The sequence below is a fragment of the Paenarthrobacter sp. 10L420 genome, from assembly GCF_056395385.1.
Window position 1 is genome coordinate 1 of record NZ_JBFTJK010000014.1, and the last position, 56,055, is coordinate 56,055.

The window sequence follows — 56,055 nt, forward strand, 5'->3', positions numbered from 1 at the left end:
TACTGGGCACGCTCCGTGCCCTGCTCCGCGATCAACGCATCAAGGGACTCAATCCACTCCGCGGTCTCTTCCGGATCACGATCAGGCAGCTGGGCAGTCAACCCGCTGAGGATGTGTGAGGTCTCTTCTCCTGCAGCCACGTCCAACCTTCCTTTAGGCGCATGCATCGGCGCCTCAGGTCTGGCAGGGTAACTGCCCGTCATGAACGCGTCGTGTGCGACATCTCGGTTTCAACAGCCCGGTCGGATGCGCCGGGCAGGTCTTGTGAGCGCATGGCTGCCCAGTAGAATTCCTCGGGGCGATCGCCCTGCAGCCAAAGCGCTCATGGCCACTCTAGCTTTGACAGCGCTGGGATGCGTAGCCGTGGGGCTTCAGGGGCGTTGTATGTCACATCTTGGTGCTCTCCGTGACGGATGCCACGTGATTGTCACAGCTTCGAAACACCCTAGGTAGTGCGGAATATGCGTCATCGCAGGGACAATGGCTTGAAGCACACGCCCAAAGGGTGTTGGCTGTTAGTAATGGAAGTCACTTCAAAAGGAGGAAACGTGAGCGAGGCCGACGCCGCCACATCGGTAAATGTGGCGGAAAGATTGGGTTTCAAAGACGGGGATCTGATTCAGGAACGCGGCTACGACGACGACGTCGATTTCGACTTGCGTGACGACATTGAAGATGTCACGGGCTCTGAGCTGTTGGATGAAGATGATCATGACGTCGTAGACGCTGTTATTTGCTGGTGGCGGGACGGCGATGGTGACCTGGTCGATGCTCTGATGGATTCGCTCACCACCTTGAAAGAGGGCGGCGTGGTGTGGGTTCTGACACCCAAATCCGGCCGCGACAACTACGTCTCTCCGGCGGACATCCAGGACGCGGCGCCTACGTCCGGGCTGCACCTGACCACTTCTGCCGGGGTATCCAAGGACTGGAGCGCCACCCGCTTGGTGCCGAAGAAGAACAAGTGACGGAAGTCCAGCAAGCCCCGGCCCCCGTGCTCGTTCCCGGGATCGGGGAGGTAGCGCCTGACTTTGAGCTGCTGAATCAATATGGCGAGCCGGTCCGTTTATCGGATTTCAGGGGTCGCAACGTTGTGGTGGTGTTCTATCCGTTCGCTTTCTCCGGCATCTGCACGGGAGAACTGTGTGAGATTCGCGACAATATCGGCGCCTTCGAAGACTCGAACGCCACGGTCCTTGCGATCTCCGTAGACAGCAAATTTGCCTTGCGCGCGTACGCGGAGCAGGAACGCTACGAGTTCGATCTTTTGGCTGATTTCTGGCCACATGGTGCTGTGGCACAGGCTTACGGTGTCTTTGATGCCCGGAGCGGGATGGCTCTTAGGGGAACGTTCATCATTGATGCCGAAGGATTGATCCGGTACGTGGTGGTCAATCCGCGGGGACAGGCGAGGGACCTCGCAGGCTACCGCCAGGCGCTCTCTGAATTGAGAGTGCAGCAGGGGTGAACCAAGTGCGGCCCGGTGTTGGTATGACCGGCTTCGCCAGCATGGAGCCGGCCATCGCTGCCACCTTGGAGGCCGGGGAAGAGGCGGCCTTGAAGGAAGCCCTGGACATCCTTGGCGGCAAGCGGCTGGCTATTCTCACTGGGGCCGGGCTCAGCACCGATTCGGGTATTCCGGACTACCGGGGACCTGGTTCGGCGCCACGGAGCCCCATGACCTATCAGGAATTCATCGGCAGTGCTGCCAATCGACGGCGGTATTGGGCCCGGAACCATATCGGCTGGTCCCACCTGCGGCACGCTGATCCAAATGCCGGTCATCTCGCCGTCGCCCTCATGGAACGGCGAGGTCTGCTGACCGGCCTCATCACCCAAAACGTCGACAGGCTCCACGAGGACGCCGGGAGCACCAATGTAGTGGATCTGCATGGGCGCTTTGATCAGGTGATTTGCCCTGAGAACGGACACATTTTTTCCAGAAAGCTGCTCGCAGCCATCCTTGAGGAGCTGAATCCGGGGTTCGTCGCAGCCGCGCTTGAGGCGGGGGCGGTGGAGATGGCACCAGACGCCGATGCCACCGTGGAAGATCCCGAACTTATACAGTCATTCGTGGTGGCAGTTTGTCCTGTCTGCGGCGGCACGCTGAAGCCTGACTTCGTCTACTTTGGCGAAAATGTTCCCAAAACCCGCGTCGAACGGGCATATGCCATGGTGGACGCAGCCGAAGCTCTCTTGGTTGCCGGCTCCTCGCTCACGGTGATGAGTGGGTTGAGGTTCGTCCGCCATGCGGCGAAGGCAGGCAAGCCGGTGGTCATCATCAACAGGGGATCCACTCGAGGTGACGAATTTGCCGCCCTGAAACTTGAAGTGGGAGTGAGCGGTGCCCTGGATTATCTCGCGCGGAATTTGCCTGGCCTTCCTGTAGCGAGGGACTCGATTGGTGTTTCGCCCGAATGATCATGTAGAGTCATTGTTCGTTGGTTGAAGCGCTAAGGCACTGAAACTGAACTTTGGGTCTTTAGCTCAGCTGGTAGAGCGCCACGTTTACACCGTGGATGTCATCGGTTCGATCCCGGTAGGACCCACAAAGAAACCCCGTCATTCTGGACCGCAAGGTTCGAGAATGGCGGGGTTTTCCTTTCCCCTGGAAGCACCCGAAAAAAGTCAGTGCCCACGCCTAGTGTCTGGCTCATGGAACAGGTATACATCCTCACTTCAGCGGGCGGTACGGCAACTACGGTTGTCCGGGGCGGTCGGAACTGGCAGATTGCCGAAGAACCATTCCGATGGTTCGAGAGGGTGCCGTGGTGGGAGAGCGCCAAGCGCATGCCCCGCGGGCAGGGCCGCGTGGATGTTGAGGTGTTGCAAGTCCAGGTGCGGCTGGGAAGCAACGCCATGTCCAGCCTGGCAACCTGGGAACTCGTGCGGGACGGAAGCGGTGGGGGCTGGTACCTGCGTGGCGAAGAGCGGGTGGCGGCATAGGATTCGGGCCGGGAAATGGATGAGCTCTCCACCGCGACTATTGGGGGATGCCGCGGTGGAGAGCTCGAAAATGAATATACAGCGAACTTTTCGGTTTGGAAAGTAAAGCCCTCCTTAAGGCCTTGTGTGTCGACAAAGTCGCCTTTCGCCCCGGCAGGACGGCAAGCAGTCACACTATGATGGGTAGTGTTCAGCTGAATGAACAGCCGCTGGACGGCGACGTCCGGTTTGATATGACGAAGGAGAATCATGGCCGATTCCCGCATTATCCGCTCCGAGGGACTGGGCGCTTCATCGCCGGCGCCTGCGGTGACCCGCGCCGCGGCCGTTCTGGAAGCATTGGCAGAATCGCCGTCGGGCCGCCTCACCCTGAGTGATCTGTCCAGGGAGTTGGGAATCCCTAAATCTTCCACGTCCAATCTGCTGCTGGCGCTCGAGGAGGCGCGGCTTATTACCAGGCAGGGCGCGGACTTTGGCTTGGGTCGAAAGCTCGTGGAGCTGGGCGCCGCCTACTTGAGCCGGTTGGACGAAGTGCAGGAGTTCTATAAGTACTGTGAACAAGCGCCCACCCTGTCCGGAGAAACTGTCCGCATTGCCATGTTGGACGGGGACCATGTCATTTACCTTGCGCGCTATGAAGGTCATCCTGCAGTTCGGTTGACCTCCAACATAGGCGACAAGATGCCAGTCTCCCTCTGCAGTGTAGGAAAGGCGCTCCTGGCGCAGTTGCACGATCACGACATCGATGCCATGTTCCCGGATGGCATGGAACTTCCGGTCATGACTCCGAACTCGCTGCGCAGGGCAGAGGAACTGAAGGCGCAGATTGCCACGATCCGCACGCAGGGATTTGCCTTTGAGGACGAAGAATCAACGGTAGGCGTGGTGTGCCTTGCCGTTCCCGTGCCCACCCATGGAGCACATGGTCCAAGCCTGGGGCTTTCTGTTACTGCATTGAAGGCTACTTATTCCGAGGAACAGGGCGCCCTCATGGTCAAGGAACTCAAGGAGCTCGCGCGTTCACTGGGGAATCCGATGGGTTGATGCCGTGCTGCCCGTCACAATCGCCGGTTTTGAATAAATCTGATTTCAACCTTGGCAGTGCGTTCAGCAAGCTGTACGCTGTTCATCATAGTGATCTTGGCGGTGATGCCATCACTATCTCGCCGGGCCAACGGGGGCCCGGGGTGATTTTGAGGGAGTGCTTGTGACAACTCGTACTAATGCAAAGCTCGCAGCTGAGGCTGACGATGCAGTGGTTGAGCCGGAACAGCTTCGCAGGGCGACGCTGGCCAGCTCCGTGGGTTCTGCCCTGGAGTACTACGATTTCTACATTTACGGCCTGGCCTCGGCCCTGATCTTTGGGCCCTTGTTCTTCAAACCCTTGGGTGAGAGTGGGGCTTTGATCGCATCCTTTGCCACCTATGGCGTGGGATTTGCGGCCAGGCCCTTCGGCGGTATTTTCTTCGGATTTATCGGAGACAGGTTTGGCCGCAAAATAGTCCTGTTGCTGACAATTGGCATGATGGGACTCGCAAGCTTTGCCATCGGCCTGCTGCCCACCTTCGAGCAAGCCGGAATGCTCGGCGCCGTACTCCTGGTGACGTTGCGCATCATGCAGGGCTTGGGTGCCGGAGCGGAACAGGCTGGAGCCACAACCCTGATATCAGAAGTGGCTCCGCCGAAGCGTCGCGGATACTTCGCGTCGCTGCCATTCGTGGGCATTCAGCTCGGCACGCTCCTGGGCGCCGGAACTTTCGCACTATTGCAGCTGGCGGATAAGGATGCTTTCGAGGCGTGGCTCTGGAGGGTGCCGTTCCTTGCCAGCTTTGTCCTGATCATCGTTGCCGTCTTCATTCGCCTGAGGTTGAAGGAAACCCCGGTATTTCAGGAATTGGAGAAGCATAAGAATGTGGTCAAGAACCCTGTCGGTCAACTTTGGAAGCACTCCAGAAGGAACGTGCTGGTTGGTATAGGACTCCGGATGGGAGAGAACGGTAATTCGTCCATCTATTCGGCCCTGCTGATCTCCTTCATGTCGGTCAAGGAAGGTGTCTTCCCTGGAGACAAATTCATTGGCCCTGTGGGACTCCTGATTGCCGCTGGATTCGCGGCCGTTATGGTGGTCACCTTCGGTGCGCTGTCCGACCGCTTTGGTCGGGTACGGGTTTACCGGTACGGCGCGTTGTTCCAGGCGGTCTTTGCCATCCCCGCCTTCTACCTGGTGACCCTCGGAAACGTGACTCTCGTATGGGCTGTCATGGTGGTTGGTATCGCACTGGGCGTCCAGTCCATGCTGGGTCCGCAGTGCCCATTGCTACCTGAACTGTTTGGTTCCCAGTATCGCTTCACCGGTGTTGCACTGAGCCGCGAAATCTCTGCTGTGCTGGCGGGTGGCCTCGTGCCCCTGCTCGGCGCCATCCTTCTGGCGGCTACGCATAACTCCTGGGTAGTACTGGCGGTTTACTCGCTCGTCTTGGCGCTGATTTCCTTCATTACGACGTTCTTCACGCCTGAAACAGCTGGACGGGACCTTCTTTCCCTTGAGGACGCGAAGTAGCCCACCGGCAGCTTCGAGGCATTGCGCAGAAAACATTGACGCAAAAAGGCTCCGACCCCTTGGGGTGGGAGCCTTTTGCATCAGAGCTTGATCGGGCCTGGTAAAAATCGGGCCTAGTAGAAGTGGACCGGATCCACCAGATGGGGAAGGTCGCCACCGTCCAGGAAAGTACGGAGATTGCTGCAGAAGCGTTCCGCGATGAGGCGGTTTTCGGCTGTGCTCAGTGCGGACGTGTGTGGCGATACCAGAACCTTGGGGTGGTTCCACAGGGGACTATCCTGCGGGAGCGGCTCGACGGCAAAGACGTCCAGGCAAGCATAGGCAACCTGCCCGTTGTTGAGGGCTTCAAGAAGGGCATCCTCGTCCACCACTGTGCCACGGCCAACGTTGACGAACACGGTACCCGGCTGCATGGCGGAGAAGATGTCAGTGCTGAACAGCTTCTCAGTGTACGGAGTGCCGGGGAGTGTGTTCACCACGGCATCAGCGTCGGCAACCAGATCCGCAAGGCCGTCATTGTTAGTGACCTCGTCGATGCCTTCAATGGCCTCGACGTTGCGTTTGGTGCCGCTGACCCTCATCCCCAGAGCACGGGCAATACGTGCGGTTTCCATGCCGATCTCGCCAAGCCCGGCAATGACCACCTTGGATCCGTTGGCCAACTTGGTGGGTGTTCGCAACTCGGGCCAAACCTTGGCCGCTTGGTCCTGGGCCATTTCGGCGCTGCGCTTGAAGCCGTTAAGGATGCCAAAGGCGGAGAATTCCGCGAGCGGCAACGCGTGGACCCCTGCTGAAGTAGTAACCCGGAATTTTCGGAGAGTCTCAGTATCCAGCCCCGAAGCCTTAACAGCTCCGCCGGCCCCTGCGGCCATGGCGTGAATCCATTGAAGGTGCGGATTGCTCCGGGCAATCCGGGCAAGCCCAGCCGGACTTTCGTTAGGGAAGCCGTACAGAACCTGAGCCCGGTTGAGCATGGTCCAGTAGCGTTCTTCCTGCTCCGGGGTCCGCTTGAAATCCGGGTCCCCGCTGTGGTCTGCAGGGAAACGCTCAGGCGGAAGGAGGTCTGGTTCGTACAGGACCGTTAGGGAAGGATCTACGGCGCGGATGCGCTCCACATGCTCAACTTCGAGCGGCACAGCGATCGCGATGGTAAGTTCATCAGTCGTCATAGTGTTCATCATACTGAATGGAGGCTAGGATATTGAACAGTTGATTTTGATTGGGACAAACTTTTGATGGACACAAAGAAGTGAGGTTCTTCACGACATGACCAGCAAACGTGTGGGTTTCGTAGGCTTGGGACTCATGGGAGCTCCCATGGCGGCCAACATCGCTGAAGCAGGATGGGTTGTCAAGGCGTGGAACCGTTCCGAGGCTGTTTTTGAAGGCCTTGCCGGCATCAGCCGGGTGGGGACCGTTGCCCAACTCCGGGACGAACCGGCGATCGTTTTCATGCTCCCCGATTTGCCCTTCATTGAATCTGCAGCAGAAGGCTTGCTCGATGCGTGGGGGTCGGAACCGCCCCAGCCGGGGACCGCCGTCGTTATTATGAGCAGCGTTTCTCCAACGGATGTCCGCCAGTTCGGCGAACGAGTCCATCAGGCCAGCGACGGAAATGCCGTAGTGATTGACGCGCCAGTGAGTGGCGGCACTATAGGCGCCGAAAGCGGAACTTTGGCCATTATGGCAGGAGCGTCCGAAGCGGACTTTGAACGGCTTCTGCCACTCTTTGAAACCATGGGAACAACGGTGCGCCGGATGGGCCCACTGGGATCGGGCTCGCTCGCCAAGGCCTGCAATCAACTGATCGTCGGAACCACGACGGCGGCACTTGCCGAGGCTGCTGAGCTTGCCGTGCGCTCCGGTATGGATGTTGCCGCGCTGTATGAAGTCCTCGCAGGAGGGTTGGCCGGAAGCCGGGTGTTGGACGTCGTCGGGCCACGCTTGGCAGCAAAGGACTATGCGCCCACCGGACCAGCCAAATTCATGCACAAGGATCTTGCCTTCGTGGTCCAAAGCGCCGAAGCTGTGGGCTCCCCGGTACCTATGGCCTCTGCGGCGATCCAGCTCTACGGCGAGCTCAAACGTCAAGGACTTGGCGATCAGGACCTCGCCGTCGTTCGCCAGGCGATTGCCAATCTTTCCCTCTCCACGGCTGACAACTAACTGCCGGCCCTGACCAACAAACTTGTCCAGACAAGAAGGAATGCAAAAAGAAACATGAGTGGACTATTTGATCTGAGTGGACGCGTCGCGTTGGTGACGGGTTCGAGCCGGGGGATTGGCAACGCCCTGGCCCGGGGCCTCGCCGACGCCGGAGCAACTGTAGTGCTCAACGGCATCACCACGGGGCGGCTTGAAGCGGCCCATCAGGCCATGGCTGCTGACTATCCTGCGGGAAGGGTCCACAGCCGGGCGTTTGATGTGACGGATGCGGCTTCAGCTGCTGACGGTGTGGCGTGGATCGAGGCCAACGTTGGCCCGTTGGAGATCCTAGTCAACAACGCAGGTATCCAGCACCGTGTTCCCATGCTTGACCTGGATGTGAAGGACTGGGACCGGGTGATCAGCACGGATCTGACCAGCGCGTTCCTGGTGGGCCGGGAAGCGGCGCGGCATATGATTCCCCGGGGCCGGGGGAAGATCATCAACATCTGCTCGGTCCAGACCGACCTTGCCCGGCCGACGATTGCCCCGTATGTGGCGGCCAAGGGCGGGCTGCGTAACCTGACCCGGGCGATGACGGCTGAATGGGCCGGTTCCGGGTTGCAGATCAACGGCATCGCCCCGGGGTACATCCATACGGAAATGACACAGAACCTGGTCGATGACGAAGCGTTCAACACCTGGATCCTCGGCCGGACACCGGCCCACCGGTGGGGCACGGTCGCTGACCTGGCCGGGCCTGTTGTGTGGCTTGCGTCCCAGGGGTCCAATTTCGTCAATGGCCAGACGATCTTCGTCGATGGCGGAATGACGGTGGTGGTCTGATGGGCATCACCCTCCCGGCCTCCGGCCCCGCGGTCGTCGCCCATGCCAAAGGGGACCTGCGGATCGAAGACATCCCGCTGAAGGCGCCGGCGCCGGATGAGTCGATCGTGGAGATCGCCTACGGCGGGATCTGCGGTTCAGACCTGCACTACTGGCTGCATGGTGCCGCCGGGGAGTCCATCCTGAAGGCCCCGATGGTCCTGGGCCATGAAATTGTCGGCGTCGTCATCGAGCAGGCAGCCGAGGGCAGCGGCCCTGTGACCGGCACTCCAGTAGCCGTGCACCCGGCCACACCGGGCCCGGGCGCGGCACGCTACCCGGCAGAGCGGCCCAACCTTTCCCCGGGCTGCACGTACCTGGGCAGCGCGGCACGCTACCCGCACACCGACGGCGCTTTCAGCCGCTACGCCACCCTTCCCTCGCGGATGCTCCGTGCCCTGCCGGAAACCCTGGATCTGCGGACCGCGGCATTGGTGGAACCGGCCAGCGTGGCCTGGCATGCCGTCGCCCGGGCCGGTGACGTCGCGGGAAAGACTGCCATGGTGATCGGTAGCGGCCCGATCGGTGCCCTCGCTGTCGCTGTCCTCAAGCGCGCCGGCGCTGCCCGGATCGTCGCCGTAGATATGCATGACAAGCCCTTGGAGATCGCACGCGCCGTGGGTGCCGATGCCGTCTTGAAGGGCGACGACGCCGAGGCCATCGCGTCTGTGGAGGCCGACGTCGTCATCGAGTCTTCCGGCAGCCACCACGGCCTTGCCTCGGCCATCAAGGGAGCCACTCGCGGCGGCAAAGTGGTGATGGTGGGGCTGCTGCCCTCGGGCCCGCAGCCGGTCTTCATCTCCCTGGCCATCACCCGGGAACTGGAACTGCTGGGATCCTTCCGGTTCAACGGCGAAATCGACGACGTCATCGCAGCGTTGGCCGACGGATCCTTGTTCGTGGACCCCGTGGTAACGCACGAGTTCGAACTCGCGCATGGCCTCGAGGCATTCGAAGTTGCCAGGAACTCAGCCGAGTCCGGCAAAGTCCTGCTGAACTTCCAGACTTAGTTTTTCGCCACGGGTACGAACACGCGGGGCTGGTCATTCCAGCTGGGCGCCAGCTCCGCGATCGTTTGGCGCATAATTTTTCCGGCCGCATCTTTGGCCTGCTGACCGTCGCCGGCGTCGATCGCGTGGGCGACGTCAATGTGCCACTGCAGCGCCTGCTTCTGCGGGTGCTCAGGCATGAGTCCGTGCACTGTGCGTCCCGTCAGGGTCTCTGTCACCTGGCCAATCAGGTTGGCAAACATTTCGTTTCCGGAGCCGGACAGCACCAGCGCGTGGAACCGGATATCGAGGTCAAGGAACCGTGGCATGTCTCCGGCGTCGCCGGCTTCCTTCATGGCCAGCGAAATATCCACGAGTTCCCGGCGCAGCGTTTCCGGAGCGTTTCCAGCTGCCAGTTCCGCAGCAACAGGCTCGACGGCGGAACGAAGCTCCGCGAGGGACCTCAGTTGGGCGCCACGGCCCTCGCCAGCCAATCGCCAACGAATGACCAACGGATCAAAGGGATTCCAACGATGGGCGGGGAGGACGCGGATTCCGACACGCTTGATCGTCTCCACCAAGCCCAGCGACTGCAGGACGCGGACGGCCTCCCGGACCACCGAGCGAGAAACGTTGAGCTCGTCTTCCAGATGTTCGGCCAGCATGACATGGCCGGTGGGAAGGGCGCCGCCCACAATCCGGGTTCCCAGGTGCTCTACGGCGCGGTGGTGGAGGCTGGTTGACATAGACGTAAGCATAGTGGGGGGAAGACATTCCGCGTGTAGCATCCGGTGTCGTGCTGCACGCGTGGGAGGCTGCGGAAGTCACGCACATCATAGACTGTTTATGACGTGGCGCCGTTCCACAACGTGGGCGCCACTTTCCTGCTCATGGCTTAAATACGTATGGTTTATTACAGCCCCTGGTTTTGAAATCGCTTCCTGCGTGCCCCCAGGGGGGTAGGTGGGACTGTTTGCACACGATCGAATTGGAGTTTTGATGTCAGCACACATCGGTGTCACCGGCCTTGCGGTGATGGGCGCCAACCTGGCCCGCAACCTGGCCCGCAACGGCTTCACCGTGGCTCTCCACAACCGCTCCGTGGAAAAGACCGACGCCCTGCTGGAAAAGCACGGCACGGACGGCGATTTCATCCGCACGGAAACGCTGCAGGAACTCGTTGATTCCCTTGAAAAGCCCCGCCGTGTCCTGATCATGGTCAAGGCAGGCGCTCCCGTGGACAACGTCATCGAGCAGCTCGAGCCGCTGCTCGAGGCCGGCGACATCATCATCGATGCCGGTAACTCGCACTACGAGGACACCCGCCGCCGCGAAGCCGCGCTGGCCAAGAAGGACCTCCACTTTGTAGGCGTCGGTGTTTCCGGTGGCGAAGAAGGCGCGTTGAACGGTCCTTCGATCATGCCCGGCGGCTCCCGTGAGTCCTACGACGCCCTTGGGCCGCTGTTGGAGAAGATTGCCGCAAAGGTCGACGGCGAACCGTGCTGCGCTTGGATCGGCACCGACGGTGCCGGCCACTTCGTGAAGATGGTCCACAACGGCATCGAATACGCCGACATGCAGGTCATCGGTGAAGCATTCGATCTCCTCCGCTCCGGTGCCGGCATTGAGCCGGCTGAGCAGTCCAAGATTTTCGCTGAGTGGAACAAGGGCGATCTGTCCTCCTTCCTGATCGAAATCTCCGCCGAAGTCCTGGGCCACGTTGACGCCAAGACCGGCAAGCCGTTCGTTGACGTCGTCGTGGATGCCGCAGGCCAGAAGGGAACCGGACGTTGGACGGTCATCTCCGCCCTGGAACTCGGCTCTCCGGTGTCCGGCATTGCCGAGTCAGTGTTTGCCCGTGCACTGTCTTCCCAGGCAGAGCAGCGCAAGCTTGGCCAGGAACTCCTTGCCGGTGAGGAAGCCGCCGTCGAGATCCCCGAGACGTTCGTTGAGGACGTCCGCCAGGCACTGTACGCCTCCAAGCTGGTGTCCTACGCCCAGGGCCTGGACATGCTGACCTCCGCTGCCAAGGAGTATGGCTGGGACCTCAAGCTGGACGAGATCGCCTCGCTGTGGCGTGCTGGCTGCATCATTCGTGCCGAATTGCTCAAGGACATCACCAAGGCTTACGCTGCCGAGGAGAAGCCCGCCAACCTGTTGTTCGCGCCGGCCTTCACCAAGGCCATCGCCGAGGCACTCCCGGCCTGGCGCCGCGTTGTTGCTACCGCCGTCCAGCTGGGCATCCCGGTACCGGTCTTCTCCTCCTCGTTGGCGTACTACGACGGCCTGCGCCGCAAGCGCGTTGCCGCTGCCCTGATCCAGGGCCAGCGCGACCTCTTTGGTGCGCACACCTACGGTCGCGTTGATGCCGAAGGTACGTTCCACACGCTGTGGGGCGAAGACAAGTCCGAAATCTCGGCCGTCGACACCCACTAAGTTCCACCGCAAGGCCGGTTCTTCCCCGATACGCTGGGAGGAGCCGGCCTTTGCCGTGCCGGAACGGGTACTGGGCCATCGCGCGGGTGCCACGAGCCAAGGAGCCAGTGCCATGACCGACCGCATCGCCTTTGTCACTGGAGCATCTACCGGCATTGGTTTCGAGACGGCGCGTGCCCTGAGGTCTGAAGGGTTCGTTGTCTACGCCGGCGCGCGTCGGGTGGAGAAGATGCATCCGCTTAAGGCACAGGGAATCACCGTCATGCACCTGGATGTCACCATCGAGGACTCCATGGCCTCAGCAGTCGCGCTTGTTGAGGCTGCACACGGGCACATAGACGTCCTCGTGAACAACGCCGGGTACGGCTCCTACGGCTCCCTGGAAGAGGTTCCCTTGGCCGAAGGCAGGCGCCAGTTCGAGGTGAACGTGATGGGTCTGGCAAGGATGACTCAACTCGTTATTCCAAGGATGCGGCAAGTGGGTTCTGGTCGGATCATCAACGTCTCCTCCATTGGAGGAAAGATCTATGAGCCCCTGGGCGCTTGGTACCACGGGACAAAATTCGCAGTGGAGGGGATGAGCGATTCTTTGCGGCTCGAGTTAAAGCCGCACGGCATCGATGTCGTCCTTATTGAACCAGCCGGAACGGACACCGAATGGGGCACCATTGCCGGGGAAGGCCTGTTGTCCGCGTCCGGTAGAGGTCCATACAAAGGGCAGGTCCACGTCATGGCAGCAGCCTTGGCGTCAACGTCCGGACAGTTCTTGTCCACACCTCCGAGGGTCGTGGCCAGGGCAATAGTTCGCGCGTCAACGGCAAAACGCCCCAAGACCCGCTACCCGGTGGGTAGGGGAGCCTGGAGCGTCCTGGCCTTACGGAGGGTGCTTCCTGACCGCGTCTTCGACGCCGTCCTCTGGAACTCCTACAAGAGGTTTACCAGCTAGATCCGGTATTCGATGTAGTACTCAGCCGGGTCAACCGCCGGTTTGGTTTCGGATTTCGCGTCGCGGTGCCGCCATGTGGCAGGAATGCCGGTGATGATCGACTCCGGGGGAGCGTTCTTCACCACGACGGCGTTCGCACCAATTGCGCTGTCTGCGCCGATTGTAATGGGACCCAGGACCTTGGCGCCGGCGCCGATGGTCACACGATCCCCGATGGTCGGATGGCGCTTGACCTTGGCAAGGGACCGGCCGCCGAGCGTCACACCGTGGTAGATCATCACGTCCTCGCCGATTTCAGCAGTTTCACCGATAACGACGCCCATGCCGTGGTCGATGAAGAAACGCCGGCCGATGGTTGCGCCGGGATGGATCTCGATGCCCGTCAGGAATCTCGCCAACTGGGAAATCAGGCGGGCGGGAAAGCGAAGGGCCGGGTTTTGCCAGAGCTTGTGGGTCACGCGGTGTGCCCAGATGGCGTGCAGGCCGGAGTAGGCGAAAAAGTTCTCAAAAGAACCTCGAGCCGCCGGGTCATGTGACCGGGCGGCGTCGAGGTCTTCCTTAAGCCTTGCGAAGAAGCTCACAAAGACCTTTCTACAGGAAATGAATGCTTGCGGGCGAAGTGTTAGCCGCGGATATCGTCAAAGAGCACAGTGGAGATGTAACGCTCTCCGAAGTCCGGCACGATCACGACGATCAGCTTGCCCTTGTTCTCGGGACGCTTGGCGACTTCCAGTGCACCCCATACTGCGGCGCCGCCGGAGATGCCGGCGAGTACGCCTTCCTTGGAACCCAAGGCTCGGGCGGTGGCAACCGAGTCTTCAAGGGTAGCGTCGAGGACTTCGTCGTAGACGTTCGTGTCAAGGACCTCCGGAATGAAGTTGGCGCCCAGGCCCTGGATCTTGTGGGGACCGGGGCTGCCGCCATTAAGGATGGGGGAGTCCTTGGGCTCAACGGCAATGATCTGGACTTCGGGCTTGCGCTCCTTAAGGAGCTGCCCGACGCCGGTCACGGTACCGCCGGTACCGATGCCGCCAACAAAGATGTCTACTTCGCCATCTGTGTCAGCCCAGATTTCCTCGGCTGTTGTGTTGCGGTGGATCTCCGGGTTGGCCGGGTTGGCGAACTGCTGAGCCCAGATGGAGTTCTCTGTGTTGGCAACAATTTCCTGCGCCTTTTCAACGGCGCCGCGCATGCCTTCGGAACCGGGAGTCAGTACGATCTCTGCACCGTAAGCGCGAAGCATGACGCGACGTTCCGTGGACATGGTTTCAGGCATGGTCAGGATGACCTTGTAGCCGCGTGCGGCACCAACAAGGGCAAGGGCGATTCCGGTGTTACCGGAGGTGCCTTCCACAATAGTTCCGCCAGGCTTCAGGGCACCGGACTTTTCGGCGGCGTCAATGATGGCCACACCGATACGGTCCTTCACGCTGTTGGCCGGGTTGTAGAACTCAAGCTTGACCGCAACGGTGGCCTCAAGGCCTTCGGTCAGCCGGTTCAAACGGACCAGCGGAGTGCGGCCGACCAGCTGGGTGACGTCGTCGTAGATCCTTGCCATGAAGATTATGCCTATCTCTGAAGAGGGAATGCTGAGGTCAGCCTAACCAGCCGCATCGAAACCCTGCTAAGCAGTTAGCCATGCAGAGTAATATTTCCGCGCTTTGGCCAGTTTTGGATTGATGATGACCTGGCAATAGCCCTGGTACGGGAACTTGGCGTAATAGTTCTGATGGACTTCCTCTGCCTCATAGAACTCGGGTAGCCGGCTTACTTCCGTCACAATCGGATTGGCCCAGAGTGCTTGCGCGCGCTCGATGGCTTCTTCGAAGAGGATCTTTTCCTCCGTCGTGGTGTAGAACATCGACGAACGGTATTGGGTGCCTGTGTCGTAGCCCTGCCGGTTCAACGTGGTGGGGTCGTGCAACGCGAAGAACATGTCAAGAATGACCTCCTCCGGCACCACGGTTTCGTCGAATGTCACCGCAACCACCTCTGCATGACCGGTAGTTCCCGAGCAGACGTCGTAGTAGTCAGGGTTTCGGACATGGCCACCCGTATAGCCGGAGACTACCGAACTGACACCGCGGGTTTTCTGGTACACGGCATCAAGGCACCAGAAGCATCCACCACCAAGTACAAAAGTTTTCATGATCTCTTCAATGGATTGGAGGGCCTGATGATTCCCGCAATACCTTACGGGACAATAACGCCGCTGGGCAGGTACGGCAGCTACCAAAACTGCCCCATCGGGTCCAGTAGGTAAGAATAAGAGTATGGAAGCAGTAGACACCGCCATTTCTGGTGCGGATTCCAGCGACGACGCTGGGACAGTGGAAGCAAGCGGGGACCCGACTCTCGGCCAGGTGTTGCTTGCTGTTGAGGAGCTCTGGCCAGAGTCCTTGGCTGAGGACTGGGACGAGGTAGGCCTCGTCGTTGGGCGCCCCAACACGCCAATCACCAAGATCCTGTTTGCCGTGGACCCTACATTGGCTGTGATCGATGAGGCCATTGAGTGGGGTGCCGGCCTCCTGATTACCCATCATCCCTTGCTGCTCAAAGGCGTGAACTCCGTCGCGGCCACCTCCGCGAAGGGCTTGGCCGTGCACCGGCTGATCGAAGCGGGCACCGGACTCCTGACCGTCCATACCAACGGTGACTCCGCCGTCGGGGGCGTATCGGACGTGTTGGCGGACGCCTTTGGCCTGGAGAATGTTGCTCCACTGACCCCTGCCGCCAATGGATTGCCCGAGGAAGGCATTGGCCGGGTTGGTGACCTTCCTGAGCTCATGACCCTGGGTGATTTCGCTGCCCGGGTCTTTGGGATGCTCCCCGCGGTGGCCGGAGGGGTTCGCGTGGCCGGCGACAAGGACGGTCTGCTGCGGCGCGTCGCCGTCTGTGGTGGTGCGGGCGACAGCTTGTTCGATGCCGTCAGGGCCAGCAATGCAGATGTCTATGTGACAGCAGACATGCGGCACCATCCGGCGTCGGAAGCGCGCGAAGGGGCGGTCAACGGCCGGCCGTACCTCATCGACGTATCACACTTTGCCAGTGAATGGCTGTGGCTGCCCGTAGCCGCGGAAGCGCTCGGCAACGTACTGGGCGATCAGGGCTACGACGTCGAGATCCGCGTGAGCAGCACCAACAGCGATCCTTGGGACTTCATACTCACTCCCGGCGGGGACTAGAGTCTAGAAGATACGGACAATCCCAATAAACACGGGCCGTCCATCCGGAACTGATCCCCAGGGCCGGAAGCGATACAAGCGGAGGTAAGCGTGGCGAAAGCAGCACCGGCAGAACAACTGAAATTGCTTGAACTGCAGGGACTGGATGCCAAGCTCAAATCGTTGGCCGGCCGCCGGAAGGTGCTGGAAACAGATCCGCGGATAGCTGACCTTCAGGATGCACTGAATGTAGCCAATGGTGAACTGGGCGCTGCCAAGATGGCGGTGCACGACGCCGAAGCTGAACTGCGTCGTTCCGAAGCGGACGTGGAGCAGGTCGCGTCCCGCATCGAACGTGACGAAGCCAGGCTCAACAGTGGAACCGGCCTCTCCAAGGACCTGGTGGCGCTTCAGAGTGACATCGCATCCCTTAACAAGCGACGCTCCGACCTTGAGGACGTTGAGCTTGAAATCCTGGAGCGTTTGGACACCCTGCGGGAGCGTCAAGCCGCACAGCAGGCCATCGTGGATGACATCCAGGGTTCATTTGCCGGCATCCGCGCCGAATTGGATGAGGCAATTGCTGAGATCGCAGCCGAGGAAACCGTGGTCCGCGGGCAGCGTGCCGCTTTCGCGGAGGCTCTGGACGCCGGAATGCTCGCAGTTTATGAGAAGACGATTGCCAAGCGTGGCGTCGGGGCTGCCCGGCTGTTCCACGGGAAGTCCGAGGGGTCCGGCATGATGCTCAGCCCCGGTGACCTGGCCGAAGTCAAGGCCGCTGCTGAAGACGACATCGTCTTCTGCCCGGATTCCGGTGTCATCCTGGTCCGTTCGGCGGAGTGGAACTGACAGCTTCAGTCAGCTGGTCAGGATGATATTCAGCGCGTGCGGCTTGCGGGCCGAACCCTCAACCAGTTCCGCGGTCCAAACTTCGCTGGCAGCCTTCAGTAACTGATCCGGAGTTGCTGGAGCCTTCCCGCGCCTGGTCAGCAGGTGCCTGGCAAACTCACCCCGCGTGTGTTTGGCGAAGTGGCTGACCACCGTGCGCTTGCCGTTTGCCTCGTTGAAAACATTCACTGTGACGGTTTGCGCTGCTGGTGGAGCCCACGCCGCTGCATACGTGCTGGAACGGCAATCAACCAGCAATTCTCCTTCAGCCCGTTTGGCGAGGGCCGCATTCAGGTTCGGCTTCCAGAAGGAGGCGAGGCGTCCGACGTCGGGCAGTGCCGTTCCCATGGACAGCCGGTAAGCCGGCACATGGTCACCAAAACCGATGGCACCCCACAGTGCCGAAATCACCAAAATCGATTCGGTTGCCTTGCGGCGTTGAGTCGGCGTCATCGAATTGAAGCCGAGCGCGTCATACAGGACTCCCGAGTAGACCTGGTGGGCCGGCGCCGCCGGTTCCGCGTGCAGCCGGGTATTACGTTCGACGTCGTCCTTCAGCGAGGCGCCGACGCCAAGCAACGCCAAGGCGTCCTCGTGCGCGCTGACGGTGCCCAACGATTCCAGGACCTTGGCGCGGTAGGGGTTGAGTTCCGGAAAGCTGAGCGACTCCCATTCGACGGCGGGGCCTTTTACGGCGGGGGTCTTGCCTTCGGAAGGCGGCAGCAGAATCAGCACCTGACGATATTACCGGTGACCGGGGCAACCCTCGACGCCGGTAGACTGTACGGCGGATGGGTTGACCAGGCGGTCGCGCGTCACGGAAGTGGCTCGAGGAACGTCCGGGCTCCGCAGAGCAGGGTGGTGGGTAACGCCCACTCGGGGTAACCCGCAGGCCAGTGCCACAGAGAACAGACCGCCTTCGCGTGATGGTGCTTGCATCAGCATGCGGCAGGTAAGGGTGAAACGGTGGTGTAAGAGACCACCAGCTCCCTGGGTGACCGGGGAGGCTAGGTAAACCCCACCCGGAGCAAGGCCAGACAGGACACGTTTGAGGGCTGCTCGCCCGAGTGTCCGGGTAGGCTGCTGGAGGGCGTCGGCAACGGCGTTCGTAGATGGATGGCCGCCACTCCTTTGCCGGCAACGGCAAGGGATGACAGAACCCGGCGTATCGGTCAACCCATCCACATTCGCCACTGAGGTCCCGGGCATATGACGTCCATTGTGACTGCCATGTGAGTGATTTCACGCCCCCCGGCACCCAAGAGGACGCCCTTCCGCCTTAGACTTGTTATGAACGTAGATGTTCTGCCGCCGGGACTGCGTTCGCAGCCGGCGGTCTTTTCTTTGCAATCGTTCAAGGCGCTGTGGGTGGACCGAAGCCCGGCCAGTGCCCGTGCCGCAGGATTACTCCGGGCGGCCGCCATCTGCATACGAGGACGTATGTGGTTGACCCAAGGAAGGTAGTTCTGTGAGCCAGACGTCAGATTCTTGTCTTGATAAGTGGATGGGCCGGGAGGCTCTCGCCGAGGCCATGATTCCGGTGATCGGCCGGTTGTACCGGGAAAACAACGTGGTCACGAGCATCCACGGCCGGAGCCTGATCAACAAGTCGACCATGAACATCCTGAAGGCCCACCGCTTTGCGCGCCGGATGAGCAACACCGAGCTGCTGCTCGAAGAAACCGCACCCCTGTTGAACGCTCTTGCTGAGCTGGAACTCGGTGCGGCTGCAATCGACATTGCCCGCCTTACGGAGAAGTTCCGCGTCGAGGGCCACGGCACCTCCTTGGATGAGTTCCTGCGGGCAGAGCTCGCCGAAATCGTCGGAAAGCGTGGCGCTGATGACCGCACCAGTACCGACGTCGTGCTTTATGGCTTTGGACGCATCGGCCGCCTCCTGGCCCGCATCCTGATTGAAAAGGCCGGTGGTGGGCATGGCCTGCGGCTGCGTGCCATCGTTGTCCGCAAGGGCGCCGAGAACGACCTCGTCAAGCGTGCCAGCCTCCTGCGCCGCGACTCCGTACACGGTTCCTTTGAAGGAACCATCCGCGTGGACGAAGAAGCCAACACCATCACTGCCAACGGCGTTCAGGTCCAGGTCATCTACTCCGACAACCCCGCTACCGTGGACTACACCGCCTACGGCATCAAGGATGCCCTGGTAGTGGACAACACCGGACGCTGGCGCGATGCGGAGGGCCTGTCCCAGCACCTGCAGAGCAAGGGTGTTGCGCGTGTCCTGCTGACGGCTCCGGGCAAGGGCGATCTGAAGAACATCGTCCACGGAATCAACCAGTCCGACATCTCCGATGACGACAAGATCGTCACCGCTGCGTCGTGCACAACCAACGCCATTACTCCGGTACTGAAGGCCATCAACGACAAATTCGGTATCATCCACGGCCACGTTGAAACGGTGCACTCGTTCACGAACGACCAAAACCTGATCGACAACTTCCACAAGGGAGACCGCCGCGGCCGTTCGGCAGCCCTGAACATGGTTATCACGGAGACAGGCGCAGCCAAGGCTGTTGCCAAGGCGCTTCCGGAACTTCAGGGCAAGCTCACCGGTAACGCGATCCGCGTACCTACCCCGGATGTGTCCATGGCGATCCTGAACCTCAACCTTGCCAATGGCACCACACGCGATGAGGTCAATGACTACCTCCGCGAAATGTCGCTGCACTCGCCGTTGCGGAAGCAGATCGACTACATCGACTCGCCGGACGTTGTCTCCACCGACTTCGTTGGTTCCCGCCGCGCAGGCATCGTTGATGGTCTGGCCACTATTTCCAACGACAAGAACCTCGTGCTCTACGTTTGGTACGACAACGAATTCGGCTACTCCTGCCAAGTGGTCCGTGTCATGGAGGAAATGGCCGGCGTCAACCCGCCGTCCTTCCCTGCCCGCGACATCGTGGCTCCTATCGCAGTGCTTGAGGCAGCCAACGCCTAAGCCGGGAAGTATTCACGGGTTTCCCGGCTGTGTCACTGGCATCAGCCGGGAAACCTGACCAAAATGGGTTCATGGAAAATGAATCGACTTTGGAACACGAGACAACGCTGGAACACGCGTTGGACGTAGCACGGGCCAACCACAAGCAGGCACAGAAACTGCTGGACCAGGCCATCGCAGCAAACGCCGCGGGGGACGTCAGCGACGAACGCGTCCAGCAATTGCGTACGCTGCTGGAGGTGGCTGCGGAAGACCTGCAACGCGTTATGCGTGAGCAGTAACCCGGGGAAGAACCCCACCACTGCAGTGTGACTTCTCCTACACACTGTGGATATCGGCTCTGACTGTCGGTGCCGTGTCCTACGCTCGAAGGACACCACCCACCCCGACTGGACGGAGCCCCTTGAGTATCACCTGGTCTGCCTACAAACGCGCGCGCAGACGATCACGCCAAGCCTGGGCCATTCTAGGATTAGTGGCCGCCACCCTCGTGGCAGGACTGTCTTGGTTCTTCACCACCGGCCAGTTCAACGCGGCTGAGCCTTGGGTCTCCGGCCCCACTGATGCGCCGGTATTTAACCCGGCTTGGATGAAACCCATTTCCGGCATCGAGGCTGTTCCCGCGGAGAAGGCAAGCGCCGCACTGGAACAGCTGGAAGTCAAGGGGCGGGCATCCCAGGATGACTATGAGCGAACCGCATTCGGCCAGGCCTGGCTGGATGCGGACCGAAACGGATGCGACACCAGGAACGACATCCTGCGCAGGGACCTGTCGTCGGTGGAGTTCACCAGCGGTTCCTCATGCAAGGTTGCCACTGGAGAGTTTCACGAACCGTACACGGGCGCCCATGTGACCTTCCGTCGGGGCCAGGAGACCAGCGCTGATGTTCAGATTGACCACATTGTCGCCCTGGCCGACGCATGGCAGAAGGGTGCCAAGCAATTGACGGTGCAGCAGCGCCAAAGGCTGGCAAATGATCCCTTGAACCTGATTGCAGCTGATGGGCCCGAGAATGTGAAGAAGGGCGCAGGCGACGCCGCCACCTGGCTCCCGCCGAACAAGAACTTCCGGTGTCACTACGTAGCACGGCAGATCTCCGTCAAGGCAGCCTACAAGCTCTGGGTCACACAGGCGGAGAAGGACGCCATGATGCGCGTCCTTTCTTCTTGCCCCGATCAGCAGACCATTTACAGCGTCAGGTGACCGTGTCCCAGTTGCCAGGTACCGCCGTCGTCGATTCTCTCAAGGACTATGCGCTGGAGCGAAGTTTCCCGGGGTAGTTTGTCCAGGTTCTCCAGCCCCCGCTGCCGAAACGTGAAGTACACGGCATCCGTGAGGGCATCGGTGCACCGATCCAACGTGAAACGGCGGGCGAAGGATGCGATGTTGCTGTTTGGAAGCCGCTCAACCAAGTAGGGATCCAACATCCAGGACTCGCACGTGGCCACGGTAACTGGCTTGTCCGGGAAATAGTGGGGAAAAAACGAGCGCGCCTCGTCAAAGCTGGCGTCTACCAGTGCGGGGGAGAGCCCGCCGTCCTCGGGAATGTGGACACCCAGGACCCAATCGGATGCGTATGCCACGTTGCCCTCTGGCCCGTCGCCACGCTCGCTCCGGATCAAATGGAATTGCAACCGGCCGAGCCGGAACAGATTCCCTGCCATATGTAACGTCAGCCAACTCCAGGTGTCAGAGCCGAAATGTCCATGGACGCGGCGGTTGATGCGGAGCTGGAGCCCCACGTCGGCCAGCGTGGCTGCCGACACGTCGGCGCCGATTCCCAACTCCAGATGGTATGCGTGGACCCTGGGTGCGAAGCGGAGCAGGGCTTCGATCCAGACGGTCTCGCCCAGCTCATGGGGAGAAATACTGTCAGCTGGAAAAGTGCCAAGCCGTTGCTGCAGCAGTTCCAATGCGTCCAAGACGTGGCCGCTGGGGTTTCTGTCCAAGAGCGCGGCGCATTCCATGGCGTCCTCGCCGGCAACGTCCAGGAGCTGAAACAGTTCTGCATGGCGTTCTTGGTTCATCGGATCAGTGTCCGAACGGGTCCGGGTCGACGCCAGGCATCCATGTCAATCCGGGAACGCCCCAACCGTTCTTCTTGGCCTGCTTTATGGCCTTCCTGGCATATCGGTCCACAAGGCGGTTGATGTAAAGCTTGCCGTCCAAATGGTCGTACTCGTGTTGCATCACTCGAGCGAACCAGCCCGTAGCTTCGAAGTCCACCGGGTTTCCGTCAGCGTCAAAGCCCTGGACGCGGGCCCACTCAGCGCGCTGTAGAGGATAGTGCTCTCCGGGGAACGACAGGCACCCCTCAATGTGCTCTTCCGGGTCCGGGAGGGCTCCTGAGATCTTTGAGAGGGTCAAGACGGGATTGACCAGAACGCCTTGCTCAGGCGCGTCGTCGTCATTGGCGTACTTATACACAAAGATGCGCTTGCCGACTCCCACCTGGGGTGCGGCGAGGCCCACTCCGTTCGCGGCATCATTGGTTTCGAACATGTCCGCGATGAGTTTTCGGAGCTCGTCATCGAATACTTCAACTTCACTTGCCCGACGGTGCAAAACGGGTTCGCCCCAAATGGTCACAGGGAGGACGGTCATGTCAGCTCTTCCTTAGTCGATCGCTGTGTTCCGGAAGCAACCCGTGGGACTGCAGGCGGGCCAAAACAAAACAAAGGCCGCACCGGATAACCGGTGCGGCCTTTGTGGAAACCGGCTTTTGAGCCAATCTCGGCGGGGTGAGCGACGGGGGTTGAACCCGCGACCTCCTGGACCACAACCAGGCGCTCTGCCAACTGAGCTACGCCCACCATGCGCCTTTTTCGGTAAGTCCGTATGACCGGCATTCCGTGAAGGCAACGACAAATAGCTTACCTGCTGTTTTGGGGTGAAAAGTCCACTTTTGCCGGTTTCGACGAAAAAACCTTCAAAAATGGCACAGATCACATAGTTTCTGTTGAACCCAGAGTCTCAGCAGTGGCTGTGATGTCCTTGGAGATGCGCTGGGCGGTAGCAGTGTCAGGGCCCGGGGCAGGTACAAAAACAGCTTGCCTGTAGTAGCGGAGCTCGTCGATGGAATCCTTGATGTCCCCCAGTGCGCGATGTCCGCCATGCTTGGCCGGCGACTGGAAGTAGGCCCGCGGGAACCAGCGGCGCGAGAGTTCCTTGATGGTACTCACATCGATGACGCGATAGTGGAGGTGCTCCACGATGTTCGGCATGTCCCTGGCCAGGAACATCCTGTCCGTGCCCACCGAGTTGCCTCCCAGGGGGGCCTTGCGGGGGTCCGGAACCCACTTCTCGATGTACTCAAGCACCTGCGCCTCAGCTTCGGCCATCGTCTTGCCGTGGGGGAGTTCGTCAAGGAGTTTGGAGCGGGTGTGCATGTCGCGAACGAAGTCGTTCATTTGCTCCAGCGCTGCGTCGTCGGGCTTGATGACGACGTCCACGCCATCGCCCAGGATGTTGAGCTCGGAGTCCGTCACGAGCGCCGCCACTTCGATCAGGGCGTCGTTCTTGAGGTCCAGGCCGGTCATTTCGCAGTCAATCCAGACGATGCGTTCATTAGTAATAGGCACGCGCCTAGCCTATCCTTCAGGCGGTTCCAAGTGCTCCGATGGTAGGATTTTTGAGCACGGCAGTGTCCTTTCTTCCTGTCGTGGACAGCCCCCAGAGATTCAGATTTCTGTCCCGGAACGCAACGGGCAAACGATTGGATGAAGACCACATGACGGTGCCTGTACCCGCCGCCCAGAAGGCAGGGAAAGAAGCGCCGCCTGCGGATGCTGCTGCCAGCGAAGTGGATAACGCCAGGTCTCCGCTGATCGCCGGTTTCATTGGTTCGATGTTCCTTGTCTTCGGCTCGCTGGGCGTTGGCTGGCTCGCGCCGGTTTCTGAACTTCGCCGGCTTCCGCTTTTCATCTGGATGCGTACCGAAGGTGTGGGCGTCGCGCTGTCCATAGTCCTGCTGGCCGTTGGTGGCATGCTGCTGGTCCGGGCGTGGCTGCGCCTGGGGCAACGTGTCCGGGTCTGGGGACTCCAAGCCCGCAAGGCCACCTTGCAGGCTGTGGTGGCATGGGGACTGCCCATGATGTTCACTGTCCCGCTGTTCAGCAGGGACGTCTACGCCTACATTGGGCAAGGCAGACTCATGGTTGAGGGAATGAATCCCTACGAGAATGGGATTTCCGCCCTCCCGAACTACTTCCAATTGGGTGCTGACAAGATGTGGACGGAAGCGCCCGTTCCCTACGGTCAGTTGTTCCTTTGGATCGAACAATTCGTTGTTTGGGTGACCAACGTCCAGCCTGAGGCTTGCATCATGATGTTCAGGCTGGTGGCAGTTGCGGGCGTCATACTTTGCATCATCTACGTACCCAAGCTGGCAGAACTCCACGGCGTCAATCCGCACCGCGCACTATGGTTGACAGCCGCCAACCCCCTCTTTCTCACCAATTTCATTGCCAGTGTCCATAATGACGCACTCATGATTGGTCTGGCCTTGGCAGGCCTGTACTACTGCGCCACCCGCCGGGTGGTCCTGGGCTTGGTGCTGGTGACACTCTCCATTTCGGTCAAGCCAATTACGGTGGTCTTCCTGCCCTTTATTGGCTTGCTCTGGGCGGGCAAGGGTGCGTCATGGCCGCGCAAGATCCTTTTCTGGTTCCTGACAGCCGCCCTGACCTTCGGCCTCCTGTACGCCATGAGCCTGGTCAACGGATTTGGGTTTGGATGGGTGAAGGGCCTGTCTGCCCCCGGGAGCGTCTGGATCTGGTACGCACCCATCGGCTTGATTGGCCTGGTTGTCGCGTCGATCTTCAACGTCTTTGGACTCGATGGCTGGGGCATGGCCAAGTGGGTTTACGACGCCGGCAAAGTGCTGATGGTGGGAGCCATTGCCTGGCAGGTCTTCCGGGGAGAGCACGATCGCCTCATGCGCCGGCTCACCCTTGCCTTTGCGGCGATCGTCTTGTTGGCCCCGATGATCCAGTCCTGGTACGTGGTGTGGCTGATTCCGTTGTTTGCGGTGACAGGCATACGCAATGACTGGCAGGTAAAGGCGGTCTACTTCGTCGTGTCGTTCTTCATGGTTTACGCCATCTCAGACCAACTGGATGTGTTCCCCTATCTTCAGAGCGAGGATCTCGGCCTTGCCCTGACCTTGGCGCGGAACGCGGCAGCCATCATCGCGCTGCTTTTTGCCGTTTACTTGATCTTCGTTGATCCGAAGACAAAGAGCCTTTTCCGCAAGCGCGACGAGCCGGGCCTGCGCCCGATCATCTGAGGAATCGGGCGAGCGTCTTGAGGGCTCCTGTTCCAATGCTTAAAGCGACGACAGAAGCCGTACCGCCTCACGCGTGGAGAGTGGGCTAAGCGCTGGAGCATTCTCTGCCGCGAATGCCCTGACCCATTCGGGGTTCGTCTTGCTGTACTCCCGCAAGGCCCATCCGATGGCCTTGCGGATGAAGAACTCCTTGTCGGCAAGGTTCGGTTTGATGACAGCCGCCAGCAGTCCCGGGTCCGTAAGGCCCTTGGCTGCCAATTGCGCAGTAATGGACGCCCTTCGGATCCACATGTCCTGGTCCGTGGACCATTGGAGCAATAACGGCGTCATGGTGGACCTGTGGGCAAGCAGGAGGCTGCAGAGACGGTGGGCCACCCCGTCGACGAGGTCCCACCACGCGCCGGTGCGAATTATTTCCTCGTAGACCGGCAGCATGCCAAGGTCTTCCTTGGCCAACGGCAGGCCCGTCAATTCAATGGCTGCATATCGTTCTTCGCGCGCCTGGGCATTCCGCCATAAATCATGAACGGCCTCGCGAAGGCTGGCGGGTGAAGAGATGGGAAACTGCTTCGCTGCCACCTTGACGATCCTGCGAACTTCAGGCACCCGGATACCCCAGGACGGCATGTCCGACTTCATATATGCCTGGGCTCCCCGGGCTCGCTCAGCGTCCCCCGCGGAGCGAAGTGTTGACCGGATGGCCTCAAGTAAGTCCTTGTTCTCCATGCCCCAACTCTATGACCGGCCGTCCTGGGAAGTATCCAGTCGGGAACTCCTCCTTATTCTCCACGCCATGCAGCCACCTGCCCCACGTAGAGTGGGTCCAATGGCCAGCGGATCCCACGATGATCCAGAACAGCGAATGACCCTGAACAGCGAATGACCCTGAACAGCAAATGCTCCCGCCCAGCAAAACCGGAGGAATCCCATGTCCATGATTAAGACACCGGACCAGATCTCGATAATGCGTGAGGCCGGCAGGGTGGTGGCCAACGCCTTGGCAGCAGTCAGGGAGCATGCCGACGTCGGCGTTTCCCTCAAGGAACTGGATGAGGTCGCTGCGGACGTCATTTCAGGCGCTGGGGCCAAACCGGCCTTCCTGGATTACCACCCGCGGTGGGCAGCGCTCCCGTTTCCCGGGGTGATCTGTGCCAGCGTGAATGACGCTGTGGTGCATGGAATACCAGATGGCTACGTCCTCCAGGACGGGGACCTCCTAAGTGTGGATTGCGGCGCCTTCCTTGAAGGCTGGTGTGGAGATGCTGCCATCAGCTTTATCGTGGGGACGGCAGATCCAGCGGACCAGGCACTGATCGATGCCACAGACGCTGCACTCGCCCGGGGTATCGAAGCTGCCCGGGTGGGCAACAAGATGGGCGACCTCGCCTATGCAATCGGCGGTGAGGCCAAACGTGCTGGATATGGTTTGTTGGCCGATCACGGTGGCCACGGTATCGGCCGGACAATGCACGCCGAACCGCCCGTTCCCAACATCGGCAGGCCGGGCAGGGGCATCAAACTTCAAGAAGGGCTGGTCATTGCCATCGAACCAATGCTCATCCTTGGAGGTAAGGACGACTATTACCACGATGACGATGAGTGGACTCTGCGCTCCTCCAGCGGAAACAGGGCCGCGCATAGCGAACACACCGTGGCGATCACCGCCGATGGGCCCATGATCCTGACCTTGCCGTAGCTGCCTCGATGGCGCGGTTCCACAGCGCACGAGCCGACCGCCTGACCGCCCCGGAATGCCAGTACGCCTGGCTCTGGGTCCTCGTCAAAGCGTGTCCGCAGGAGCTCCTTGAGTTCGCTGGGTGCCATGGATCTGAACTCCTTGCCGGGGAGGGCGAACCAGCGGCACCAGCACCGGGATGGCTCGCCCTTGACCCCGAATAACTCCTCCAAGGCCTCCCAGGATGCAGGAGCGGTCTCCAGCCGGGGAGCTGCTGCGTCGTGTGCCATGGACCCAGAATAATCTCCACTCGCGGGGCTGGTCCCACGAGTTTCATCGCGGTCCCCGACGCGGAAGTTCAAGCCCCGGCACCCACCAACTCACCTGTGGTGGTGTTTACCACCAGCGGACCGGTACCGTCCGGGTCATCGACGTCGACTGTTTCTGTCTCCTCCTCCGGGGGCGCCTGTTCGTTGTCGCCGGACTCCCACTCAATCCCCGGATCTCCAAGCTTCCCGGCTGCCTCGCCGGACGGGTTCGAGTCAGCTGGAGCCGACGTTCCGTTCATCCGGGTGAAGTTCGCAGAGCCCCACATGAGATCGTGCCCGACTGATTCCGCGTCGACTTCTGCCACATGGTAGATCCTGCCCTCGTGTTCCCACTGCCGCAGGCGTAGCTTTCCGACGACGATTACGCGTTGACCCTTCTTCACGCTGCAGCCGACATGGCCGGCTAAGTAGCGAAACGACTGCACGGTGTACCAGTTGGTATTGCCGTCCACCCATGTATTGCTGGCCCGGTCGTAGCGGCGTTCAGTTGTCCCAAGACGAAATGAAGCAGTGGACGTACCCCGCGTAGTGGTAGAACTCTTGACCTCCGAGGCTACGAAGCCTCGAAGAGTAATGGTGTCGTTCATGGTGGTCCTTCTGGATGTAGGAAAGTGCCCGTCCGGCCCTCTTAGCTTCATCCACACAACCCGCGCAGGGGAGTACGGAATGTGCCTATGTGAATAACTACCGAACGAAGGCCTGTTGTGGAGGAGAAGTACCCATAGGCGTGGGCTGACAGGCTGGAGGTCGAATGCACTGTAAACTCTTTGTGGCGCCAGCGGCTTAGGCTGGTATTGGCGCCAGTGCGCCCCAGTAGCTCAGGGGATAGAGCAGCGGCCTTCTAATCCGCCGGTCGGGGGTTCGATTCCCTCCTGGGGCACAGGTAATCCCCCGGAACCTGCAGGGTTCCGGGGGATTTATGCTTTCACTGCCTGGCTCCTGGCCTGTGACTCAAGAAATTTGGGGCTGTGACTCAAGAAATTCCTTGAGGTTCTGAAGAACCGTGCGCCATGTCGCTGCGGAATGCTCCACTTCTTCTTCGCTCTTGTTGTTGCCCTGCGCAATCGTGACTGATGTTCCTTCATCCGCATCGTCGAGTCGGTATTCGACCGTGTGATAGTTCCCGGGAGAATCGGGAAGTCCTGACGCAGGACTGTAGTGAGTGGTTTTCAAGAGCTGTAGGGGTTCGAAGGCCAGGATGACGCCCTTGTCCTCGTATGCTTTGCCGTTGTACTCGCCGGAGTACGTGATTGGGTCGCCGACCTTCCACGACGTTTCGACATTGGTCCCGAGGAAGTATTGCTTGATGAGGCCAGGATCCGTCAGGGCCTTCCATACCTGCTCGCGCCGAACGGCCACCGTGATCGAGGCCTCGGCATTGGGAACTTTTCCTTCCATGATTTCTCCTTCCTGCGGCCCACCCGTCCCGGCGAGCCAGCACTTGGCCCACGCTACGCCCGCCTGCAGCCCGTGGGAATGGCAGAATGGCTATGTGATGAGCAGGGGAACCAGGGTGGAGCAGCCGAGTCGTGCAAGAAATTTTCAGTTGAACGGTAAGGCTGTTGGGACGGCCCTGGTCATTGTTGCTGCGCTGGCGCTGCCTGCATGTGCCGCGTCCCCGAAAACACCCACGGCAGGCATCACTTCTTCAAGCCCCGCGTCCCAACAGCCCGGCGGCGGAACGACTATGGACCCCGCAGTCGTGACCACGAGCACGGCTGTGGAGGCGGCACTTAAGAAAATCGTGGCCACCAACCCCAAGCCGGATACGGAAGCCGTGCGCGCAGCCTTGGTATCTGCGGGGATTCCCAAAGCGAATGTGGAAGTGTCTGTGAGCCGGACACCCACAGGTCTTGATGTCGATGCGTTGGAAGCTGCGGCGCTGGCAGGCGATAGTTGCGTCATGGGCCAGATCCGGGATGGAGGCGTCGTGATGAGCGTTCTGCCGGTACTTGCCACGGGGAAATGCTTCGTGGGCAGCGTTCGCTAGGAGCACCGCCCCAAGCAGCTGCTGGCAGGGGCCCAATCGCACCGAATGTGAGATCTGTCCGCCTACCCACTAGATTTAAGGGCATGGCGGAATTCATTTACACGATGACCAAGGCTCGCAAGGCCGTTGGCGACAAACTTATTTTGGACGATGTAAGCATGTCGTTCTACCCTGGCGCGAAGATTGGCGTCGTGGGCCCGAACGGTGCTGGCAAGTCCACCATCCTGAAGATCATGGCCGGCCTGGACACTCCTTCAAACGGCGAGGCCCGCCTGAGCCCCGGGTATACCGTGGGCATCCTCTTGCAGGAACCGCCGCTGAATGAGGAAAAGACTGTCCTTGGCAACGTCCAGGAAGGCGTTGGCGAGATCTACGGCAAGATCCAGCGTTTCAACGAGATCTCCGAAGAGATGGCCAACCCGGATGCGGACTACGACACTCTCCTGGATGAGATGGGCAAGCTGCAGGAAGCCATTGACACTGCCGATGCCTGGGATATCGATTCCCAGCTCGAGCAGGCCATGGACGCATTGCGGTGCCCGCCGGCTGATTCCGATGTCACCGTCCTCTCCGGTGGTGAGCGCCGCCGCGTAGCGCTGTGCAAGCTTCTGCTCCAGAAGCCGGACCTTCTGCTACTTGACGAGCCCACCAACCACTTGGACGCCGAGAGCGTTCTGTGGCTTGAGCAGCACCTCTCCCAGTACCCCGGTGCCGTCCTTGCCGTGACTCACGACCGGTACTTCCTGGATCACGTGGCTGAGTGGATCGCAGAAGTGGACCGCGGCCACCTTTACCCGTACGAAGGTAACTACTCCACCTACCTGGAGAAGAAGAAGGCCCGCCTTGAGGTCCAAGGTAAGAAGGACGCAAAGCTGTCCAAGCGCCTTACCGAAGAACTTGAATGGGTGCGCTCCAACGCCAAGGGCCGTCAGACCAAGTCAAAGGCCCGTCTTGCCCGCTATGAAGAAATGGCTGCAGAGGCCGAGCGCACGCGCAAGCTCGACTTCGAAGAGATCCAGATTCCGCCGGGCCCCCGCCTGGGTTCCGTGGTTATCGAGGCGAAGAACCTGAAGAAGGGCTTCGACGATCGTGTCCTGATCGAGGACCTCTCCTTCTCACTGCCCCGGAACGGCATTGTCGGCGTCATCGGCCCGAACGGTGTGGGCAAGTCCACCTTGTTCAAGACCATCGTTGGCATGGAGCCCCTGGACGATGGTGAGCTCAAGATCGGCGAGTCCGTGAAGATCTCCTACGTGGACCAGTCCCGTGGCGGCATCGATCCCAATAAGTCTCTCTGGGAAGTTGTTTCCGAAGGCCATGACTACATTCAGGTCGGGCAGGTCGAAATGCCTTCACGTGCCTACGTTTCGGCGTTTGGCTTCAAGGGACCGGACCAGCAGAAGAAGGCTGGTGTACTCTCCGGTGGTGAGCGCAACCGCCTCAACCTTGCCTTGACCCTTAAGCAGGGTGGGAACCTTCTGCTCCTTGACGAGCCCACTAACGACCTCGACGTCGAAACCCTGAGCAGCCTGGAAAATGCCCTGCTCGAGTTCCCTGGCTGCGCCGTGGTGGTCTCCCACGACCGTTGGTTCCTGGACAGGGTAGCAACCCACATCCTCGCCTATGAAGGTGACGACGAGAACCCCTCCAAGTGGTACTGGTTCGAAGGTAACTTCGACTCCTATGAGGAGAACAAGGTGGAGCGCCTCGGCGCTGATGCGGCAAAGCCGCACCGCGTGACGCACCGCCGTCTGACCCGCGACTAACGGGTAGCCACAGACACAAAAAGAGGCCGGTCCCACCAGGGCCGGCCTCTTTGCTTTAACACCTGCGCTTTAACCTTCCAGCGCACCAACTGCCTACGGAATCCTGACCATCCCCTCCTGTGCCACGGTCGCGACGTGCACGCCTTCGCGGTTGAATATCCGGCCGGTAGCCAAACCACGTGCCCCTTGGGCGCTGGGGGACTCCTGGACGTACAGCATCCACTCGTCCACCCGGACGGGCCGGTGCCACCACATGGCGTGATCGAGACTTGCGACGCTCATACCCGGTGTCATCCAGGCGAGGCCGTGTTTGCGGAGAATGGGCTCCAACAAGGTGTAGTCGCTGGCGTATGCCAACGCGGCCAGGTGCAGCTTGGGATCGTCGGGCAAGGGGCCCATGGTTTTCATCCAGACGGCATTGGTGGCCACGTGCTCGTTGGGCGGTGACACGTAAAGTGCGGGGTCGATGTGGCGGACATCGAACGGCCGCTCCGAGGACATATGCCGTGCCAACGGGTGGTCGAATTGAGCCAGCAACTCAGCCGTGCTGGGCAAGGATTCGGGGTCCGGAATGCCTTCGGGCATTGTCGCTTGATGGTCCAGGCCTTCATCTTGAACCTGGAATGAGGCAATCATGGAAAGGATGGGGACACCGTCCTGATAAGCATGAACGCGCCGCGCCGAGAAGGACCGACCGTCACGCAACCGTTCCACACCGAAAGTGATGGGCTTATTGGCGTCACCGGGACGCAGGAAATAGCCGTGCATGGAGTGCGCCACCCGGTCAGGTTCCACGGTTCGCATGCCAGCCATCATGGATTGGGCTAGAACCTGGCCGCCGAAGACACGATGCCGGGGCTGTTTTTGGGAAGGTCCAAGGAAGATGTCCTCATTGGTCCGGGCTCCGTCGAAGTCACCCAGGTCCAACAGGCCAATCAGGACTTCCGTCGGATCTTCGGCGGGTGCCTCAACCTTGAGGCCAGCGTTCGTGTCAGTCATGGTTCGACTCTAGACGGCCCCCGGACCCCTCTCAACCGCGGACATGCCGGTAGAGTCGATGCTGTGACAGACCTCTTGACCCAGTCCTTCCGCTTTGCCGATCCCAGCGACCTCGTTGACCTGCGGACGTACGTCACGCGTGCCAAGAGCATCGATGACGGTGCCATCCGCCTGCAGGCCGCAGGCCAGGTATTGGCCGCGTACGTGTGTGTGCTCAGGCCACGCATCCTGGGCGAATCGACTCCCACAATCCTTGGGTTACGGACTATGGCACTTGCAGAACCCGCGCAGGCCGATGTCACGGTGACGCTCGCCTCCGTCATGGACCGTCTTGCCCGCTCAGGTGCCGACGACGTCGAGTTGCCCATTCCGCCGTCGACGGTTTCGGAGTCCTGGGCTGGCGTCGGCGCGCCGAGGAGCGGTTGGGAAGTCCTGGGGAAGGTGCTCGACGCCGACCTGAAGTCAGCAGCGGAGGCCGGCATTGCAGAGGTGGCTGGCGTGGTGCCCACTGCCGCCGGAGCTGCCGTTGTGAATACCGCCCGGGCCGCCGTGTGGGGACGAGAACTCCCCGGCCTCAGTGACCTGCCTGCCGGTGCGGCCTTCGCTGCATTCGCCTTGGGATTCCTGGGAGCGGGCGAACAGCAGTTGTTCCGCAATGGACGGTGGTTCCGCTTAAGTGGTCCTCGTGGCCATGTACTGGTCCGCACGGGCGCAGGCTTGGGCCTGGGCTTCTAGCCTCAGACGACCAGGTTCAGACGGCCGAGGGGCTGTTCACCATGGTCAGCGCAGCGCGTTCCATGTAGTCCCATAGGGTTCCCTCATGAAGGGGCGACAACCCCAGCGAGTCCACTGCTGTCCGCATGTGGAAGAGCCAGCGGTCCTTCGCTTCGGGCGTGACGCGGAACGGCATGTGGCGCATCCGCAGGCGCGGATGGCCGCGCTCCTCACTGTAGGTAGTTGGACCGCCCCAATACTGTTCAAGGAACATGAGGAAGCGCCGTTTGGCCGGTTCCAGGTCTTCTTCGGGGTACATGGGCCGCAGGAGCGGATCCTGCGCCACGCCGTGGTAGAAGACGTCAATCAGCTTCACGAAAGTATCGTGCCCGCCCACAGCTGCGTAAAAGCTGTCGGTGTAGGCAGGTTGGCTGAAGGGATCGTTCTGCATGAGCTGGCGTCGTGGACCAGCCTGGGGGTTCGTGTCACTCACTGGCCTTCTCCTCAGCCTTCTTGGCAGCATCATTGTCGTCGGTTTCCGGCGACTCCAACGGAACGTAGTCTCCCTGCGAGCGGTTGCCCACGCGCAGGATTTCACCGTTTCGCAGATACCAGATGGCTCCGTCTTCAGCGCGGACCCGCGTGATGCGCAGGCCCACTGATTCAACGGTACCAATCACTTCGCTGGTGACGATCACATCGCCTATTCCGTACTGGTCTTCGATGGTGATGAAGATACCGGCGAGGAAGTCACGGATCAGCTGCTGTGCACCGAAACCAATGGCGACACCGAGTATTCCCACGCTTGTCAGCAGGGGCGCGACGTCCACGTTCATGAATTTGAGGACGTAAATGATCACGATCACCACCACCACAACGCTCACGAGGCTTGTCAGCAAAGTGCCGATGGTTTCGGCGCGCTGTGACCGGCGTTCGTGGTCCAGCGCGCGGATTGCGGGTTGTACCCATTTGAAGTGGGGCTTCTTGAAGAAGGAGCTGCCCGCGGACACTCGCCGCGTGATGCGCAGGATGATGAATCGCGCCACGATCCACACCAGCAGGCCCACGCCCAAGGTGATGAGGATCGAAACGAAGTCGATTTTCTCCGGTTCGATGGTGATGGTTTCCGCCAGGGGGATGGAGGTCAAGGTGGAATAACTCCTTGTGGTCGGCCCGTGTTCGCCGGGCGCGGAACACTCTGTCCACGTCCAACCCTATCGCCGTAGCGTGACGGTATGCGCATCCTGGTCCTTGGCGGTACTGCCTTCCTGTCAGCTGAAATGGCAAAGCAGGCGCTTGCCTTGGGGCACGAGGTCACGTGTCTTGCCCGTGGCACCCAGGCGAACCCGCCCGACGGCGTGACCTGGGTTCGTGGCGATCGCGCCTTGGGTAGAGCAGCCTATGAGGACGTGAACAGCAGCTGGGACGCGGTTATTGATGTTTCCAGGGATCCTGCTCAGGCGCGGGATGCCCTTGAGGTCTTGGGACCGCCTGCGCGCCATTGGACCTTCGTGTCCAGTTGCTCTGTGTATGCCGATCATTCGGTTCCCGGGGCTGACGAGAACGCTGCGGTCCTTGAACCCCTGCCCGAAGGACAAGCTGGAACCCCGGACACCTATGGCGAATCAAAATCTGCGATCGAGCACATGACGCTCACGCGGGTGGGGCAAAAAGCCCACATTGTGCGGGCAGGTCTCATCGGAGGGCCAGGGGACGGCTCTGACCGTTACGGCTATTGGCCTGGGCGCTTTGCTGCCAATACTGAGCCGGTTCTGGTGCCGAACATTCCGGATGACGCCACCCAGGTCATCGACGTCCGGGACCTCGCCAGGTGGATCATTCAAGGGGCGGAGAAGGGCCTGACGGGCGCTTACAACGCGTCGGGAGATGTAGTTCCGTTCCGCGAGTACATTTCGGAATCCTGCCGCGTGGCCCTGGGCCAGGAGAGGCAGCCGGACAGGGAGGAGTGGCCACCGTTGAGCCAAACAGTCCAGGCCGACGAAGACTGGCTGGTGGAGCAGGGCGTTGAGTACTGGGCCGGGCCGGACTCACTTCCCTTGTGGTTGCCAGCGGACCACGACGGCTTCCAATCGCGAAGCAATCAAGCCGCCAAGGTCCTCGGTATGACGTTGCGCCCATGGCAGGAGACTCTCCGGGACGCCTTGGACTACGAGCGCAGCCTGGGCTTGGAAAGGGAGCGCAAGGCAGGCTTAAGCCGCGAAACCGAACGCAGGCTGGTAGGACTCCTGCGGGAACAAAGGACCTAAGGCGGGTTCAACAGCCTCAGGCCGCTGCCGACGTCGTGATTGGTTCGTGCAGGACGGGGAAGTTGACGCTGCGGGCTATGAAACAGACCTGGTTGGCTTCGTGGTGAAGTTGGGCCATCAATGCCGAATGAGCCGGGTCTGCGATGGTGACATGGGGCTTCAGGGTCACGCTCTCGAACTGACCGCTGCCATCACGATTCAGCTTCATGACGCCCTCGGCGTTGTCCTCGTAACCGGTAACCACAACTCCATGTCTTACCGCCACGTGGAGGAACGAGAGCATGTGGCATTGCGCCAGGGCAGCAAGCAGGAGTTGCTCCGGGTTGTAGCGTGTGCGGTCGCCGTGGAAGGTCGGGTCCGAGGAACCCTTCAAGATCGGAAGGCCCGGGATATCGACATCATGATCCCGCGAGTACCCTCGGTAGCTTTCTGTACCGACGCCCAGGTTTCCAGTCCAGCGGACGGTCAATGCATAGTGGTGTTCGTTGAGGCCCATGCGGACAGTTTAGCCATCAGCCAAACAGCGCCAGCACAGGCCCCAACGGACTTGCTTAGGCGTCTGCGTCCACGTCCACGTCCGCTGCCCGGGCACGGAGCGCCCGCGCCACTGCGTCCCGGTTTTCCAGCATCATGCGGCGCAGCGCTGCACTTTCTTCGGGCAGGTTCGCGAGGAACTCGTCCGTGCGGTCCACCGTGGCCTGGGTTGTGAGTTGCGCCGGGTAGAGGCCCACGACGATCTGCTGGGCCAAGGCGTGCGTGCGTTCTTTGACAATCCCGGGGACCGCTTCAAAGTACTTTTCCGCGTACGGCTCCAGCAGGCTGGTGTCAGGCACCCGCATGAAGCCGGCCACCGCTGAGGCTTGCAGGGCGTTGGAGAGTTCGCCCTTGACCACGATGGAATCCCACGCCGCAGCCTTGGCCCCGGCTGTGGGAATAGCGGCCTTGGCCTGTGCCGCGGCATTTTGGCCGGTGGAGGTGTTGTCGCGGGCGAGTTCCTGGTCGATGCGCTCCTGGCCCTGCCTGCCGCCGGCCACCAAGGCAGTTAGCAGCTCCCACCGCATGTCCTGGTCGACGGTGAGGCCCTCAAGCGTGTCGGTCCCGTCCAGCAGCGCTTGGATGCGATCCAGCTGATCCCCGCTCCGTGAAAGTTGAGCATAGGACTTCACGAACTGCAGCTGCGCATCCGAGCCGGCTTCCACTTCGGAGGCGAGGTCCCACAACTTGTCGGCGGAGGCAATCGTTGCGTTCTGCTTGTGCTCGGCTGCCACGTAGTAGGTCAGCGTCGTGGCAAGCTGCCGCAATTGGACGAGGATCACCGAGGAGTCTGTTTCCTCTGCGATGTTTGCCAGGATCAGGTCGACGTAGCCGCGCGCGGGAGTTTCTCCGTCCCGTGCCGCATCCCACGCCGAACCCCAGACCAGCGTGCGGGGCAGGCTGGCGGCAAAATCCTTGAGATGCGCTTTCGCTGTGGCCAGCGAGTGAGCATCCAGGCGTACCTTGGCGTAGGCGAGATCGTCGTCGTTGAGCAGGATGAGGTCCGGGCGTGCAAGGCCAGCCAAGGTGGGGACTTCGGTCCGAGGGCCCTCGACGTCCAGCTCCTCGCGATGCGTCCGCTCCAGCTTGCCCTGTTCGGAAAGGTTGTAGAAGCCCACCGCAAGGCGGTGAGGGCGGAGGGTTGGTTGTTCATCGATCGCGGACTGCAGGATGCTGAACGCGGTGATGGTGCCGTCGGCGTCCACGTCCACCTCGGGAGCGAGGGTGTTCACGCCGGCGGTTTCAAGCCAGAGCTTGCCCCAAACGTCCAAGTCACGGCCGCTTGCGGCTTCAAGTTCCACCATGAGATCAGCCAGCTCAGTGTTCTTCCAGGCGTGCTTGGCAAAATACGCGCGCACCCCGGACATGAACTGCTCGGGTCCAACCCAGGCCACCAATTGCCGCAAGACAGAGGCGCCCTTGGCATAGGTGATGCCATCGAAGTTGACTTCCACATCTTCAAGGTTGTTGATTTCCGCGAAGATCGGGTGCGTGGTGGGCAGTTGGTCCTGACGGTAGGCCCAGGACTTCTCCACCGAGGCGAAGGTGGTCCACGCCCGGTCGAAGGCAGTGTTTTCCACGGCGGCCAGGTGGGACATGTACTCGGCGAAGGACTCGTTGAGCCAGAGGTCGTTCCACCAGCGCATGGTCACCAGGTCCCCGAACCACATGTGCGCGAGCTCGTGCAGGACCGTGATGGCACGGCGCTCGATCTGCGCACCGGCGACCTTGCCGCGGAAGATGTATCCCTCCAGGATTGTCACGGCACCTGCGTTTTCCATCGCGCCGGCATTGAACTCCGGGACGAACAGCTGATCGTACTTTTCAAACGGGTACGGGCAACCGAACTGTGCCTCGAAGAATTCGAAGCCCTGGCGGGTCAGTTCGAAGATGTTGTCCGCGTCCAGGTACTGCATCAGGGATTTGCGCGCGAAGACGCCGAGCGGAATGACCCTGCCATCCGAACTTGTCACCTCGGAACGAATGGACTGGTACGGTCCGGCTATCAGGGCGGTGACATACGAGGACAAACGCGGCGTGGGAGCGAATTCCCACACGGACCTGCCTCCACCGTCCTCGCCTCCATCAGTTTCAACCGGTACCGGCGTGGGGGAGTTGGAGACGACGTCCCAGTGGGAGGGAGCGGTGACGTGGAACGTGAAGCTGGCCTTCAGGTCCGGCTGCTCGAAGACAGCGAACATCCGCCGGGAATCCGGAACCTCGAACTGGGTGTAGAGATAGACCTCCCCATCCACCGGATCCACGAAGCGGTGGAGGCCCTCGCCCGTGTTCATGTACCGCGCATCGGCGACGACTATGAGTTCATTCTTGGCAGCGAGGTTTGGAAGTTGGATGCGGATGCCATCAGAAACCTCGGCGGGATCCAGTTCGGTGCCGTTAAGGGTAACGCTGTGAACGCTCTCGGTGACGGCGTCGATAAATGTCGTGGCTCCAGCCTGTGCCGAAAACTTCACCACGGTGGTGGATCCGAAGACCTCGGCACCCTTGGTCAGATCCAGGGTGACGTTGTAGGACTCGACGTTGAGCATTTCAGCGCGCTGAGCAGCTTCTTCGCGCGTCAGGTTAATGCCTGGCAAGTGGTGCCTCCAGAGGTTGGGTGACCGGCCGGGGCAGGTCCGGTCGATGGTGTGAAGCCATTCTTTCACTCCACGCGCCGATGGCAAGGAGGTGCCACCACAGTGTCGCCGCCACGGAGTAGCTTTGAACCATGGGAACGTTCAGGGAGTCTCTTGATATCCGCGCACTCAGGTTTGCACTCGCCTTTCCGTTGCTGCTGGCCACAGGTTTCGTCGTATGCGCACAGATGGTGCGAAACGATCTTCCTGATCCCGTAGCAGTCATGTGGAACGCCGACGGCGGCAGCGCCTTTGCTCCCTTCGGCGCCTATGTAGCCGGCGGCGCGGCCATGATCACCTTTTTCGGTTGGGTCGCCTTCCTGCAGGCCGTACCGCTATCACGACCGGTGGTCATGCGCAGGGTCATGATGGGCCTTGGCCTCATGGTGAGCCTCTTCGTGACAACAGTGCTGGCTGCCGGGCTGGTAGGACAATCGGGACTGGAGGACGCGCGCGCTTCCCACGTTGATCCGATCGTCCTCGCCATGGGCAGTGGTGCGGCCGTGTCCTTGGGAGTCGTCCTCATGTTCGCCTTCAAACCGGATCCCCGGTGGACGCGGGAGGATGACGAAGCCCTTGAGGCCGCACGTTTGCGCGTCACGGACCCGGACCTCGCAAGGGATACGCTGCGCATGTGGGTCCATGCCCGCAGTTCAGTTTTCATCATGATCATCGTGTCCACGTTGTTTCCAGCCGCGCTGATCGCGATAGCCGTCCCATGGCTGGGAGCCTTGGTGGCCGCAGTGGCGATGGTTGGTGCAGGCTTCCTCTTCGCCCGCGTGCGGGCGGACAGGGGAGGGCTGCAGGTCTTCGCAGGCGGCATAGTGCGGGTCCTGACCGTTCCCGCCGTCGACATCGCGGCAGCAGCTCCAGCTGACGTGAAAGCCGCAGACTTTGGTGGATGGGGTTGGCGGCATCATGACGACGCAACAGCGATGCTGGTCAGCAGCGGACCGGCCGTCGTCGTAAGGAAACTTAATGGAGGAAGGGTTGCGCTCAGTGCAGGGACTACGGCAACCGCGGACGAACTCGCCGGTATCCTGAACCGGGCTGCCGAGCGGGCCCACCACGGCGGGCAACCCCAGCAACCCGGGGCGCGGTAACCTAGGTAGCGCATCCCACACCGCCGCGCCCGGCCAGGTGCCGTACCGGCGCGCCAGAAAGAATGGACTTCCCGTGACTACACCCCGCGTCCACATCGCCACCGACCACGCCGGCATGGAACTCAGCGCCCACCTGGTCAGCCACCTCACGGCCAAGGGCTACGAGGTTGTGGACCACGGACCCAAGGAATATGACGCACTGGATGACTACCCGTCCTTCTGCATCAATGCAGGAGTTGCAGTGGTGGCTGACCAGCAAGCAGGCGTGCACGCGCTGGGCATCGTTCTGGGTGGTTCAGGAAACGGTGAACAAATTGCCGCCAACAAGGTCAAGGGTGTGCGTGCCGCGCTGGCTTGGAACCTCTCTACCGCCAAGCTCGCCCGCGAGCACAACGACGCCAACGTAGTGGCCGTTGGCGGTCGCCAGCATACGGTGGAAGAAGCAACCGAACTCATTGAGGCCTTCCTGCAGGAACCTTTCAGCAATGATGAACGCCACATCCGCCGTATCGGCAAGATTGCGGCTTACGAGACCACCGGCGAGATCGTCGAGTAGTGCCTGAGGGGCACTCCATCCATAGGCTGGCCCGCCAATTCCACGATGTTTTTGGCGGCCGGCGTTTGGATGTTTCCAGTCCACAGGGGCGATTCACGGCAGGTGCGGAGCTTCTGAGCGGTCATGTGATGGTTGAAGCTGTTGCCCACGGAAAGCAGCTGTTCCTCAGGTTCGATCACGATCTTCTCCTCCACGTTCACCTTGGTCTTTATGGCGCTTGGAGCTTTGGCGGCGATAGCTCCTTCACGGGGGCGTCCAGCATTGGAGCGCCTCGCCGGATCGGGGAGCGCGAGACTGCCTCATCCGGTGCTGAGGTGGAGCCCGGTGCTGACGTGGAGTACACCGGACCTCCCGCCCCGGTGGGTGCAGTCCGCGCCCGCCTGGTGTCGGACAACGGCTGGGCCGATCTTCGTGGCGCCACCACTTGCGCCGCTGTTACGTCCCATGAAGCCGAAGGCGTACTGGGCCGGCTGGGTCCTGATCCGCTGCGTAACCGCCCGGGGGACCGGGACGAGTTCGTCCGTCGGTTGCGACGCCGCAAGACGGCCGTGGCTTTGCTGTTGATGGATCAATCGGTGCTGGCAGGGGTCGGCAATATTTATCGTGCCGAGGTCCTCTTTCGTCAGGCTGTGGATCCATGGACTCCCGGAAACACGATTGATGCCGAGACGGCGGGCAAGTTGTGGGATGACGCCGTCCTTGCAATGTCCGACGGCGTACGCGAAGGCCGGATTGTCACCACGCCGCCAGCGCTATGGACCGGTAACGGCGCCTCAGCGCCCGACGCCGATGCCCACTTTGTCTATAAGCGCGAAGGGCAGCCCTGCCGCGCTTGCGGAACGCTGGTAGGCATGGCCGAAATCGGCGCCCGCAAACTGTACTGGTGCCCTGGCTGCCAGGTGTAGCCTCGGCTGCAACAACGAAAAAGCCCCAATCCGAGGATTGGGGCTTTTTATTGGAGGGGACGACGGGAATCGAACCCGCGTAATCAGTTTGGAAGACTGAGGCTTTACCATTAAGCTACGTCCCCGGACGGATCTCCTGTGCGATCCCTGTATGGATCACTCGCTCAGGACATCTTCCCGGTGGCTGTTCAAGCCGGGTACAACTAAACCTAATTCCGGCGTCGGTGTCAAATGTGCATTCAGGGCCTGCTTGCCCGTAGACTGTCCTGTGCATTCGGGGTGTAGCTCAGCTTGGCTAGAGCGCCTGCTTTGGGAGCAGGAAGTCGCAGGTTCAAATCCTGTCACCCCGACTCTGTGTTTCGTGTCCGCCTCAGGGATGCGGCAGAACCCCATACCCACAAAATCAGGAGTACTTAGACTGTGAAGAGCGCTGTCGAGAACCTCACCCCCACGCGGGTCAAGCTCAACGTTGAGGTTCCCTTTGAGGAACTGAAGCCGAGCATCGATGCCGCTTACAAGACTGTTGCTTCGCAGATCCAGGTCCCCGGATTCCGCAAGGGCAAGGTTCCGTCCAAGCTGATTGACCAGCGTGTTGGTCGTGGCTATGTCCTGGAAACCGCCATCAACGATGGCCTCAACGGCTGGTACCAGGCCGCTGTCCAGGAAACGGGTGTTCGCCCCCTGAGCCGTCCCGAAGTTGAGATCACTGAGGTTCCGGACCCGTCCGCAACCGATGGCGAGCTTAAGTTCCAGGTGGAAATTGACGTTCGCCCCGAGATCGAGCTGCCGGACTACGCAGGCATCAAGGTTGAGGTTGCTGCGACTGAGTCCTCCTCTGAAGACGTCGACAAGGCCCTGGACGAACTGCGTGGCCGCTTCGGCACGCTGAAGTCCGTGGAGCGTCCCGCCCAGAACGAGGACTTCCTCACGATCGACATCACCGCAACGATCGATGGCGAAGAAATCGACTCAGCTTCCGGCTTGTCCTACCAGGTTGGTGCCGGCACCATGCTTGAGGGCCTGGACGAGGCCGTGACCGGCCTGTCCGCAGACGAAGAAGCAATCTTCGACACCACACTCGTTGGCGGCGACCACGCCGGCGAGGCAGCCCAGGTCAAGGTTGTTGTCAAGGCCGTCAAGGAGCGCGAGCTTCCTGAAGCCAACGACGACTTTGCGCAGCTGGCATCGGAATTCGACACCCTTGATGAGCTCCGCGAGGACCTCGCCAAGCAGGCTGCAGATTCCAAGGTCGTCGGACAGGGTGTTGAGGCCCGCGACAAGGTTCTGGACAAGCTTGTAGAGCTCGTCGAGGTCCCGGTTCCGGCTTCGGTTGTCGAAGAGCAGATCGAAGCTCACTTCAACCCGGAGAACGCCCACGGCGAAGGTGACCACGACACCGAGGAGCACCGCGCCGAGGTCAAGGCAAACACTGAGCGCGCCTTCCAGAACGAGGTCATCCTTGACGCCATTGCGGACAAGGAAGAAGTTGACGTCAGCCAGAACGAGCTGATCGACTACATCGTCAGCACCGCAAGCCAGTACGGCATGGATCCCAACCAGTTCGCCCAGATCATCGATCAGAGCGGCCAGGTCCCCATGATGGTTTCCGAGGTACGCCGCCGCAAGGCACTGGCCGTTGTGCTGGGCCAGGCCGAGGTCGTTGACTCTGAAGGCAACAAGGTTGACCTGAGCGATTTCGTCCGCCCTGCCGGCGAAGTTGCTGCCGATGAGGCTGCACCTGTCGAAAGCGGCGAGGAAGCGGATGTTGTCGCCAGCGATGACCCCGCAGCCGTGAAGTTCTAGTCAATAACGCATCTACCGACCCCGGATCAGTGATCCGGGGTCGGTTTGTTTTAAGCCCTGAACGGACAAGCCCTCAAACAATCAGGGCGCCGGATCCGCGGGCCTGCTTCAATCGTGCGCCGTCAGCGAACAGCGCGATTCCGGCGAACAAATCCTCAGTGAAAACGGTTAGTGTCCAAGTAGTGAAGTTCAGTGAGGTCACTGGCACCAGCGAGAGGTAAGTACTTATGTCACAGCAATCAGAGGCTCCCCGGATGGCAACTGTCGATCCCGCAGCCCAGGACAACTACATCTACAACCGCCTGCTGAAAGAGCGCATCATCTGGCTTGGCTCTGAAGTCCGTGACGAGAACGCCAACGCCATCTGCTCCCAGCTGCTCCTCCTCTCGGCTGAAGACCCCGAGAAGGACATCTACCTTTACATCAACTCACCCGGTGGCTCCGTGACGGCCGGCATGGCCATCTACGACACCATGCAGTTCATCCCCAACGATGTTGTCACTGTTGCCACCGGCCTGGCTGCTTCCATGGGGCAGTTCCTGCTCTCCTCCGGGACCAAGGGGAAGCGCTACGCCACCCCCAACGCCCGTATCCTCATGCACCAGCCTTCCGGTGGAATCGGTGGCACTGCCTCGGATATCAAGATCCAGGCCGAACTGATCCTGCACATGAAGAAGGTCATGGCGGAACTCACCGCTGAACAGACAGGTCAGACTGTGGAGACCATCCTCAAGGACAATGACCGCGACAAATGGTTCACGGCCACAGAGGCTTTGGAGTACGGCTTCTTCGATAAGATCTCGGCTCACGCAGGCTCGGTAGCTGGTGGCGGTGGAACGGCCAACCAGTCGAACTCCGAGCCAGGCTCCGAAAACTAACCGGCACCAAGAACCACTGAAACCCCCAGGAGTAATGACATGAACTACAACTTCGGATGGTCTGCCGGTAATCTCCCAACCAGCCGCTACGTCCTGCCCCAGTTCGAAGAGCGCACACCGTACGGCTTCAAGCGCCAGGACCCGTACACCAAGCTGTTCGAGGACCGCATCATCTTCCTCGGCGTCCAGGTTGACGACGCTTCTGCCGATGACATCATGGCCCAGTTGCTGGTCCTTGAATCGACGGATCCGGACCGCGACATCACGCTGTACATCAACTCGCCAGGCGGATCGTTTACGGCCATGACGGCGATCTACGACACGATGCAGTACATTCGTCCGGAGATCCAGACGGTGTGCCTGGGCCAGGCAGCCAGCGCGGCTGCTGTCCTGCTTGCAGCGGGAACTCCCGGCAAGCGGCTGGCATTGCCGAACGCACGCGTGCTGATCCACCAGCCGGCGTTGTCCGGCGGCCAGGGCGGCCAGGCATCCGACCTCGAGATCCAGGCTGCTGAAGTTATGCGCATGCGTACATGGCTTGAGGACACTTTGGCACACCACTCGGGCCGCACGTCCGAGCAGGTCAACAACGACATCGAGCGCGATAAGATCCTCACCGCGGCCGAGGCCATGAGCTATGGCCTGATCGACCAAGTGCTGGACTCCCGCAAGATCAAGCCCCAGGCAATCGCCCGGTAGCATACGGAAATCGACGCCGGTGCGGTTCGCGAAATATGAACCGCACCGGCGTTCTGTTTCCACCCAAGCAGCCCATTGTGACCTAGAGTGGATGGTGTCACGGTGGTGCCAACCCCGGCCACGCTGCACACTTAAGTACGGCCCGGTGCCGCATCACCCGCATGTAACGAAGGGATTCCCACATGGCTCGGATTGGCGAGAGCACGGATCTGCTGAAGTGTTCTTTCTGCGGAAAGAGCCAGAAGCAGGTACGGAAGCTGATTGCCGGGCCCGGTGTCTACATCTGCGATGAGTGCATCGAGCTTTGCAACGAGATCATCGAAGAAGAACTTGCGGAAGTTTCGGACCTTGGCAGCTTCGAACTCCCCAAGCCCCGTGAGATCTTCGATTTCCTGCAGGAATACGTCATCGGTCAGGAACCTGCCAAGCGGTCGCTGGCGGTTGCCGTGTACAACCACTACAAGCGCATCCAGGCCGGCCATGCTCCCAAGGCCGGCAGCCTTGGTGAGGGACCTCATCACGAGGATGTGGAGATCGCCAAATCCAACATCCTGCTGATTGGCCCAACCGGCTGTGGCAAGACGTACTTGGCGCAAACGCTCGCACGGAGGCTGAACGTGCCCTTCGCTGTAGCCGATGCCACGGCCCTCACGGAGGCAGGCTATGTCGGCGAGGATGTTGAGAACATCCTGCTCAAGCTCATCCAGGCCGCCGATTACGACGTCAAGAAAGCCGAACAAGGCATTATCTACATTGACGAGATCGACAAAATTTCACGCAAGAGCGAGAACCCCTCGATTACCCGGGATGTCTCCGGCGAAGGAGTCCAGCAGGCCCTGCTGAAGATCCTCGAAGGCACGGTCGCCTCCGTGCCGCCCCAGGGCGGACGTAAGCATCCGCACCAGGAATTCATCCAGATCGATACCACCAACGTGCTCTTCATCGTGGCGGGCGCATTTGCAGGTCTCGAGGACATCATCGGTTCCCGGTCCGGGCGCAAGGGCATCGGCTTCGGGGCGCCGCTGAATGAGGTCCGGGACAACGTGGACACCTACGGTGAAGTCATGCCCGAGGACCTGCTGAAGTTCGGACTCATTCCGGAGTTCATCGGCCGCCTGCCGGTGATCACCACCGTCTCGAATCTCGACCGTCCTGCGTTGATTCAGATCCTCTCCACTCCCAAGAACGCCTTGGTGAAGCAATACCAGAAGATGTTCCAGTTGGATGGTGTGGAGCTGCAGTTCGACGACGACGCGTTGGATGCCATCGCAGACCAAGCTCTTGAGCGCGGCACCGGCGCCCGCGGCCTGAGGGCCATCATGGAAGAAGTGTTGCTGCCCGTCATGTTTGATCTCCCGAGCAGGGATGACATCGCAACTGTGGTCATAACCGCTGATGTCGTGGAAAACAAGGCACAGCCGACCATGATTGGCCACGACGTCGTAGCGAAGCGCCGGAATAAGTCGGCCTAGCCACCCGTTGGCCTAGTAAGCGGCGGTTCACTGAATCCGCCTTGCCCTACGCCCGTTTTCACTCTTCCTAGGAGTTTCCTGTGCCCAAACAGAATCTGTCCGAACAGAATTTGCCTGAGCAGCCCGTCAACAAAGCCGATTTCTGGTTCGATCCCGTTTGTCCCTTCGCATGGATCACATCGCGCTGGATCGGCGAGGTGGAACAAGTGCGTGGTATTGAGACCGAATGGCATGTCATGAGCTTGTCCGTCCTGAATGAGGGCCGTGACCTTCCCGGGAATTACAGGGCAATGATGGACGACAGCTGGGGTCCTGTTCGCGTGATCATTGCGGCCCAGGAGCTCCATGGCAGCAGCTATATTAAGCCGTTGTACGACGCCATGGGGGAGCAGATCCACCATGAAGGCAACAAGGACCGCAGTTCCGTGATCCAGAAAGCGCTGGCAGAGGTAGGCCTTCCTGCTGAGCTGGCACGCTTCGCGGACTCGGAGGAGTACGACGCCAAGCTGCGAGCCAGTCACGAGGCCGGCATCTCCTTGGTGGGCCAGGATGTCGGAACACCCGTGGTCGCCGTAAATGGCACGGCCTTCTTCGGCCCGGTACTCACCCGGATTCCGAGGGGCGAAGAGGCGGGACAGCTTTGGGATGCCACGGTAACCCTAGCCGGGTGCCCGCACTTCTTCGAACTCAAGCGCAGCCGCACCGAAAGCCCTGAGTTCAACTAGGCAAGCCCGGGATTCAACAGGCTGGGGTTCAGTGCCCTACTTCAGGAAGCGTGATGTGCGCCGGTCCGCGAGGATCTTTCCATGGGTTTGGCAGGTGGCACAGTACTGAAGTGAGGTGTCGGCGAAGGACACCTCACGCACTGTATCTCCGCAAACAGGGCACGGCAGCCCGGTCCGGGCATGCACCCTGAAATTGCTTCGCTTGGTGTCCTTCAGCTCGCTGGAAGGCTTTCCGGCTGCCGCGTTGACGGCACCCACCAGAACTTCCTGCATGGCATCGTAGAGCCGCTGCACCGTTTCGCCGTCGAGCGTCTTGGCGATGGCAAAGGGCGAGATTTTGGCAGCGTGCAGAATCTCGTCGCTGTAGGCGTTGCCGATCCCTGCGATAACACTTTGGCTGCGGAGAAGCCCCTTGATCTGTTGGGAGCTTGACCTCAGGATTGCTGCCAAGGCTTCTTCGTCGAAGTCGGGGCTGAGCGGCTCAGGGCCCAGGGTTGCGATTCCAGGAACATCCAAGGGATCCCGGACCACGTAGATGGCGAGGCTTTTCTTGGTGCCGGCTTCTGTCAGGTCAAGGCCGATATGGGCATCGTCGGACTCCCGGTGCAGCAGTAGCCTGGCCGCGATATTGCTCTTGCCCATGCGCAACCCTGCTGATGAGGGATGCTCCGTATAACGGACCCAGCCAGCTTTTGCCGGGTGGAAAACGAAAAACAGGCCGTCAGCATCGAGGCAAATGAACTTGCCGAAGCGCTGCGTGCCCTGGATGGTGCGGCCCTCAAGTGCGCTGTATGGCGGATCAGCGGTCTTCAGGGCGGCGATGGAGTTAATGCGGACGCTGTTCAGTACAGCTCCGTGGAGCTGGGTGTCCAGATACGTGCACAGGCCGTGCACTTCGGGAAGTTCCGGCATGACCATACTCTGCCATAGCTTTGCCCCGGCTGCAGGAAAAGCTATGCGAAAGGGCCCCGCAGAACTACAGGATTGTAGTTCTGCCGGGCCCCTTGTGCATGGACCCGGGCGGGACCACAATGGTTCTTACCCACTTCGAAAGAAGAGGGACACGGAAACCAAAGATTCAGTGATATGCAACCAACGCAGCCTTTGGCAAAGTTGGAAGCAAGCTACCAGTGACGAGGTAGTAAGACCTGAAATTCCGAGGATTCCGCCAGACTGTCAAGCCGTCACCAGACAGCCGAAAAGTCGAAGCCCCACCAACGGCAAAACGCTGATGGGGCTTCCCCTTTGCCCAAAAATTCTAGACGGCGGGCGTTTCCTCTGCTGGTGCCAGGACGACATCGCTGACCGTCAGCTCACCCTCGCCGGACTGGAGTGCAATCTCCTGGGCGTTAGCGGCGGCCTTCAGGTCTCCGAGTCCGGCCTTCAGCTGTGCAACCAGCATTTCATTGGCCGTGATGGAGGCCGAGAGTACTGCGGTGCGCTGCTTCACTTTGGCCTCGGACTTGGCCTTGCGGATGCCACTCAGTGCTACGCCAACAGTGCCAAGCATCGTGGTGTCGCCGTCGGCGATTTCCAGTGCGGCCGGCCACTGGGCGCGGTGAACCGAGCCGGTGCGCCACCAGCTCCACACCTCTTCGGTTGCGAAGGGCAGGAACGGTGCGAAAAGGCGCAGCAAGGAGTCCAGCGTGGTGGCCAAGGCAGCCAGCACGGATGCTTGCTCGGACTCCCCGGCCGCACCGTAGGCGCGGTCCTTGATCAGCTCGACGTAGTCATCAGTGAACTGCCAGAAGAATGACTCGGTGATCTGCAGTGCCCGGGCGTAGTCGTAGTTTTCGAAGGCCTTGGTGGACTGGGCAACGACGTCCGACAACTGCGCCAGCAGTGCCCGGTCCAGCGGATTGGTCAGCACGGAGAGATCGCTGGACACCACGGAGTTTTCGGTGGCGCCAAGGTTCAATACGAACTTGGAGGCGTTGAGCAGCTTGATGGCCAACCGACGGCCGATCTTCATCTGCGCGATCTCATACGCCGTGTCTGCGCCGAGCTTGGCCGAAGCTGCCCAGTAGCGGACGGCGTCAGAGCCGAACTCGTTCAGGACGTCCGTGGGGACAACCACGTTGCCCTTGGACTTGGACATCTTTTTGCGGTCCGGGTCAAGAATCCATCCGGAGATAGCTGCATGCTTCCAGGGCGCGCTCTTCTGCAGGGCATCAGCGCGGACAGCGGAGGAGAACAGCCACGTGCGGATGATGTCGTGACCCTGGGGGCGGAGGTCGAAGGGGTAGACCTTGGAGAACAGTTTCTCGTCACGGCTCCAGCCACCCACGATCTGCGGGGTAAGGGAGGACGTGGCCCAGGTGTCCAGGACGTCGGCGTCACCTGTGAAGCCGTTGGCCTGATCGCGTTGCGCTTCCTCAAAGCCAGGGGCTGCATCTGCGGCGGGATCCACGGGGAGCATGTCGTCCGAGGGCAGGATGGGGTGGTCGTAGTCCGGGTTGCCCTGCGCATCCAGGGGGTACCAGACGGGGATGGGCACGCCGAAGAAGCGTTGGCGCGATACGAGCCAGTCGCCGTTCAGTCCTGCAATCCAGTTCTCGTAGCGGGAGCGCATGAAGGAGGGGTGGAAGGCGATTTCCTGGCCGCGGCCGATCAGGCGTTCGCGGCGTTCTTCGTCTCGCCCGCCGTTGCGGATGTACCACTGGCGTGAGGTCACGACCTCCAGGGGCTTGTCGCCCTTTTCGAAGAAGTTCACAGGGTGCGTGATCTTCTTTGGTTCGCCGTCCAACAGGTCTGCTGCAGTGAGGAGCTCTACGACTGCTTCTTTAGCGGAGAAAGCCGTCTTGCCGGCGATCGCAGCGTAGGCTTCCTTGCCGGCGTCGGTGGTGATCCATTCCGGGGTTTCGGCGATGATGCGGCCGTCGCGGCCCATGATGGCGCGTGTAGGCAACTGCAGTTCACGCCACCAGGTGACGTCGGTGAGGTCACCAAAGGTGCAGACCATGGCAATGCCGGAACCCTTGTCCGCCTTGGCGAGCGGGTGGGCCTTGACTTCAAGCTCTACATCGAACAGCGGGGATTTCACTGTTTTGCCGAAGAGCGGCTTGTACCGTTCGTCGTCGGGGTTTGCCACCAGGGCAGCGCAGGCGGCAAGAAGCTCCGGGCGTGTGGTTTCGATGAAAATCTTTTCGCCGTCTTCAGTGAAGAACGGGTAGCGGTAGTAGGCGCCGGCAACCTCGCGGTCCTCCAGCTCAGCCTGGGCAACGGCGGTGCGGAAGGTAACATCCCAGAGCGTGGGCGCCTCGGCCATGTAAGCGTCGCCGGCAGAGAGGTTGGCGAGGAAGGCACGCTGGGATACCGCACGGGAGGTGTCGTCGATGGTGCGGTACGTCAGGTCCCAGTCCACGGACAAACCGAGGGTCTGGAACAGGTTCTCGAAGACTTCCTCGTCCTCGACAGCGAGTTCCTCGCACAGCTCGATAAAGTTCTGCCGGGAAACGACGTCGAAATCGCGCTGGTTCTTGGCCGGCTGTGCGGGAGGGCGGTAGTCCGCGTTGTAGGGGATGGCAGGATCGCAGCGCACACCGTAGTAGTTCTGGACGCGACGCTCGGTGGGCAGGCCGTTGTCGTCCCAACCCATGGGGTAGAAGACGTTCTTTCCGGTCATGCGCATGTAGCGGGCCTGGACGTCTGTCTGGGTGAACGAGAACATGTGCCCCACGTGCAGGGAGCCCGAGGCGGTCGGCGGGGGAGTGTCGATCGAGTAGACCTGCTCCCGGGTGGTGTCCGGATTGAACTTGTAGGTTCCTTCGTCCAGCCAGCGCTGCGTCAGCGTGGCCTCCAGACCTTCGAGGGCCGGTTTGTCGGGAACGTTGATGGGGGCGGTGGCGGGCGTGTCTGTACCCTGCGTTGATTCAGCCATGGGTCAATTGTTTCATGGCCCAGGACGGCGGCTTGCCGTAGCATGCCGTCATGGCTGGCCATCAAAGCGTTTTCGTCCTCAAACGCATCTACGATGAACCCGCTGACGACGACGGCTTCCGGGTTTTAGTGGACCGTCTCTGGCCGCGCGGGGTGTCCAAGGACAAAGCCCACTTGGATCTTTGGCTCAAGGACGTTGCCCCATCGCCGCCGTTGCGGACCGGGTTCGCCCACATGCAGGAACGATTCGCCGATTTCAGGCAGCAGTACGAGGCTGAGTTGGACGGAAATCCCGCAGTTCAGACCTTGCTGGAGTTGGCGGCGTCGAATCCGCGGGTCACCCTGCTTTATGCCGCACGGGATCCGCAGGTCAACCATGCCGCGGTGTTACGCGACTTCCTGCTCGGGCGAGCAGATGCTTGAGGCCTGCGGATAGTGTGGTGCCATGACTTTGGCAGCACAGACGGCTCATCCAGTACAGAACAAAACGGCAGTAGTAACCGGCGCGAGCACGGGCATTGGCGAGGCTACGGTGCGGGCGCTGGCCTCCACAGGCTGGAAGGTCTTTGCGGTTGCCCGCAGGGCCGATCGGTTGGGCGCGCTGGGTGCCGAAACCGGCGCCATTCCGTTCGCGGCTGACATTACCAGCGACGACGACGTGACAGCCCTTTTGCAGGCTGTTTCCAAAGCCGGGGGAGCCGATACCCTCATCAACATTGCCGGCGGTGCCCGGGGCGCCGACACGATCGCGAACGCCGATACTGAGGATTGGGAGTGGATGTACCAGGTCAACGTCATGGGCACCATGAAAATCACCCGGGCATTCCTTCCGATGTTGAGGAAGGACGGGGAAGGAACTGTCCTGAACCTGACATCCACCGCCGGACTGGCTGCTTACGAAGGCGGCGCCGGATACAACGCGGCAAAGTTTGCCCAGCACGCGATGACCACCGCCCTGAGGCTGGAAGAAGTGGGTAACAACATCCGGGTTATCGAGGTAGCACCGGGACTGGTCCACACTGAGGAATTTGCCCTCAACCGGCTGGGCGACAAGGACGCAGCCGCCAAGGTTTATGCCGGAGTCGAAAAGCCCCTCACGGCAGAGGATGTGGCCGACGTCGTCAAGTACGCAGTCTCGCTGCCACACCACATCAACCTGGACCAGATCGTTATCCGCCCTGTTGCGCAGGCGGCCAACCACAAGCTCATCCGCAAGGAAAGCTGAAGCACAGGGCGTACTAGCTGGCGGGAATAATCAGCGTTGCCACAATGGCCGCATGGTCAGAACCGGAAACCTGGTGGACTCCGTAGCCGCTGCTGCTGATCCGGGGCGAGGTAACCATATGGTCGATCACGATTCCCGGAAGAGGTGGTCCCTCCATTGGCCAAGTGGGAGAGAACCGCCCGCCTGAGGCTGTTCCGACGTCGACGAGCTTTTTCCCGTCCTGCCCACCGCCCAGGGCAGGATCAAGCAATGCACGGAACTCGGAGTGATCGTAGGTGGAGTTGTAGTCGCCCATCAGCAGGTGATGTCCCGGCCGGGAGGCCTGTCGGGCAACCTGGACGAGGTCGCTGCGCCACTGCTGGATCCGCTCATCAACCGGGGGCAGAGCATGAACGTTCGTGAGGTTCAACGTGGCCTTGGAAGTGCCCGGATCGGTGATGCTGACCGGATCTGTGATGAGGACCCGCGTGACGTCCATCCGGAACGGTGTATCAGGCAGAAGGCCCTCCGGCTGCAAAGGAAACACGGAATACACGGCGCCACCGGAAGCGTCGTCGTTGGGTTCGCTCAGAAGGTTCGGCAGTAACGACTCCAGACCCTCGGAGCGCAGACGGTCTTCCAGCCCCTGCGTATGTTCCTGGAGGGTCAAGAGCTGAACACCGTTGTCCCGGACCAGCTTTACGATGGCGCTGGCGTCAGCCTCACCATATTCAGTGTTGAGGCTCATCACCTTCAGGGAAACAGTCACGGTCCCGGCAGGAACGGTTTCCCTTCCAGTGTCAAGCGGAAACAGCCAGAACAGCTGGAGAGCCAGCAGGGCCGCCGTCGTGATGATGACCCATAGGCGACGCCCCACCAACGCAAGGACCATCGCCAGGGCCGAGGGCAGCGCCATCCACGGGGTGAACGACAACAGTTGAACAACCACCAGCGTCCACTCCGTGGGGACCGCCCTGAACAGGGACATTCCTGCCACCGGCAACACCAAGAGCAGGGCCAGCACCGACCAAATTGGGGATGCCTGGCCACTCAACCAGCGTTTTACCGGGTGTGCGGCTGGAAGGACAGCGGCGGGGTTGGTCATGGGGTCGAGTCTATGCAGCCGAGGGCATCCAGCTGATCCACCCGAAGGATGATCCTGCGAGTGGAGCACCGGGCTCTCCTGCCGCTAGACTTGGGAGACCAGCTTTGACCCGGCCATCACCGGTGAGCTTCCGGAAGAACAGCACTGACCACCGCAAAGGTGCCAAGCGCCCAGTAGAACCGGACGGGTAAGCCCGTCACAGCAGTAATGAGAGGCCGGAACCGGCCGTGCCCCCACCAAGGGCGCCATGGATCCGGTAAGTGAGGTGGTACCGCGGCAACAGCAAACACTGAAGCCGTCCTCGCATCCTGACAGTCAACCAGCTATCACAGGATATGAGATGACCCACTACCCCAAGGCCTCAGCGTCTCCTTCAGGCACGCACGGCGTGTCCGCTTCCGTGAAGTTCCCGGAAATCGAAGAGCGCATCCTCAAGTACTGGGATGAAGACGGCACCTTCCAGGCAAGCATCGACCAGCGTGATGCAGGCAAAGACGGCAGCAACGAATTCGTCTTCTACGATGGCCCTCCCTTCGCCAACGGCCTCCCGCACTACGGCCACCTCCTCACTGGTTACGCCAAAGACCTTGTAGGGCGCTACCAAACGCAGCGCGGAAAGCGCGTGGAACGCCGCTTCGGCTGGGACACCCACGGGCTCCCCGCTGAATTGGAAGCCATGAAGCAGCTGGGCATGACTGACAAGACCCAGATCGAAGCCATGGGCATCGATAAATTCAACGACGCCTGCCGCGCCTCCGTGATGAAGTACGCCAACGAATGGAAGGCCTACGTCACCCGCCAGGCCCGCTGGGTGGACTTCGACAACGATTACAAGACACTCAACGTCGAGTACATGGAATCAGTGCTGTGGGCCTTCAAGCAGTTGCATGAGAAGGGCCTCACCTATAACGGGTACCGCGTGCTCCCCTACTGCTGGAAGGACGAGACCCCGCTCTCCAACCATGAACTCCGCATGGACGACGACGTCTACAAGAACCGCCAGGACCAGACCGTCACGGTGACGTTCCCCATCAAAGCCGGTTCGTCTGAACTCTCACAGGCGCTCGCAGGCGTCCAGGCCCTGGCCTGGACCACTACGCCCTGGACGCTGCCCACCAACCTGGCGCTCGCCGTCGGGCCTGGGATTTCTTACGCCGTCCTGCCCGCCGGCCCGAATGGCGTCAAGGCTGCTTCTGCCGAAGCGCCGGTCTCGGGCAGCTTCCTTCTGGCCGCTGACCTCGTGGGGACCTACGCCAAGGATTTGGGGTACGACGACGCAGAGGCCGCAACTTCCGCCGTTGTTTCCAAGCACACAGGCGCCGAGTTGGCGGGCCTTGAGTACGAGCCGTTGTGGAACGACTTCGCCGATGCTGAGAAGTACGGCACCCAAAACGCCTGGCGCTTCCTGGTGGCGGACTACGTCACCACCACAGACGGTACGGGTATCGTGCACCAGGCGCCTGCCTACGGCGAGGATGACCAGAAGGTCTGTGAAGACGCCGGCATCCCCGTTGTCCTGTCCGTGGACGAGGGCGCGAAGTTCCTGCCGTTGTTTGCGCACGGAGAACTGGCCTCCATTGTGGGCCTGCAGGTCTTCGATGCCAACAAGCCCATCACCCAGGTCCTCCGCGCGGACGGCCGCCTGGTCCGCCAGGCCAGCTACGAGCACAGCTACCCGCACTGCTGGCGTTGCCGGAACCCGCTGATCTACCGGGCCGTATCGTCCTGGTACGTCGAGGTCACCAAGTTCAAGGACCGCATGTCCGAACTGAACCAGGAGATCAACTGGATCCCCGGCAACGTCAAGGATGGCCAGTTCGGCAAGTGGCTGGAGAACGCCCGGGACTGGTCCATCAGTCGTAACCGCTATTGGGGTTCGCCGATTCCCGTATGGCAGTCCGATGACCCCGAGTACCCGCGGACTGACGTTTACGGCTCGCTGGCTGACATTGAAGCGGACTTCGGCCGTCTGCCGGTCAACAACGAAGGACAAGTGGACCTGCACAGGCCGTTCATCGATGAGCTGACGCGCCCCAACCCGGACGACCCCCGTACGCCGGCTGAGGGGCAATCCACCATGCGCCGCGTCGAAGACGTCCTGGACGTCTGGTTCGACTCCGGCTCGATGCCCTACGGTCAGGTGCACTACCCGTTCCAGAACGAGGAATGGTTCGACACCCACAACCCTGCGGACTTCATCGTGGAGTACATCGGCCAGACCCGTGGCTGGTTCTACATGCTTCACATCCTGTCCACGGCGCTGTTTGACCGTCCCGCTTTCCGCAACGTCATCAGCCACGGCATCGTCTTGGGCTCCGACGGCCAAAAAATGTCCAAGAGCCTGCGGAACTATCCGGACGTTTCCGAGGTCCTGGACCGTGACGGCTCCGACGCCATGCGCTGGTTCCTCATGTCCAGCCCGATCCTTCGCGGCGGCAACTTGGTGGTTACCGAGCAAGGCATCCGCGACGGCGTCCGCCAGGTCATCTTGCCGCTGTGGAATGTTTACAGCTTCTTCACGCTGTACACGAACGCTTCGAACGGCGGTTCGGGCTATGAGGCAAAGCTGCGCTATGACGGCTACTCCGACACGATGGACCAATACCTCCTAGCCAACACAGGAGACCTGGTCCGGAACATCACTGCCAGCCTGGACAGCTACGACATCTCCGGGGCCTGCGATGAACTGCGCAGCTACCTGGATATGCTCACCAACTGGTACGTTCGTCGCAGCCGCCAGCGCTTCTTCGACGAGAATGTTGATGCCTTTGACGCCTTGTACACCGCCCTCGAAGCTGTGTGCCGCGTTTCGGCTTCCTTGCTGCCGCTGGTGACCGAGGAGATCTGGCGCGGGCTGACAGGCGGCCGCTCTGTGCACCTGGCTGACTGGCCTGATGCTTCGCTGTTCCCGTCCAACCCGCAACTGGTTGAAGCGATGGACCGCGTGCAGCAGATCTGCTCCACCGGTTCGAGCCTGCGCAAGGCCGCTAACCTGCGGGTCCGCCTGCCGCTCCAGGAACTGACTGTGGTGGCACCTGGTGCAGATGCGCTGGAAGGCTTCGCCGCCGTCGTCGCTGATGAACTGAACCTTCGCTCGGTACGTTTGCTGGACGCTGCTTCGGCTTCGCCGGAGGAATTCGGCATCGAGCAGAAACTGGTGGTCAACGCCCGGGCTGCCGGTCCGCGCCTGGGCAAGAACGTGCAGCAGGCCATCAAGGGGTCCAAGTCAGGCGACTGGTCCGTGAACGATTCAGGCGCGGTGGTGGCCGGGGGACTCGAGCTTGAGCCGCATGAATACAGCCTGGAGACTGTGGTCGGAGAAACGTCCGACGGCGGTGCTGCCGCCCGGAAGGCCGTCTCGGTGCTGCCGGGTGGGGGATTCGTCGTCCTGAACACCGAAGTCACTCCTGAGCTTGCTGCGGAAGGACTTGCCCGTGACATGGTTCGTTCCATCCAGCAAGCACGCAAGGATGCTGGACTGAATGTCAGCGACCGCATCCGCACGTCTGTCCAGGCACAGCAGGACGTTGTTGATGCCTTGGAAGCCAACGCTGAGCTCGTCAAGACCGAGACGCTGTCCCTGGAATTGGAAGTTCTTCTCTCCAGCGCCGAG

55 protein-coding genes, 5 tRNA genes and 1 other RNA gene (1 of these 61 only partly in view) are annotated in these 56,055 nt (G+C 60.9%); 38 read left to right on the forward strand and 23 right to left on the reverse strand.

Annotated features, from left to right (window positions below; genetic code table 11):
* The first annotated feature begins 548 nt into the window (after nt 1-548).
* The 7 genes from AC1DD5_RS17970 (at nt 549) to AC1DD5_RS18000 (ending at nt 5,506) form a co-directional block, all read left to right on the forward strand.
* Nucleotides 549-968, forward strand: a complete 420-nt coding sequence (locus tag AC1DD5_RS17970; protein WP_216925434.1) for a DUF3052 domain-containing protein — start codon at nt 549-551, stop codon at nt 966-968.
* Nucleotides 965-1,468 (forward strand): peroxiredoxin, encoded by a 504-nt coding sequence (locus tag AC1DD5_RS17975; RefSeq protein WP_442006189.1) that lies wholly within the window; start codon nt 965-967, stop codon nt 1,466-1,468. The genes AC1DD5_RS17970 and AC1DD5_RS17975 overlap by 4 nt, the downstream gene beginning before the upstream one ends.
* A gap of 23 nt (nt 1,469-1,491) precedes the next feature.
* Entirely contained in the window at nt 1,492-2,421 is a 930-nt protein-coding gene (locus AC1DD5_RS17980) for an NAD-dependent protein deacetylase (protein ID WP_477522318.1), read from the forward strand.
* 55 nt (nt 2,422-2,476) lie between these two features.
* Nucleotides 2,477-2,549: transfer RNA gene (locus tag AC1DD5_RS17985), tRNA-Val, on the forward strand.
* A gap of 106 nt (nt 2,550-2,655) precedes the next feature.
* The gene (locus AC1DD5_RS17990) at nt 2,656-2,946 is read left to right on the forward strand and encodes a hypothetical protein (protein WP_477522319.1); all 291 of its coding nucleotides are present in this window, start codon (nt 2,656-2,658) and stop codon (nt 2,944-2,946) included.
* 249 nt (nt 2,947-3,195) lie between these two features.
* Nucleotides 3,196-3,990 carry an IclR family transcriptional regulator gene (locus tag AC1DD5_RS17995; protein ID WP_477522320.1) on the forward strand — a complete coding sequence of 265 codons (795 nt, stop codon included), beginning with the start codon at nt 3,196-3,198 and terminating at the stop codon, nt 3,988-3,990.
* Nucleotides 3,991-4,147: 157 nt separating this feature from the next.
* Nucleotides 4,148-5,506 carry an MFS transporter gene (locus AC1DD5_RS18000; RefSeq protein WP_477522321.1) on the forward strand — a complete coding sequence of 453 codons (1,359 nt, stop codon included), beginning with the start codon at nt 4,148-4,150 and terminating at the stop codon, nt 5,504-5,506.
* A 113-nt stretch (nt 5,507-5,619) separates the two neighbouring features.
* Here AC1DD5_RS18000 and AC1DD5_RS18005 read toward each other — a convergent pair whose 3' ends face one another.
* Entirely contained in the window at nt 5,620-6,687 is a 1,068-nt protein-coding gene (locus AC1DD5_RS18005; RefSeq protein WP_477522322.1) for a D-2-hydroxyacid dehydrogenase, read from the reverse strand.
* Nucleotides 6,688-6,772: 85 nt separating this feature from the next.
* On the opposite strand from AC1DD5_RS18005, the gene AC1DD5_RS18010 reads away from it, so the two are divergent.
* The 3 genes from AC1DD5_RS18010 to AC1DD5_RS18020 are packed head-to-tail and all read left to right on the forward strand — an operon-like array spanning nt 6,773 to nt 9,546.
* The gene (locus AC1DD5_RS18010; RefSeq protein ID WP_477522323.1) at nt 6,773-7,672 is read left to right on the forward strand and encodes an NAD(P)-dependent oxidoreductase; all 900 of its coding nucleotides are present in this window, start codon (nt 6,773-6,775) and stop codon (nt 7,670-7,672) included.
* Between the two features lie 54 nt (nt 7,673-7,726).
* On the forward strand, nt 7,727-8,497 hold the full coding sequence (locus AC1DD5_RS18015) for an SDR family oxidoreductase (protein ID WP_477522324.1): 771 nt from the start codon (nt 7,727-7,729) through the stop codon (nt 8,495-8,497).
* Nucleotides 8,497-9,546 carry an L-idonate 5-dehydrogenase gene (locus AC1DD5_RS18020; protein ID WP_477522325.1) on the forward strand — a complete coding sequence of 350 codons (1,050 nt, stop codon included), beginning with the start codon at nt 8,497-8,499 and terminating at the stop codon, nt 9,544-9,546. Before AC1DD5_RS18015 ends, AC1DD5_RS18020 begins: the two co-directional genes overlap by 1 nt.
* Here AC1DD5_RS18020 and AC1DD5_RS18025 read toward each other — a convergent pair.
* Nucleotides 9,543-10,271, reverse strand: a complete 729-nt coding sequence (locus AC1DD5_RS18025; RefSeq protein ID WP_442006180.1) for a FadR/GntR family transcriptional regulator — start codon at nt 10,269-10,271, stop codon at nt 9,543-9,545. The genes AC1DD5_RS18020 and AC1DD5_RS18025 overlap by 4 nt on opposite strands.
* A 253-nt stretch (nt 10,272-10,524) precedes the next feature.
* Between AC1DD5_RS18025 and gndA the strand changes: the two genes are divergently transcribed.
* Together gndA and AC1DD5_RS18035 are read left to right on the forward strand one after the other, a co-directional pair.
* On the forward strand, nt 10,525-11,961 hold the full coding sequence (gene gndA / locus AC1DD5_RS18030; RefSeq protein WP_442018382.1) for an NADP-dependent phosphogluconate dehydrogenase: 1,437 nt from the start codon (nt 10,525-10,527) through the stop codon (nt 11,959-11,961).
* A 112-nt stretch (nt 11,962-12,073) separates the two neighbouring features.
* Nucleotides 12,074-12,907, forward strand: a complete 834-nt coding sequence (locus tag AC1DD5_RS18035; protein WP_477522326.1) for an oxidoreductase — start codon at nt 12,074-12,076, stop codon at nt 12,905-12,907.
* On the opposite strand, the gene epsC is transcribed toward AC1DD5_RS18035, so the two are convergent.
* The 3 genes from epsC to msrA form a co-directional block, all read right to left on the reverse strand.
* On the reverse strand, nt 12,904-13,488 hold the full coding sequence (gene epsC / locus AC1DD5_RS18040; RefSeq protein WP_223933212.1) for a serine O-acetyltransferase EpsC: 585 nt from the start codon (nt 13,486-13,488) through the stop codon (nt 12,904-12,906). The two genes, AC1DD5_RS18035 and epsC, sit on opposite strands and share 4 nt — an antisense overlap.
* Before the next feature lie 41 nt (nt 13,489-13,529).
* Nucleotides 13,530-14,465, reverse strand: coding sequence for a cysteine synthase A (gene cysK / locus AC1DD5_RS18045; protein ID WP_442006176.1), 936 nt, complete (start codon nt 14,463-14,465; stop codon nt 13,530-13,532).
* A gap of 66 nt (nt 14,466-14,531) precedes the next feature.
* Nucleotides 14,532-15,056 carry a peptide-methionine (S)-S-oxide reductase MsrA gene (gene msrA, locus AC1DD5_RS18050; protein ID WP_216925449.1) on the reverse strand — a complete coding sequence of 175 codons (525 nt, stop codon included), beginning with the start codon at nt 15,054-15,056 and terminating at the stop codon, nt 14,532-14,534.
* 124 nt (nt 15,057-15,180) lie between these two features.
* On the opposite strand from msrA, the gene AC1DD5_RS18055 reads away from it, so the two are divergent.
* Nucleotides 15,181-16,092, forward strand: coding sequence for a Nif3-like dinuclear metal center hexameric protein (locus AC1DD5_RS18055; RefSeq protein WP_477522327.1), 912 nt, complete (start codon nt 15,181-15,183; stop codon nt 16,090-16,092).
* A gap of 90 nt (nt 16,093-16,182) precedes the next feature.
* On the forward strand, nt 16,183-16,920 hold the full coding sequence (locus AC1DD5_RS18060; protein WP_442006173.1) for a zinc ribbon domain-containing protein: 738 nt from the start codon (nt 16,183-16,185) through the stop codon (nt 16,918-16,920).
* Nucleotides 16,921-16,929: 9 nt separating this feature from the next.
* Here the strand turns inward: AC1DD5_RS18060 and AC1DD5_RS18065 are convergent, their stop codons facing one another.
* Complete coding sequence (locus tag AC1DD5_RS18065; RefSeq protein WP_477522328.1) at nt 16,930-17,694, reverse strand: YaaA family protein; 765 nt, start codon at nt 17,692-17,694, stop codon at nt 16,930-16,932.
* Between the two features lie 57 nt (nt 17,695-17,751).
* On the opposite strand from AC1DD5_RS18065, the gene rnpB reads away from it, so the two are divergent.
* The 4 genes from rnpB (at nt 17,752) to AC1DD5_RS18085 (ending at nt 21,119) form a co-directional block, all read left to right on the forward strand.
* An RNA gene (rnpB, locus tag AC1DD5_RS18070) (RNase P RNA component class A) lies at nt 17,752-18,143 on the forward strand.
* 284 nt (nt 18,144-18,427) lie between these two features.
* On the forward strand, nt 18,428-19,915 hold the full coding sequence (locus AC1DD5_RS18075) for a glyceraldehyde-3-phosphate dehydrogenase (protein ID WP_442006171.1): 1,488 nt from the start codon (nt 18,428-18,430) through the stop codon (nt 19,913-19,915).
* A gap of 71 nt (nt 19,916-19,986) precedes the next feature.
* On the forward strand, nt 19,987-20,196 hold the full coding sequence (locus AC1DD5_RS18080) for a hypothetical protein (RefSeq protein WP_224090731.1): 210 nt from the start codon (nt 19,987-19,989) through the stop codon (nt 20,194-20,196).
* A gap of 122 nt (nt 20,197-20,318) precedes the next feature.
* The gene (locus tag AC1DD5_RS18085) at nt 20,319-21,119 is read left to right on the forward strand and encodes an HNH endonuclease family protein (RefSeq protein WP_477522329.1); all 801 of its coding nucleotides are present in this window, start codon (nt 20,319-20,321) and stop codon (nt 21,117-21,119) included.
* Here the strand turns inward: AC1DD5_RS18085 and AC1DD5_RS18090 are convergent.
* The 4 genes from AC1DD5_RS18090 to orn all read right to left on the reverse strand — a co-directional run bounded on the left by AC1DD5_RS18090 (nt 21,104) and on the right by orn (nt 23,497).
* Nucleotides 21,104-21,943, reverse strand: coding sequence for an acyltransferase domain-containing protein (locus tag AC1DD5_RS18090; protein WP_477522330.1), 840 nt, complete (start codon nt 21,941-21,943; stop codon nt 21,104-21,106). The genes AC1DD5_RS18085 and AC1DD5_RS18090 overlap by 16 nt on opposite strands.
* 4 nt (nt 21,944-21,947) lie before the next feature.
* Nucleotides 21,948-22,520, reverse strand: coding sequence for a peptide deformylase (gene def / locus AC1DD5_RS18095; RefSeq protein WP_477522331.1), 573 nt, complete (start codon nt 22,518-22,520; stop codon nt 21,948-21,950).
* A gap of 136 nt (nt 22,521-22,656) precedes the next feature.
* A tRNA-His gene (locus AC1DD5_RS18100) sits at nt 22,657-22,729 on the reverse strand.
* A 132-nt stretch (nt 22,730-22,861) separates the two neighbouring features.
* Nucleotides 22,862-23,497: an oligoribonuclease gene (orn, locus tag AC1DD5_RS18105; protein WP_224090726.1), complete on the reverse strand. Its 636-nt coding sequence runs from the start codon at nt 23,495-23,497 to the stop codon at nt 22,862-22,864.
* A gap of 149 nt (nt 23,498-23,646) precedes the next feature.
* On the opposite strand from orn, the gene mptB reads away from it, so the two are divergent.
* Complete coding sequence (gene mptB / locus AC1DD5_RS18110; RefSeq protein WP_477522332.1) at nt 23,647-25,203, forward strand: polyprenol phosphomannose-dependent alpha 1,6 mannosyltransferase MptB; 1,557 nt, start codon at nt 23,647-23,649, stop codon at nt 25,201-25,203.
* Between the two features lie 39 nt (nt 25,204-25,242).
* Here mptB and AC1DD5_RS18115 read toward each other — a convergent pair whose 3' ends face one another.
* Complete coding sequence (locus tag AC1DD5_RS18115) at nt 25,243-25,929, reverse strand: DNA alkylation repair protein (RefSeq protein ID WP_477522333.1); 687 nt, start codon at nt 25,927-25,929, stop codon at nt 25,243-25,245.
* Between the two features lie 202 nt (nt 25,930-26,131).
* Between AC1DD5_RS18115 and map the strand changes: the two genes are divergently transcribed.
* Entirely contained in the window at nt 26,132-26,899 is a 768-nt protein-coding gene (gene map, locus AC1DD5_RS18120; protein ID WP_477522334.1) for a type I methionyl aminopeptidase, read from the forward strand.
* Nucleotides 26,900-26,907: 8 nt separating this feature from the next.
* On the forward strand, nt 26,908-27,102 hold the full coding sequence (locus AC1DD5_RS18125; RefSeq protein ID WP_477522335.1) for a hypothetical protein: 195 nt from the start codon (nt 26,908-26,910) through the stop codon (nt 27,100-27,102).
* A 134-nt stretch (nt 27,103-27,236) separates the two neighbouring features.
* Here the strand turns inward: AC1DD5_RS18125 and AC1DD5_RS18130 are convergent, their stop codons facing one another.
* Entirely contained in the window at nt 27,237-27,794 is a 558-nt protein-coding gene (locus AC1DD5_RS18130; protein WP_442006163.1) for a single-stranded DNA-binding protein, read from the reverse strand.
* A 220-nt stretch (nt 27,795-28,014) separates the two neighbouring features.
* On the opposite strand from AC1DD5_RS18130, the gene AC1DD5_RS18135 reads away from it, so the two are divergent.
* Nucleotides 28,015-28,087 (forward strand) — tRNA-Arg (locus tag AC1DD5_RS18135).
* A gap of 71 nt (nt 28,088-28,158) precedes the next feature.
* On the opposite strand, the gene AC1DD5_RS18140 is transcribed toward AC1DD5_RS18135, so the two are convergent.
* Nucleotides 28,159-28,605, reverse strand: a complete 447-nt coding sequence (locus AC1DD5_RS18140) for an SRPBCC family protein (RefSeq protein WP_477522336.1) — start codon at nt 28,603-28,605, stop codon at nt 28,159-28,161.
* A gap of 148 nt (nt 28,606-28,753) precedes the next feature.
* On the opposite strand from AC1DD5_RS18140, the gene AC1DD5_RS18145 reads away from it, so the two are divergent.
* Together AC1DD5_RS18145 and ettA are read left to right on the forward strand one after the other, a co-directional pair.
* Entirely contained in the window at nt 28,754-29,197 is a 444-nt protein-coding gene (locus tag AC1DD5_RS18145; protein WP_477522337.1) for a DUF6993 domain-containing protein, read from the forward strand.
* A gap of 83 nt (nt 29,198-29,280) precedes the next feature.
* Nucleotides 29,281-30,963 (forward strand): energy-dependent translational throttle protein EttA, encoded by a 1,683-nt coding sequence (gene ettA, locus AC1DD5_RS18150; RefSeq protein ID WP_477522338.1) that lies wholly within the window; start codon nt 29,281-29,283, stop codon nt 30,961-30,963.
* Between the two features lie 93 nt (nt 30,964-31,056).
* On the opposite strand, the gene AC1DD5_RS18155 is transcribed toward ettA, so the two are convergent.
* Entirely contained in the window at nt 31,057-31,962 is a 906-nt protein-coding gene (locus tag AC1DD5_RS18155) for an acyl-CoA thioesterase (RefSeq protein ID WP_477519778.1), read from the reverse strand.
* A gap of 63 nt (nt 31,963-32,025) precedes the next feature.
* Here AC1DD5_RS18155 and AC1DD5_RS18160 point away from each other — a divergent pair, with 63 nt between their 5' ends.
* Nucleotides 32,026-32,697 carry a DUF8185 domain-containing protein gene (locus AC1DD5_RS18160; protein ID WP_442006159.1) on the forward strand — a complete coding sequence of 224 codons (672 nt, stop codon included), beginning with the start codon at nt 32,026-32,028 and terminating at the stop codon, nt 32,695-32,697.
* A 16-nt stretch (nt 32,698-32,713) separates the two neighbouring features.
* Here AC1DD5_RS18160 and AC1DD5_RS18165 read toward each other — a convergent pair whose 3' ends face one another.
* Together AC1DD5_RS18165 and AC1DD5_RS18170 are read right to left on the reverse strand one after the other, a co-directional pair.
* A complete protein-coding gene (locus AC1DD5_RS18165) occupies nt 32,714-33,127 on the reverse strand; it encodes a globin (RefSeq protein WP_477522385.1) in 414 nt (137 codons plus the stop codon).
* 34 nt (nt 33,128-33,161) lie between these two features.
* Entirely contained in the window at nt 33,162-33,824 is a 663-nt protein-coding gene (locus tag AC1DD5_RS18170) for a mechanosensitive ion channel family protein (RefSeq protein WP_309929868.1), read from the reverse strand.
* An 87-nt stretch (nt 33,825-33,911) separates the two neighbouring features.
* Between AC1DD5_RS18170 and AC1DD5_RS18175 the strand changes: the two genes are divergently transcribed.
* The gene (locus tag AC1DD5_RS18175) at nt 33,912-34,943 is read left to right on the forward strand and encodes an NAD-dependent epimerase/dehydratase family protein (protein WP_442018395.1); all 1,032 of its coding nucleotides are present in this window, start codon (nt 33,912-33,914) and stop codon (nt 34,941-34,943) included.
* Between the two features lie 16 nt (nt 34,944-34,959).
* Here AC1DD5_RS18175 and AC1DD5_RS18180 read toward each other — a convergent pair whose 3' ends face one another.
* Complete coding sequence (locus AC1DD5_RS18180; RefSeq protein WP_442018396.1) at nt 34,960-35,439, reverse strand: OsmC family protein; 480 nt, start codon at nt 35,437-35,439, stop codon at nt 34,960-34,962.
* 55 nt (nt 35,440-35,494) lie between these two features.
* Nucleotides 35,495-38,074 (reverse strand): aminopeptidase N, encoded by a 2,580-nt coding sequence (gene pepN / locus AC1DD5_RS18185; protein WP_477522339.1) that lies wholly within the window; start codon nt 38,072-38,074, stop codon nt 35,495-35,497.
* Nucleotides 38,075-38,205: 131 nt separating this feature from the next.
* Here pepN and AC1DD5_RS18190 point away from each other — a divergent pair, with 131 nt between their 5' ends.
* The 3 genes from AC1DD5_RS18190 (at nt 38,206) to AC1DD5_RS18200 (ending at nt 40,677) form a co-directional block, all read left to right on the forward strand.
* Entirely contained in the window at nt 38,206-39,216 is a 1,011-nt protein-coding gene (locus AC1DD5_RS18190) for a hypothetical protein (protein ID WP_477522340.1), read from the forward strand.
* Nucleotides 39,217-39,289: 73 nt separating this feature from the next.
* Nucleotides 39,290-39,772 (forward strand): ribose-5-phosphate isomerase, encoded by a 483-nt coding sequence (locus AC1DD5_RS18195; RefSeq protein ID WP_223933158.1) that lies wholly within the window; start codon nt 39,290-39,292, stop codon nt 39,770-39,772.
* Nucleotides 39,772-40,677, forward strand: coding sequence for an Fpg/Nei family DNA glycosylase (locus AC1DD5_RS18200; protein WP_477522341.1), 906 nt, complete (start codon nt 39,772-39,774; stop codon nt 40,675-40,677). The genes AC1DD5_RS18195 and AC1DD5_RS18200 overlap by 1 nt, the downstream gene beginning before the upstream one ends.
* A 51-nt stretch (nt 40,678-40,728) precedes the next feature.
* Here the strand turns inward: AC1DD5_RS18200 and AC1DD5_RS18205 are convergent.
* Nucleotides 40,729-40,802, reverse strand: a tRNA-Gly gene (locus tag AC1DD5_RS18205).
* A 150-nt stretch (nt 40,803-40,952) separates the two neighbouring features.
* Between AC1DD5_RS18205 and AC1DD5_RS18210 the strand changes: the two genes are divergently transcribed.
* Nucleotides 40,953-41,027, forward strand: a tRNA-Pro gene (locus AC1DD5_RS18210).
* Nucleotides 41,028-41,097: 70 nt separating this feature from the next.
* Nucleotides 41,098-42,480, forward strand: a complete 1,383-nt coding sequence (gene tig, locus AC1DD5_RS18215) for a trigger factor (RefSeq protein WP_477522342.1) — start codon at nt 41,098-41,100, stop codon at nt 42,478-42,480.
* 73 nt (nt 42,481-42,553) lie between these two features.
* On the opposite strand, the gene AC1DD5_RS18220 is transcribed toward tig, so the two are convergent.
* On the reverse strand, nt 42,554-42,682 hold the full coding sequence (locus AC1DD5_RS18220) for a hypothetical protein (protein ID WP_442006152.1): 129 nt from the start codon (nt 42,680-42,682) through the stop codon (nt 42,554-42,556).
* A gap of 52 nt (nt 42,683-42,734) precedes the next feature.
* Here AC1DD5_RS18220 and AC1DD5_RS18225 point away from each other — a divergent pair, with 52 nt between their 5' ends.
* The 4 genes from AC1DD5_RS18225 (at nt 42,735) to AC1DD5_RS18240 (ending at nt 46,254) form a co-directional block, all read left to right on the forward strand.
* On the forward strand, nt 42,735-43,358 hold the full coding sequence (locus AC1DD5_RS18225) for an ATP-dependent Clp protease proteolytic subunit (RefSeq protein WP_275964122.1): 624 nt from the start codon (nt 42,735-42,737) through the stop codon (nt 43,356-43,358).
* Nucleotides 43,359-43,397: 39 nt separating this feature from the next.
* On the forward strand, nt 43,398-44,057 hold the full coding sequence (locus tag AC1DD5_RS18230; RefSeq protein WP_216925476.1) for an ATP-dependent Clp protease proteolytic subunit: 660 nt from the start codon (nt 43,398-43,400) through the stop codon (nt 44,055-44,057).
* A 182-nt stretch (nt 44,058-44,239) separates the two neighbouring features.
* Nucleotides 44,240-45,529, forward strand: a complete 1,290-nt coding sequence (gene clpX, locus AC1DD5_RS18235; RefSeq protein WP_442006151.1) for an ATP-dependent Clp protease ATP-binding subunit ClpX — start codon at nt 44,240-44,242, stop codon at nt 45,527-45,529.
* Nucleotides 45,530-45,609: 80 nt separating this feature from the next.
* The gene (locus AC1DD5_RS18240; RefSeq protein WP_477522343.1) at nt 45,610-46,254 is read left to right on the forward strand and encodes a mycothiol-dependent nitroreductase Rv2466c family protein; all 645 of its coding nucleotides are present in this window, start codon (nt 45,610-45,612) and stop codon (nt 46,252-46,254) included.
* Nucleotides 46,255-46,290: 36 nt separating this feature from the next.
* On the opposite strand, the gene AC1DD5_RS18245 is transcribed toward AC1DD5_RS18240, so the two are convergent.
* Both AC1DD5_RS18245 and valS read right to left on the reverse strand, forming a co-directional pair.
* Complete coding sequence (locus AC1DD5_RS18245; protein WP_477522344.1) at nt 46,291-47,166, reverse strand: Fpg/Nei family DNA glycosylase; 876 nt, start codon at nt 47,164-47,166, stop codon at nt 46,291-46,293.
* A gap of 346 nt (nt 47,167-47,512) precedes the next feature.
* A complete protein-coding gene (gene valS, locus AC1DD5_RS18250; RefSeq protein WP_477522345.1) occupies nt 47,513-50,134 on the reverse strand; it encodes a valine--tRNA ligase in 2,622 nt (873 codons plus the stop codon).
* Between the two features lie 50 nt (nt 50,135-50,184).
* Here valS and AC1DD5_RS18255 point away from each other — a divergent pair, with 50 nt between their 5' ends.
* Complete coding sequence (locus AC1DD5_RS18255; protein WP_477522346.1) at nt 50,185-50,556, forward strand: DUF488 domain-containing protein; 372 nt, start codon at nt 50,185-50,187, stop codon at nt 50,554-50,556.
* A gap of 22 nt (nt 50,557-50,578) precedes the next feature.
* Nucleotides 50,579-51,358 carry an SDR family oxidoreductase gene (locus AC1DD5_RS18260; protein ID WP_477522347.1) on the forward strand — a complete coding sequence of 260 codons (780 nt, stop codon included), beginning with the start codon at nt 50,579-50,581 and terminating at the stop codon, nt 51,356-51,358.
* Between the two features lie 13 nt (nt 51,359-51,371).
* Here the strand turns inward: AC1DD5_RS18260 and AC1DD5_RS18265 are convergent, their stop codons facing one another.
* Nucleotides 51,372-52,442: an endonuclease/exonuclease/phosphatase family protein gene (locus tag AC1DD5_RS18265; RefSeq protein WP_477522348.1), complete on the reverse strand. Its 1,071-nt coding sequence runs from the start codon at nt 52,440-52,442 to the stop codon at nt 51,372-51,374.
* Between the two features lie 340 nt (nt 52,443-52,782).
* On the opposite strand from AC1DD5_RS18265, the gene ileS reads away from it, so the two are divergent.
* Nucleotides 52,783-56,055 carry the 5' portion of an isoleucine--tRNA ligase gene (ileS, locus tag AC1DD5_RS18270; RefSeq protein ID WP_477522349.1) on the forward strand. 36 nt of this gene lie beyond the right edge of the window, so only the first 3,273 of its 3,309 coding nucleotides appear in the window; it begins with the start codon at nt 52,783-52,785; its stop codon lies beyond the right edge, outside the window.

Coding starts and splice junctions, on each gene's coding strand:
- AC1DD5_RS17980 (WP_477522318.1), top strand. CDS start 1,492: ATGACCGGCTTCGCCAGCATGGAGCCGGCCATCGCTGCCACCTTGGAG.
- AC1DD5_RS17990 (WP_477522319.1), top strand. CDS start 2,656: ATGGAACAGGTATACATCCTCACTTCAGCGGGCGGTACGGCAACTACG.
- AC1DD5_RS17995 (WP_477522320.1), top strand. CDS start 3,196: ATGGCCGATTCCCGCATTATCCGCTCCGAGGGACTGGGCGCTTCATCG.
- AC1DD5_RS18005 (WP_477522322.1), bottom strand. CDS start 6,687: ATGATGAACACTATGACGACTGATGAACTTACCATCGCGATCGCTGTG.
- AC1DD5_RS18010 (WP_477522323.1), top strand. CDS start 6,773: ATGACCAGCAAACGTGTGGGTTTCGTAGGCTTGGGACTCATGGGAGCT.
- AC1DD5_RS18015 (WP_477522324.1), top strand. CDS start 7,727: ATGAGTGGACTATTTGATCTGAGTGGACGCGTCGCGTTGGTGACGGGT.
- AC1DD5_RS18020 (WP_477522325.1), top strand. CDS start 8,497: ATGGGCATCACCCTCCCGGCCTCCGGCCCCGCGGTCGTCGCCCATGCC.
- AC1DD5_RS18025 (WP_442006180.1), bottom strand. CDS start 10,271: ATGTCAACCAGCCTCCACCACCGCGCCGTAGAGCACCTGGGAACCCGG.
- gndA (WP_442018382.1), top strand. CDS start 10,525: ATGTCAGCACACATCGGTGTCACCGGCCTTGCGGTGATGGGCGCCAAC.
- AC1DD5_RS18035 (WP_477522326.1), top strand. CDS start 12,074: ATGACCGACCGCATCGCCTTTGTCACTGGAGCATCTACCGGCATTGGT.
- cysK (WP_442006176.1), bottom strand. CDS start 14,465: ATGGCAAGGATCTACGACGACGTCACCCAGCTGGTCGGCCGCACTCCG.
- msrA (WP_216925449.1), bottom strand. CDS start 15,056: ATGAAAACTTTTGTACTTGGTGGTGGATGCTTCTGGTGCCTTGATGCC.
- AC1DD5_RS18055 (WP_477522327.1), top strand. CDS start 15,181: ATGGAAGCAGTAGACACCGCCATTTCTGGTGCGGATTCCAGCGACGAC.
- AC1DD5_RS18080 (WP_224090731.1), top strand. CDS start 19,987: ATGGAAAATGAATCGACTTTGGAACACGAGACAACGCTGGAACACGCG.
- AC1DD5_RS18090 (WP_477522330.1), bottom strand. CDS start 21,943: ATGAACCAAGAACGCCATGCAGAACTGTTTCAGCTCCTGGACGTTGCC.
- def (WP_477522331.1), bottom strand. CDS start 22,520: ATGACCGTCCTCCCTGTGACCATTTGGGGCGAACCCGTTTTGCACCGT.
- mptB (WP_477522332.1), top strand. CDS start 23,647: ATGACGGTGCCTGTACCCGCCGCCCAGAAGGCAGGGAAAGAAGCGCCG.
- AC1DD5_RS18115 (WP_477522333.1), bottom strand. CDS start 25,929: ATGGAGAACAAGGACTTACTTGAGGCCATCCGGTCAACACTTCGCTCC.
- map (WP_477522334.1), top strand. CDS start 26,132: ATGTCCATGATTAAGACACCGGACCAGATCTCGATAATGCGTGAGGCC.
- AC1DD5_RS18125 (WP_477522335.1), top strand. CDS start 26,908: ATGGCGCGGTTCCACAGCGCACGAGCCGACCGCCTGACCGCCCCGGAA.
- AC1DD5_RS18130 (WP_442006163.1), bottom strand. CDS start 27,794: ATGAACGACACCATTACTCTTCGAGGCTTCGTAGCCTCGGAGGTCAAG.
- AC1DD5_RS18140 (WP_477522336.1), bottom strand. CDS start 28,605: ATGGAAGGAAAAGTTCCCAATGCCGAGGCCTCGATCACGGTGGCCGTT.
- ettA (WP_477522338.1), top strand. CDS start 29,281: ATGGCGGAATTCATTTACACGATGACCAAGGCTCGCAAGGCCGTTGGC.
- AC1DD5_RS18155 (WP_477519778.1), bottom strand. CDS start 31,962: ATGACTGACACGAACGCTGGCCTCAAGGTTGAGGCACCCGCCGAAGAT.
- AC1DD5_RS18165 (WP_477522385.1), bottom strand. CDS start 33,127: ATGCAGAACGATCCCTTCAGCCAACCTGCCTACACCGACAGCTTTTAC.
- AC1DD5_RS18175 (WP_442018395.1), top strand. CDS start 33,912: ATGCGCATCCTGGTCCTTGGCGGTACTGCCTTCCTGTCAGCTGAAATG.
- AC1DD5_RS18180 (WP_442018396.1), bottom strand. CDS start 35,439: ATGGGCCTCAACGAACACCACTATGCATTGACCGTCCGCTGGACTGGA.
- AC1DD5_RS18190 (WP_477522340.1), top strand. CDS start 38,206: ATGGGAACGTTCAGGGAGTCTCTTGATATCCGCGCACTCAGGTTTGCA.
- AC1DD5_RS18225 (WP_275964122.1), top strand. CDS start 42,735: ATGGCAACTGTCGATCCCGCAGCCCAGGACAACTACATCTACAACCGC.
- AC1DD5_RS18230 (WP_216925476.1), top strand. CDS start 43,398: ATGAACTACAACTTCGGATGGTCTGCCGGTAATCTCCCAACCAGCCGC.
- clpX (WP_442006151.1), top strand. CDS start 44,240: ATGGCTCGGATTGGCGAGAGCACGGATCTGCTGAAGTGTTCTTTCTGC.
- AC1DD5_RS18245 (WP_477522344.1), bottom strand. CDS start 47,166: ATGCCGGAACTTCCCGAAGTGCACGGCCTGTGCACGTATCTGGACACC.
- valS (WP_477522345.1), bottom strand. CDS start 50,134: ATGGCTGAATCAACGCAGGGTACAGACACGCCCGCCACCGCCCCCATC.
- AC1DD5_RS18255 (WP_477522346.1), top strand. CDS start 50,185: ATGGCTGGCCATCAAAGCGTTTTCGTCCTCAAACGCATCTACGATGAA.
- AC1DD5_RS18260 (WP_477522347.1), top strand. CDS start 50,579: ATGACTTTGGCAGCACAGACGGCTCATCCAGTACAGAACAAAACGGCA.
- AC1DD5_RS18265 (WP_477522348.1), bottom strand. CDS start 52,442: ATGACCAACCCCGCCGCTGTCCTTCCAGCCGCACACCCGGTAAAACGC.